The following is a 57671-nucleotide window of genomic DNA, read 5'->3' as shown; positions in this document are numbered from 1 at the left end:
GTCCCGCCCGCAGCGGTGCTTCCCGGGTCAGATCGAATCCGGTCGCGGTCAGTTCCTCGATCCGATCCCGCAGTGCCGCACCGTCTTCGGTGTCGGCGTAGCGCATCTCGGGTGCACCGGCCTCGGCGCCGAGCACGACCTGTCGCGGTCCGTCGGCGTCGGCCGGGTAGATGGTGCGCAGGGTCTCGTGCCGGGTCACCACGTCGATCACGGCCTGGCGCAACGCATCCCGGTCCAGTTCGCCGGTGAGCCGCAGCGCCGCCATGATGTTGTAGGCCGCCGATCCGGTGTCGAGCCGGTTGAGCACCCACATCCGCTGCTGTGCGGGCGACAGCGGCACCCGGTCCGGGCGGATGCGCTGTGCCAGCGCGGGCCGCCCCGGCAGATCGCCGCTGGGCACCACCCGCGCCGACAGCTGCGCCACCGTCGGCGCGTCGAACAGGTCGCGCAGGGCGACGGTCGCCCCGAGCGCCGAATTCACCCGTGCCACCACGCGAGTGGCACTGAGCGAGTTGCCGCCGAGTTCGAAGAACGACCGGTCGATGCTCACCCGATCGGTGCCGAGCACATCCGCGAACACCTGCGCCACCGCGGTCTCCACCGGAGTCCGGGGAGCGAGGTAGCGTTCGTTCAAACTCGCGAAATCCGGTGCGGGCAGGGCATTCCGGTCGAGTTTGCCGACCGGTGTGAGCGGCACGTCGTCGAGTTCGAGGATGTAGCTGGGCACCATGTACCCGGGCAGCGCGGACGCCACCCGATTGCGCAGGCCCTCGGTGTCGAGCGGCTGCCCCGCGATGCCGACCACATAGGACACCAGCACGGTCTGCCCCGAGGGGCCGGGCGCGCCGATGGTGGCGGCGTACTCCACCTGATCGTCGGCCGACAGCACGGCGTCGATCTCACCGAGTTCGATGCGCAGGCCGCGGATCTTGACCTGGAAGTCACTGCGCCCCAGGTATTCCAGCTCCAGTTTCACGCCGTCGCCGGACTTCACCTCGACCCAGCGCACCATGTCGCCGGTGCGGTACATGCGGGTGCCGGGCGCGCCGTACGGGTTGGCGATGAAGCGTCCCGCGGTGAGTGAATACCGGTTGAAGTAGCCGCGCGCCAGCGCGGGCCCGGCGATGTACAGCTCACCGGAGACGCCCAGCGGCACCGGCCGCAACCAGGTGTCGAGCACCATGGCCCCCGCGCCGTCGATCGGCCCGCCGATGGTGATCATCTCCCCGGCGCGCAGTTCACCCGGCCCGGTCGCCCAGACGCTGAATTCGGTTGGCCCGTACAGGTTCACCATGCGCCGCTCGGCCGACCAGGCGGCCACGATCTCGGTGCCGGCGGCCTCACCGGCCACCGCCAGATTGCGCAGATCCGGCAGCCCGTGCGGATTCATGGTGGCCAGTACGGACGGCGTGATCGTCGCGTGGGTGACCCGCTGGTCGCGCAGCAGTTGCTCGAGTTCGCTGCCGCCGTACACATCCGGCGGCGACACGACCAGGCGTCCGCCCGCGCCGTGCGCCATGAGCAGCTCGTGCACGGAAGCGTCGAAGCTGGGGGAGGCCACCTGGAGCGCGCTGGCCGTCGGATCCAGTTCCAGCAGTCGCTGCTGGGAGGACACCAGATTGGACAGACCCCGATGGCTGACCAGCACGGCCTTCGGTTTGCCGGTGGAGCCGGAGGTGTAGATCAGGTACGCGGTCTGCCCGAGCATGATCGGCCCGCCGCGTTCGGCATCGGTGATGGGCGCGTCTGACACGGTCATGACGCGGCGGATGGTGTTGAGGTCGTCGAGCAGCAGCCAGTCGATAGTGCCCGGCAGGTTGTCGCCGACCGCGCACACGGTCACGCCGATGGGCGCCTTGGAGTCGGTGAGAATGTGCTCGATGCGCTCCACCGGATAGTTGGGGTCCAGCGGCAGGAAGGCCGCGCCGGTCTTGGCCAGCGCCCACACCGCCACCACCGATTCCACCGACCGGGTCAGCGCCAGCACCACGAACACCTCGCGGCCGACACCGCGTCCGAGCAGCAGCCGGGCGAAGCGGTTGGACCAGGCGTCGAGGTCGCGGTAGGTCATGGTGAGGGTGCCGGAGGTGATGGCGATCGCCTCCGGATTCACCCGCGCACCGGCCGCGAGGATATCGGGCAGGGTGCGCATGGGCACCGGATCGCCGCCGCGCACCGGCAGCAGCGCCCGGCGTTCGGACGGTTCGCAATGCTGCAGCTGCGCCATGCGGCGGCCGGGATGCCGGGCGATCTGATCCAGCAGGAACAGGAATCGCTCGAGCAGTCGGCGCGCCCCGTCCTCGGGCAGTTGATCGGCCATGAACTTCACCGAGATCCGCAGGCTCTCCGAGCCGTCCGCGTCGCGCTGCGGAATCACCATGAGGTTCAACGGATACGGGGTGGCATCGGTGCCGGAGACATCGAGAATGCGCATCCCGGCGATGTCGAGGGCCTGCGACAGCGTTTCGCGGTCGATCGGATAGGACTCGAAAACGGTGAGGGTGTCGAACAATTCGGGCAGGCCGACCGCCTGATGGATGGCGGCCAGTCCCACATGCTGGTGGTCGAGCAGTTTCGCCTGCTCGGACTGCACCCGCGCCAGCAGATCGGCCACCCGCTCGGCGGGATCGAGTTTCACGCGCACCGGCAGGGTGTTGATGAACAGCCCGACCATGTCCTCGACGCCGGACAGCTGCGGCGGCCGTCCGGAGACGGTGCCGCCGAACACCACGTCGGTGCGGCCGGTGAGCATGGCCAGCAGCAGCGCCCACGCGGCCTGTACGGCGGTGTTCACCGTCGCGCCCGCGGCCCGCACGGTGCCTTCCAGCCGGGTCAGTGCGGCGGCATCGAAATCGATTGTCACCATCCCGGATTCGGTGGATTCGATCCCGGCGAGGCTGGGCACCGCACGGGTCGGCGAATCGACCCCGGCCAGGGCCTCGGTCCAGGCCGCCATGGAGGCGGCGTCGTCCTGCTCCGCCAGCCAGCCCAGGAATTCGCGATACGACGGCACCGGCGTCGCCGGAATGGCCTGCCCGGTCACCGCGGCCAGATATCCGGCCAGCAGTTCCCGCACCACCAGCGGCGTCGACCAACCATCCAGCACCAGATGGTGATTGGTCATCAGCAGCGTGTACGCCTCGGCGTCGGTGCGCACCAGCAGGAACCGCAGCAGCGGCGAGCGCGCCAGATCGAACCGCGTCCCCGCGTCGACGGCGACGAGCCGCTCCAGCTCCCGCTGCCGCTCGGACGGTTCGGCGATCTCGGTGAGATCCACCTCGTGCCAGGGCAGTTCGGCCGCGCCGAGCACCAATTGCACGGGCCCGTCCGGTGTTTCGGTGAACGCGACGCGCAGCACATCGTGGCGCGCCAGCAGCTCCCGCGCGGCGGCGCGCAGCTTGACCGCATCCACCCGCCCGGCCAGGGACAGCCGGGTCTGCACCGTGTACTCGTCGGCGGTATCGGTGTCGTACCGCGCGTGGAACAGCAGCCCGTACTGCAGCGGCGACAGCGGCCACACATCGGTGAGCGCGGAATACTCCCGCTCCCACCCGTCGACCTGCGGCTGCGTCACCGTGACCAGCGAGAAGTCCGACGGCGTATGCCCACCGGACCCGGCGCGGCGGGCATGCTCGGTGATCCCGGCCAGCGCCTGCGCCCACAGCCCCGCGAACTCCCGCACCTGCCGCTCGTCGAGCAGCCGCGACGCGTAGGCCCAGGTGACCTCGAGCCCGGAATCGGTGTGCAGCGCATTGATGTCGATGACGGCTTCCAGCGGCGCGGCATCACCCTGTGTCGCGGTGAAACGACTGGGCAGCCAGGGGGTTTCGCCGCCCTCGGCGTCACCGGCCATTCCGGTGCGCCCCAGGTAGTTGAAACTCAACTGCGGCACCACGGCATTCGCCAGCAGCGGCGCGGTCTCGGGATTCAGGTACCGCAGCATCCCGTACCCGACGCCCTTGTCCGGAAGCGCCCGCAGCTGTTCCTTCACGGCCTTGAGCGCGGCCCCGGCGGCCGGTCCGCCCCGGAACGCGTCCGCGATATCGATCCCGCCCAGATCCAGCGCCACCGGGTACACGCTGGTGAACCATCCGATGGTCCGGGAGATATCGGCTCCCGGCAGGATGGCCTCCTCGCGTCCGTGCCCTTCCAGGGTGAGCAGCGTGCGCTGATCGCCCGCCTGCCGACGCCACCGGCTCGCCGCCAGCGCCAGCGCGGTCAGCAGGGCGTCATCGGCACCGCAGTGGAACCGGTCGGGAACGAGTTCCAAAGCCGCCGAAGTGGTTTCGGCATCGACGACGGTTTCGATCCGCTGCATGGTCGCGGCGGTGTCGACCTTCGGATCCAGCCGTCGGGTATCCAGCGGCGGATCCGGCGTCTCCAGGATCCGTTGCCACAGCGCCAATTCCGAGGATCGGGCGGCGGCCTGCTCGACCTGCGCGTGTGCCCACCGCCGGAAGGAGGTGCCCACCGGCGCGAGCGTTCCGCCCATCCACGCGGTTGCCAGATCCGGCAGCAGAATCCGCCAGGACACACCATCGGTCACCAGATGGTGCAGCACCACCCACAGCAGCGGTCCGCGCCCCGCGCGTTCCAGCACCACGAACCGCGCGACCACCCCCGCGGTCGGATCCAGCTGATCAGCGGCATGCTGCAGCGCTGCCTCGATGGCTGCGCTCGACGCCGTGCTCGCGGCCGGATTCGGATCGGCGGCTGTGCCCGCGTCGACGTCCCCGGGCAGCGTGACGGTGTCGATCAGCGTGGCGGCTCGGGTCGATCCGGCCGGGCTCACCGTCCATTCCCATCCGGATTCGGGCCGGTGCGGCGCGGCGGCCGGATTCGAGCCGTTGCCCTGCTCGGCGCGTGGCTGATGCTCGAGACCGGCGCGCTGCTCTGTGGTGCCGCCGATTCGGCTGGGCGCATCGGAGCCGTCGTGCCGGGTGAGTGTGCTGCGCAGCAGGTCGTGCCGATCGAGCAGGGCCTGTACGGCCCCCGTCAGTGCGCCACGATCCACGTCGGCGGGCAGCGGGATGAGCACCGCCTGGGCGAACCGTTTCCAGCCGTCGCCGTCGTGGTCGAGCATGGCGTGCACGATCGGGGTGAGGGTGATCGGGCCGATCGCGCCGCCGGGGAGTTCCCGCACCACCGGTGCGGAGGCGTCACCCGCCACCGCTGCCAGGGCGGCAACGGTCTTGTGCTCGAACACATCTCGCGCGCGCAGGGCCAGGCCCGCGCTCTTGGCGCGGGCCACCAGCTGGATCGCCACGATACTGTCGCCGCCGAGGGCGAAGAAGTTGTCGTCGGCCCCGACGGACTCCTGGCCGAGGACGTCTTCGAAGAGCCCGGCCAGGATGTGCTCGCGTTCGGTGACGGCGGCGCGGCCGGTGTGCGCGCGGGTGCCGAAGTCCGGTTCCGGAAGGGCGCGCCGGTCCACCTTGCCCGCCGGGGTGAGCGGGAGGGTGTCCAGCACCATGACCGCCGACGGCACCATATGCGCCGGAAGCAGTTGTGCCACCGTGGCTTTCACGGCCTCGGGGTCGACGGCGGCGGCCGGCGCGGCGAGGACGTAGGTCGCCAGCGCGGTCGCCCCGCCGGGCGTGGTCGCGCCGATCGTGATGGCCACTTCGACGCCCGGATGCCGTGCGACGGCCGCGTCCACCTCGCCGAGTTCCACGCGGAAGCCGCGAATCTTGATCTGGGTGTCGTCGCGCCCCGCGAACTCGAGCTCGATGCGCCCGCGCTGGGGCCGCCAGCGCACCAGGTCGCCGGTGCGGTACATGCGCTCGCCGGGTGCGAACGGGTTGGCCACGAAACGCTGTGCGGTCAGGCCGATGCGCTGGTGGTAGCCGCGCGCCAGGCCGTCGCCGTAGAGGTACAGCTCACCGGTGACGCCGGGCGGCACGGGTCGCAGCCACGGGTCCAGCACCACCGCGCTGGTCCCGCGCGACGGCCCGCCGATGGTGACGGGTTCACCCGGGACCAGCGGTGCGCTGAGGGTGGCGGTGACCGTGGTCTCGGTCGGCCCGTACCCGTTGAGGACCGAGCGCCCCGACCACCGGACGGGCAGTTCCGGTGGGCAGGCGTCGCCGCCGACCACGACGGTGCGCAGCCGGGGGAGTTCGGCCGGTTCCAGCGAACCGGCAACGGCGGGAGTCACATTCAGGTGGGTGACCTCGAGGGTGCGCAGCACGCGCGCGAGCTCCTCGCCCGCATAGGCGGCGGGCGGCACCACGGCCACCGTCGCGCCCACCGCGAAGGCCACCAGCAGTTCCTCCACCGAGATGTCGAAGCTCGGCGAAACCGCGTGTGCCATCACGGCATCCGAGCCGACGCCGAAGGCCGCGCCGGATCCTGTGGCCAGGTTGGCGAGCCCGCGATGGGTGACGCCGACGCCCTTGGGCAGGCCGGTGGAGCCGGAGGTGTAGATGAGGTAGGCCAGCTGATCCACTCGCATCGGCGCGGACCGGTCGGCCTCGGTGACCGCCGCGGAAGACGCTGCCGCCATGGCCTTTTCGGTGGCCGGGTCGTCCAGGACGTGCCACCGCACCCGGTCCGGCAACCCCGACCGGGATCCGGCCACGGTCACCCCGGCCACCACCCCGCTGTCGCGGATCATGTGCTCGATGCGGTCGGCCGGATAGCTCGGGTCGATGGGCACGAACGCCGCGCCCGTCTGCGCGACCGCCCACATGGCCAGGACCGACTCCGCCGAGCGGGGAATCGAAATCGCCACGGTGCGTTCGGGTCCCGCGCCGACGGCGATCAGCACCCGGGCCAGCCGATTGCAGTAGCCGGTGAGCTCGCGGTAGGTGAACGCGGTCCCGTCGGCGCGCAGGGCGATGGCCGACGGGTCGCGCGCGGCGCCGTCCGAGAGGATCTCGGGCAGCGTCCGGGGCAGGGTCCCCTTGCGACCCTGTGCCGGAACCAGTTGTGCGCGTTCGTCTTCGGCCAGCGCCGCCACCGAGGATAGCGGCGTCGCGCCGCCCTCGGCGAGGAATCGGTGCAGGAAGTCCAGGAACCGGGCGTGCAGGGTGGCCAGTTCGGCTGCCCCGTACCGGTTCGGATTCGCCTGGAAGTCGATATGGGTCTGCTCGCCGCCCACACCCGGGTACACATTGACGAACAGGTCGTCGATGAGTCCCGAGGTGAGTACGTTCAGCCGTCCGGTCACCCCGCCCAGGCGGATGCGCGTATCGGCGAGCATGAGGTTGACCGTCGGCCCGAACCCGGCCACCTCGTCCATGGCCCAGCCGAGGTCGCGGATGATGTCCTCCTGCCGGTACCGCTGGCGGCGCAGCGCCGCCGTCAATTCCCCCTGGGTGGCCTTGATCAAGTCGCCCACCGTGGCGGTCGGTGTCGGCCGCAGCCGCAGCGGCACCACATTGGCGAGCATGCCGCCGGAGCGGCGCAGCACCGCGGTGGTGCGCCCGGATACCGGCAGGCTCAGCACGATCTCGCCGCTGCCGGTCATGGCGCCGACGAACGCGGCGAAGGCGGCCACCACGACGGGGGCCGCGCTGGTGGACAGTTCCGCGGTGAGCGAATCCAGCAGCGCCGCAGTCGAATCCGGCAGCGCGCCGCTACGCAGGCGCGGGTGGGCGTCCACCGCGCCGATATGCCTGCCCAGGTACACCGGCTCGGCCATCCCGGCCAGATGCTCTTTCCAGTACTCGCGGTCGGCCTGCAACCTATCCGAATCACGGTATGCCGCATCGGCTTCCACGATCTTCTGCAGCGGCTCGGCCTTGCCCGGCGGGATCTCCCGCCCGGCGTACGCGGCGTTGTACAGCTCCCCGGTGCGCTGCAGCATGGTGAGCGCGCCGACCCCGTCCAGCAGGATGTGGTGGAACCGCGAATACCAGTACCACCGGTCCGGCCCCACCCGCAGCATGGCGACCTGGCACAGCCGGTCGCTCGTCATATCGAGGGGCGCGGTGTATTCCGCGCGCATCCAGGTCTGTGCGGCGGCCTCGGGATCGGGTTCGCCGCTCAGGTCGATGGTGTGGATGGTGTCGTCGAGGGTGGTGTCCACCACCTGCCAGGGCAGCTCGTCGATCTCGAGCAGTCGCAGGTAGCCGGTGCCGAATTCGCGTCCGGCCTGGCGGGCCGCGTCGGCCAGCAGTTCGACGTCCACGGCGCCGGAGAGTTCCACGTACTGGGCGATGGAGACCGGGGTGTCACCGGCGAGATGCTGTGCGAACCAGATGCCGCGCTGCGCGGCGGAGAGCGCGAAGGCTTCGGGTGGCAGCGCGGGGGACTGGGGCTGGGCAGAGCTGGACAGAGCAGAGCTGAAAGCCATCGAACATCCTGCGTGCTGGTGTGATTCGGACGGGTCAGGAGGCTATCCGCGTCCGATGGAGCTCCGCGTCGGTGAGCGGCGCGTCGGAGCCGGTCAGGTACTGCACGAGGGTGTCGCGCTCGTCCAGCACCAGCCAGCGGCTCGAATCGGTGACCAGATCCAGGCCTTCCTTCGTGGTCACACCGAAATCCACACGGCTGGTGCGGGTCTCGGTGGAGGCGAAGGGCACAGGTGTCGCGCCGGTCTTGGCGATGGCCAGCCGGGCTACGATCGCCTCCAGCTGCGGGGTCTCCGCGATCGCTACGCGGGTGCCGGGGCGGGCTCCGAGGCGGAGCAGCATCCGGGCCAGCCGGTTCGACCAGCGATCGAGTTCGGCGTAGGTCAGCGTGACGTTGCCGGCGGTCACCGCGACGGCGGCGGGATCGGTGTGCGGAGCAGGGGACTCCCCGCTCGCCCGCAGCGGAACGAGGGTGGCGACCGGCGATTCGAGCTGCTTGCACATCGAATATCATCCTCTCGGAAATGCGACTGTGTGGTGCTGTTCGGGATGTATCCCACTGTCGTCGCATCCGGTTCGATCAGACAGCAACCTCAGTACTGTCGATCTCCGCTCCGAGGGTGATGTTCCTTCCACCCCAGGGTGGGTGGAAGATCAAGTGCCCAGTTTGTCCATGGTCTGCGCGATCATGGTGATGGAGTCGCGCGGGCTCAGCGCCATGGCCCGTAGCTGGTCGAACATGACGCCGTAGCGGCGGACCTCCGGATGGCCCTCGATGAGCTCGTCGCTGGCGATGCCCTCCACGTACACCAGTTCCGGGTCGGCGGGATCCGGAAAGTCCAGCAGCGTAAAGGATCCCAGCATGCCCGGGTGCGCGCCGGCGTCGAAGGGCAGGATCTGCAGGATCACATTGCGCTTCTCGGTGTGCTCGACGATGCGGTTCAGCTGCTCGCGCATGACCTCCGGCCCGCCGACGGTGCGGCGCACCACGGCCTCGTCGAGGACCACCCACAGTTCCAGCGGATCGTCCTTGACGAGCACTCGCGACCGTTCGACGCGGGCGCGAATTCGCTGCTCCCGCACCTGTTCCGAGATCTTCGGCATGGTGGTGTCGTAGACCGCGTCGGCGTAGGCCTGGGTCTGCAGCAGGCCCGGGATGTAGGTGGCCTGGAAGAAGCGCGCCGACAGGGCCTCGGCTTCGAAGTTGATGTACGCGCCGTACACCTCCGACACAGCATCCTCGAAGGAACGCGCCATACCGGGCTTGAGCGCGTCCACCAGCAACTGCAAGGCATCTGAACGCTGCGGTTCGCCGATCTTGTAAAGGTCGAGCATCGCCGTCAGCGTGCGGCGTTGTGGCCTGGCCTGGGCGGTTTCGATCCGGTAGAGGGTGGTGACGTTGATGCCGGTTTTACTGCTGACCACCTCTTTGCTGAGACCGGCGGTCTCGCGCATCTCGTGCAGCATCGCCGCGAGTCTGCGCAAACGGACGGTAAGCACCGTGCGCTTCCCAGCCATGACAACCCTTTCGCCTTGCGCACTACCTAGAACGCAGTATTGCGTTCTTGCATTTGTAAGAGCATGATCCAGCTAGCCTATTCGTGTACAGCCGATCCGATGACCGGTATAGCTGAATCCGGAGACCAATCATGTTGGTGCGATTAGTGATGTTGGTGGGCGTGTTCGGGGGGTCGAGATGACCATGTCGATATCCGCGGTCCTGCCGACGGCTCCCCAATTGCTCTGTGCCTTCCAGGGCAGGCGATTTCAAGATCGAGTCCTGTTACGGTCGGCGCACGCGCTGGCGGAGCTGCACGAGCGGCGCGCCCAAGTGCGGGATCCCATGCTGGTGTCCGAGATCGATTGCCGGCGCGAAGAACTCGTAGACGATATCAACGACTGGGTGGAACAGGAACTCCCACAGCATCGCAACGGCGCTGCGTTGCACACCGAAAGCCTGGGGGCCGTTGTGGATCGCATGGCCCGGAGCTGGGTCGAAGCCAATCAGGTGATAGATCATGAAGGCGCGGCCAGCGATAATACCCATAAACACTGGTACCATCTCGCCGAACTTGTGGACGGCTACACTGATCTCGTAATCGACGTGGCCGGTGGCCGCCGCCGTTTACCAGAACAATGATTCCAAATGCATTGACACAATTAATGCATTGCTACAGTTTCATTGATCGTCAGCGGTGACGTCAACTCGCGTAGGGCTATCCGACCAATAGCTCGCTCGAACCGTTAGACGTCGCCCGCCTCAAGACGGCGGGCGCAACGGGGCGCCCCGCCCGGCGTGCCGCGTGGTCGACTGGCGCGGCACGCCCGCCCTGCATTCTTCATCTCTCGAACGCCGGGTGCGCCCCACGCGATATTGCGGGTGTCAAAGGTATTTCACAAAGAACGGACGGAGTTCGATCGTGAAAGCGGGGGAAGTCGCAGCCGACGGGCTGTTTCAGCAGGCACTGGGCGGGACCTTCCGGATGGATGTCGCGGGCGCGCGCAAGTGCGCCGCGAACTTCCTGCGGTTCGCGGACGCGCTCGACCCGCAGATCGAGCGCGCCCGCGAGGCGGGAAGCCCTTCCGGCTTCGGCGGTTTCGACTCGGCGCACCAGCTCGAGCGCGGATTCGGTGACAAGGCAACACAACTCACCACCGCGGTGACCGGACTACGCGATTCCGCCCTCCGCATGGCCGCGGCCTATCTACTCGCCGCGGGCGTCATCACCGAGACCGACGATCACCATTCCCGCGCGCTGCTGTCGGCGCAGGCGGGCCTGGACTCCCCGAGCTGATCCCTCCTCGGGGAACGGTTGGGCCGGTACCGAATTCGGTACCGGCCCAATACCGCTGTCCGATCAGCGCAGCGCGGCACGGCCTTTCAGACGGCCGAGGATGACGAGCGCCACCAGTGTCACCAGCACCAGCAGCGTGGTGCTCGCGGCCGCGTCGAAGACCTCGCCACGGTCGGTTTCGGCAAAGATGGTGACGGGCAGGGTCTTCCAGGTCGCGGGATACACCATGATGGTGGCCCCGAGCTCGCCCATGGAGAGCGCGATGGCCAGACCCGCCGCCGCGCCCAGCGCGGGCAGCAGCAGCGGAAGGGTGATCCGGAAGAGCACCCGGATCGGGCCGGCCCCCAGGGATTCGGCGGCCTGCTGATAGCCGGGGTCGAGACGGTCGAGGGCAGCGGAGACACCCGAGAAGGCATAGGCCAGGACCAGCACCGTGTGAGCGAGGATCACGATCCACTTGGTGCCGCCCAGCAGCAGCGGCTGCTCGTTGAAGGCGATGAGCACGCCGAGACCGATGGCCACCGAGGGAACCGCCACGGGCACATGGAAGACCGCGTCGGTGGTGCGGCGCAACCACTGTGGAGCCTCGCGGGAGGCGAGCGCGGCCCAGGTGCCGAGGATCAGCGCGATACCTCCGGCCAGCAGGGCGGTCTGCAGGCTGACCGAGAGACTGGCGGCCTGTTCACCCGAGAGCGCGCGGCCGAAGTTGGCGAAACCCAGGTCCGAAGGGAGCGGGCCGGTCCAGCGTCCGGCGAGGGCGGCGGCCACCACCGTGGCGATGGGCGCCACGAAGACCACCGCGACCACCAGCGCGAACACCGTGAGCACCGCGGCGCGGCCGCGTCGAGTCCATACCAGCACGGCTCAGCTCTCCTTCCGGGCACTGGTCACGCGGGCGAAGACCAGGCGGTAGCCGATGTAGAGGGTCAGCGACAGCAGCACCTGCACCGAGGCCAGCACGGCCGCGCCGGGCAGGTCGAAGGTGACGATGCCGCGCGTGTAGATGAGCGCGGGCAGCGTGATCACGCCCTTCGCGCCGGTGAACAGCACGATGCCGAATTCGTTGAGGGTCAGCAGCAGTACGAGGCTGCCACCCGCGGCGAGTGCCGGCCCGGCTTCGGGCAGCACGACCTGGCGCAGCACCCGCCAGGGTGAGGCCCCGAGACTCGAGGCCACATCCAGTTGTTCGCGGGGCAGCTGCGCGAAGGCCGCCAGCAGCGGGCGCACCACGAACGGTGTGAAGAAGGTGACCTCGGCGAGGATCACACCCCACGGCGTGCTCAGAAAATTCAGCGCCGGCTCCTTGCTGCCGGTGATCTCCCCGAGCAGCGCGTTGACCGCGCCCGCCGTGCCGTACAGGAACGTGAAGGCCAGTGTCACAAGGAAAGACGGCAGCGTCAGCACCGTGTCGATGAGCCGCCCCACCAGCCCCGATCCGGGAAACGGCACGAACGCCAGCACGATCGCCAGGAACGTGCCCAGGATCAGGCATCCGAGCGTGGACGTCGCCGCGATCATCACGGTGCGCCACAGCGCATTCCGGAACGACTCCGAGGCCAGCACCGACGACCAGGTCTCGGTCCCGCGCCCCCCGGACTTGGTCTCGGTGGATTCCCACAGCACCCGCGAGATCGGGTACACGGCGATGAGCACCACCACCAGTACCGGCGGGAGCGTCCACAGCACCGGTTTCCACGAGCGTTTCGGCTCCACCGGCTCCGGTGCCGAAGCGGGAGCCGGAGATTCGAGCAAGGCAGTCATGCCCGCACCTCGGGCTGGTCTGCGGCGGAATCGGTTCCGATGCCGGGCGGGATCAGCACACCGGCCGGATCGGCGAAGCGCACGCCGACCTGGTCACCGGGCGAGAGCTCGCTGTGTCCCTGGACATCGGCGGTGATCTGCACCGGAATGCCGGTGACGTCGAGGTGTAGTCGGGTCGACGCGCCCTTCCATACGCTCGTGACCACGGTGCCGCGCAAGGCATCCCGCTCGGTGAGTGGACCGACCTGCACGGTGTGCGGTCGCACGCAGAGCCGGGCATCGGCGTTGGGCACCCAGTCGGGTCGCGCCACGCCGGGTGCGGGCGCTTCGGCCCGCAGCGTGTGCTCGCCGACGGTCACCAGCGCCGCCGTGCCTGCCACATGATTCACGGTGCACGGCAGCAGATTCGCGCCACCGAGGAAGGCGGCGGTGAAGTCGGTGGACGGCCGCTGCCACAGGTTGCGCGCGGTGTCGATATCGACCAGGCGCGCGTCGCGCATGACCGCGATGCGATCGGCCAGCGCCAGCGCCTCGGCCTGATCGTGGGTCACATACAGCATCGCCGTGTCCGGCAAGGCTTTTCGCAGCTGCTGGAGTTCCCCGAGCATGGATTGCCGAAGCTGCGCGTCCAACGCGGCGAGGGGTTCGTCCAGCAGCAGGACCTTGGGCCGGATGGCCAGCGCTCGCGCGATGGCCACCCGCTGCTGCTGCCCGCCGGACAGTTCCCGGGGCAGCCGCTTTCCGTACGCGCCCATCCCGACCATCTCGAGCGCTTCGGCGACCCGAGCGCCGATCTCGTTGCGCGGCACCCGATGTGCCTTCAATCCGAAGGCCACATTGTCGTGCACCCGCATATGCGGGAACAGCGCGTAGGACTGCACCACCACTCCGATCCCGCGCTTGGCGGGGGAGAGGTCGGTGACGTCGCGCCCGGCCAGTCGCACCGCGCCCGAGGTCGGCCGGACGAATCCGGCCAGGGCCTTGAGCGCGGTGGACTTGCCGGAGCCGCTGGGTCCGAGCAGGGCAACCGTTTCCCCCGCGGCGACGCGCAGGTTGAAATCGGCCAGTGCGACAGTGGTTTTGCGACCGCGGCCGTAGCTGACACCGACGCGGTCGAACACGATGGCCGGTTCGGCGGAGTCGGTGGCCGTCACCGTGGATGTCGTCAACGCGGAGGACATGGTTGCTCCTGGCTCTTCTGGGTGGGTACCGCTAGCTGCCGGTGGCCTTCTGGTACGCGGCCACATCCGCGTCGAGATCGGTGAGCACCGTGTTCCAATCGGGGTGGATGACCGTGACGTTCTCGATCAGCGCGGCCGGGCTCTGGCCGTTGCCGGTGGCCGGGGTGTTGCGCACGTCCTCACGGCCGGGCACGGCCATGGCGTCGACGAGGGTCTTCTGCACGTCGGCCGACAGCAGGAAGCCCATGAGCTTCTCGGCCTCGTCCGCATGCGGCGCGCCCTTGGCCAGGCCCATCAGATACGGCAGCGCCACGGTGGACCGCTTGCCGCCGGTCTCGGCCGGGAAGAAGAGGTTGAACTTGGACCCCTTCTCCTTGATATTGGCCAGGTTCATCTGGATGTCGCCGTTGGCGATGAGGATCTCGCCCTTGTCGACCTTGGCCTGCAGCTTGCCCGTCGAGGAGGACGGCCCGACATTGTTGGCCTGCAGCTTGGTCAGGTAGTCGAGCGCGCCCTGCTTGCCGTAGAGCTGCTGCAGCAGGATCAGCACGGCGGTGCCGTCACCGGCCTGGCCGGGGGTGGAGTACTGGATCTTGCCCTGGTACTCCGGCTTCAGCAGGTCGTCCCAGGTGAGCTTGGACGCGTCCACCGACGGGTTGGCGATGAAGCACAGGTAGTTGCCGGCCAGGGTGACCCAGTCGCCGTCGGTGTCCTTGTCGGCGGCGGGCACACCGCTGAAGTCGACGCCGCTGCGCTGCAGCAGTCCGCTCTTCTCGGCCTTCTGCATGAACGGCGGCAGGGTGACGATCACGTCGGCCTGCGGGTTGGACTGTTCCTTCTCGACCCGGTTGACGACCTCGCCGGAGCCGGCCTCGACCAGGTTGACCGCGATGCCGGTCTGCTCCTGGAACTTCGCGAACTGGGTCTTGTACCAGTCGCCCACGCCGTCGGCGGAGTAGACGGTGACGGTCTTGCCGTCGCTGGATTCGGTGCCGGTGCCACCGCAGGCGGTGAGGCCGAGCGTGAGGGCGGTGGCGGAGGTGAGGATCAGCGCGGTGCGAGCGAGGGTGCGTGCGAGGCGGTTGTTCGTATTACGCACGGGGCAACTTTCAGTTCGTCGGGAAGGCATATCGAAGGGACAGTGGGGTTCTCCGCCGCCCCGGCGCGAGCGGCTGGGCAGTGGCCGGGGCGGCGGAAATCTGTGTGGGTCAGCCGCGTTCGGCCAGCAGCAGCTGCGCGAACTCGGTGACGGATGGCACCACGTGGGTGGCTCCGGCCGCGCGCAGCTGCGCCTCGTCGTGCGCGCCGGTGAGCGTGCCCGCGACGATGCGCGCGCCCGCGGCCAGTCCGGTGGCGATATCGCTGGCCGTATCACCCAGCACCGCAACGCGATCCACGGCATCGATGCCCAGGCGCAGCAGTGCGGTGAGCACCAGGTCCGGGTAGGGGCGGCCGCGACCCGCGTCCGACGGGGCGAGGGTGAGGTCGGCGATCTCGTTCCAGCCCAGCGCGTTCAGCAGTGCGTCTTGGGTGCCGCGGCTGAATCCGGTGGTGAGCGCCACCTTGATGCCGGCGGTGCGCAGGGCCGTAATGGCCTCGGCCGCACCGGGAATCGGCGCGACGGCCGTCGCGGCGAATTCGTCGTAGGCGGCTTCGAAGGCGCGGTTGGCGGCCTGGGCCCGGTCCTCGTCGCCCAGCAGCGCGCGGAAGACGACTATCTTGGACTGGCCCATGGTGTCGATGACGTACTGGCGCGCGCCCTCGCGTTCCGGGCCGGTCTCCGGAATCCCGGCGGCGGTGGCGGCCTCTTCGAAGGCCCGCAGCACCAGGCCGCCGTCGGCCACGGTGGTGCCCGCCATATCCATGACGGCGAGATCGATCTGCTTGTCGGACAAGGGTGTTCGTCTCCTTGAAAGTGGGGGAGTGCTCAGAGGCCGAGCAGGTCGGCGGTTTCCTCGCCGAGCGCCGGGCCCAGCGTCATGCCGCGGCCGCCGGGGCCGGTGATCACCCAGACGTTGTCGGAGGCTTGCGCGCGGGTCACGATGGTGCCGGGGTCGATGCTCTGGCTGTACACGCCCGCCCAGCGCCGCACGATCGGCGGTAGCTTGCGGCCCAGCAACTCCTCGGCGACGGCGGTGAGGTGCTCGTACGGGGCCTCGTCCACGTCGAAGTTGAAGGGCTCCTCGTACTCGTGCGTGTCGCCGATGGTGAGCCCGCCGTGCAGGCGCTGCACGCACAGCAGCTGCATCTTGTGCTGGGCGGCCGTGAACGGTTGCGCCTCTTCCCGATTCAGCCGATCCAGCTGTTCGCCCGCGAAGGCCGGGTAGTAGCGGAAGCTGTCGCCGTCGGCGACGGCGGTGGTGAGCGGTTCGCCCAGCGGCGCGGTCTGCATCATCTGCAGGCGCACCCGGCGCACCGGGAGGTCGCCGACCAGTTCGCGGGTGAGCCCGGCGTGCGCCGCGCCCGGGCAGACCAGCACCAGATCACCCTCGTGGCGGCGGCCGCGATCGTCGATCACCGTGCTGCCGCTGATGGTGCGCGCCTCGGTGCCGCTGAAGAAGCTGTAGCGCCCGGTGGCCTCCATGTACCGGCGCAGCGCGGGCAGCGCCTGCCGCGACTCGACGGCGGCGTCGGTCGAACAGTGCAGGCCCGCAAGGAATTTGCCGCGCAGCGCCGGATTGATCTCGCGGACCCGGTCCGGATCGAGCAGTTCGAATCCGCGCTCGGCGGCGGAGGCGCTCGCGGCGGCGGCCTCGGCGACGGCGAGTTCGGCGTCGCTGCGCACCAGCGTCATCGATCCGGCGGGCCGGAATCCGACACCCGGCACCTTGCCGCCGATCTCCTCCCACAGCTGTCGCGAGCGCAGCGTGATGTCGAGTTCGTCGGCGCTGCGGCCCGACACCCACACCAGCCCGAAGTTGCGGACCGTCGCCCCGCGCGCCTCGACCTCGCGTTCCAGGTGCACGACGTCGTGGCCGCGGCCGATGGCCGCGAGCGCGTGTGCGGTGCCGAGGATTCCGCCTCCGATGATGACCAATCGCATGGACCCATCGTGACCAATGGTCTAGACCTTGGAGTGTTTCGTACGCAAACGCTGGGTTAACAATTGGTATAGACCAATTCCATGTACGCTGAGCGGCATGGATACACCGGATGCCGCCGGGGTGGGCGCTTCCTCGAACCGCATGCCCAAGTCGTATCGCGTACGCGCCGAACTGGAAACGCTCCTGCACGAACTCGCCGAAGGCGATCCGCTGCCCTCGGAGCGCGAACTGGCGCTGCGCTGCGGCGTCGCCCGCGAAACCGTTCGGCAGGCGGTGCGAGAACTACTGGTGGAGGGCAGAATTCGCCGCCAGGGCCGAGGCACGGTCGTTTCTCGCCCGAAGATGACGCAGCCGTTGTCCTTACGCTCCTATACCGAGGGCGCGCTGAAATTCGGGCGCACGCCCGGCCGCATCCTCGTCGAGTGGACCGACGCCCCCGCCGATCCGGACACCGCACACGACCTCGGCGTCGCCCCGGACACGCCCGTCATGCACCTGGAACGCATCCTGCTCGCCGACGGCGAACGCATCGGACTGGAAAGCACTTTCATGCCGCTCGACCGCTTCGCCGGGCTGCGCGACACCTACGACCCGACCAGCTCGCTCTACGCCGCGGTACGCGCCACCGGCGTGCGATACGCCGCCGCCACCGAACGCATCGAAACCGTCCTCGCCTCCCCCCGCGAGGCGGCCCTGCTCGAATGCACGACCGCACTGCCCATGCTGCTGCTGCACCGTCGCAGCAGCGACATCGACGGCCGCCCGGTGGAACGCGTGCGCTCGCTCTATCGCGGCGATCGCATCGCCTTCCAGGCGACTCTGCGCGACGAGGTCTAGGTGCGCTGCGGCTCCCGGCCGTCGATGAGCGATACCCGGTCCGGCACGGGGACGCCGCGCCGCCACACCCCGGCGATGTGCTGCGTGGCGGTGATGTCCCGGGTCGGATCGCCCTCCACCAGAAGGAGATCCGCGCGCAGGCCCGGTGCGATACGGCCCCGGTCCGTCAGCCCGGCGTGCCGGGCCGAACGGCTGGTCGCGGCCGCGAGCGCCGCGGTGGGGGCGAGCCCCGCCCGGGTGAGGAGCTGCAGTTCACGATGCAGGCCGGAGCCGTGCGCGGGGACGAAGGGCGTGGCGTCGGTGCCCGCCAGCAGTGTCGCGCCCGCACGGTGCAGCATGGCGACCGCGTCGAGGGCGTTCTCCAGGGAACCCGGGTGCGTGTGGTCGGCTGTGTGCGTGCCGTGGTCGGAGATGGCCTCGAAGTAGGCGAGGGTGCTCACCACGAAAACGCCCTGGGCGGAGACTCTTTCGGCCAGTTGCCGCGAGGTGGCCGCATCGGCGTCCGCCCACGCGTGGGCGAGCCCGTCGACGCCCGCGTCGAGGGCGATCTGCACCTCTCGCGCGGTGAGCGCGTGGGCGATGACCGGAAGCCCGGCCGCGTGGGCCGCCGTCGTCAGCGCCGTCACCGTATCGAGCCCGAGGGCGGGGATATCCGAGCCGTGCACGGCCCCGTCATCGATGACGATCTTCAAGAAGTCCGAGCCCTCGGCCACCCGGCGCTGGACGAAAGCCGTTGCCGCGCCGGGCTCGTCGATGGTCTCCAGCGAATCCGGTGCGTCCGGGATATCGACCCCGGCGGCGGCCACCGCGGCGAAGAGCTGGAGCGGATGCCCGCCGGGCGCGGTCGCCAGGGTGCCCGCGCTGCGCAGATCCGCCACATCGTCACGCTCCGCGGCGAGCGCGCGCTGCGCCGCGAGAAGAGTTGGGAGGCAGAACATATCGATCTCGGTGGTCACACCGAAGCGCAGCGCGCGGACGAGGCTGCCGTCGAAGACATGCGTGTGGGCGTCGATCAGCCCGGGTAGCAAGGTCTTTTCCGCGTCCGTCGACGACCACCTCGCAGGCGCGGCCGTCGGCCACGCCGATCAGCGGCCCGTCCACCACCACATCGGCTCGGGCCGTGGTGTTCTCGCCGTCGAAGACGCGGACATCGTGGATCAGGGTGCGCATGGGATTCTCCTGGGTGCGGGTCGCGCCGGCTCGTCCGACGCACCTCCACAGAGGCCGGGCCGCCGCGAGGTGTGACATTCGCGGCGGATCTCGGTGAAACAACCCACAGGGCGGGCCGCCATGTCACACCGCGCGGCCCGGTGCACTCTGTGTGGGCATGACAGAGGTGATGAACCGGACCGATGGGCAGACTGCTCCCATGACGGTCACCCCCGGCGCGAACGACCCGGCGACGCGGATCTTCCTGGATCACCGGGAACTGCTGTTCTCGGTCGTCTACAACATGCTCGGCAGCGTCACCGACACCGAGGACGTCCTGCAGGAGGTGTGGCTGGCCTGGTCGCCGCGCACCGAATCCGGTGCGCCCGTGCAGAATCCGCGCGCCTACCTGATCCGCATCGCCGTCAACCAGGCGCTGGCCCGCCGGTCGGCCCTGTCCCGCCGCCGGGAAACCTATGTGGGTCAATGGCTTCCGGAACCATTGCTCACCACCGAGAACACGGCCACCGACACGTCCGACACGGTCGTGCGCGCCGAATCCTTCTCCCTGGCCGTCCTGGTGGTCCTCGAATCGCTCAGCCCGCTCGAGCGCGCGGTCTTCGTGCTGCACGAGGTGTTCGGCTACACCCACCCCGAGATCGCCGACCTGCTCGGGCGTTCCCCTGTCGCCGTCCGTCAGCTCGCCCATCGCGCCCGCGCCCACGTCCAGGCCCGCCGCCCCCGCCACCAGCCGGATCCGGCCGTGCACGCCCGGGTCACCGAACGCTTCGCCGCCGCCGCGCTCGGCGGCGATATGGCAGCCCTGCTGGAAGTCCTCGCCCCCGACGTGACCCTCTGGACCGACGGCGGCGGCAAGGGCCCCGCCACCAGCCTGCATCCCGTCCACGGAAACACCCGGGTGGCAGCCATCTTCCACGCGGTGGCCGAGAACCTTCGCCCCGGCGCGGTGCAGATCCGCTACCGCCACGTCAACGGCGAGCCGTCCCTGCTGGTCTTCTCCGGCGACAGCCCCCTGGCCGTCGTCGTGGTCGAACCCGACGCAACCGGCCAGCGCATCCGGGAGATCTACTCGATCACCAACCCCGACAAGCTCTCACGAGTCCACCGCTGACCCGGCTGCCCGGCCGGTCCGCGTGTCCTCAGTCGAAATCTGTCGGTGGCGGGAGGGTCTCACCGCTCCGCGTCGCGGCCAGCGCGGCCATGATGCGCACCACGTCGCGGGGTTTGCCGAGTTCGAGGCCGGTCAGGTCGGCGGCTTTGCGCAGGCGGTAGAGCACCGTGTTGGGGTGGATGTGCAGGCGGGTCGCGGTCGCGCCGCTGTTCGCGTCGCAGGCCAGGTAGGTCTCGAGGGTGTGGCGCAGCACCGGATCGGTGAGCGGGGCCAGGACCGCGGCATTGAGACGGGTCACCCGGCTGGGCCGGGTGAGCTGGTATTCGAGGCCGAGATCGCGGAAGCGCACCACCGGTTCGCCGGGCCGATAGCGGGCCGCGACCTCCAGGAGTTCCCTTACCTCGGAAAGGGTTTCGGGAATACGGTCGGGGGTGGCGAGGTCGACGGCGCAGCGGCTGCTGACGCCGACCACCCGGCCGATGTCGCGGAGTTGTTTCTCCAGGGCGGCGAAGGCGGTCTCCACGGCCGCCGTGTCGATCGGGGCCGTGTCGGCGGGATCGGGGCCGATCTCCGTCGCATCCACGGCATGCGCGTGCAGTGGAATGAACGCGACGCCGCCACCGCTGGTCACCGTGCACAGGGTGTCGCCCTTGCCGATGCGGTCCAGTTCGAATTCGAGGCGGCGGGCCTTGCGGCGCGCGGCGACCGTGGTCGCGACCTCCGGATCCCGCTCATCGGGGTGCACGCCGAGCCGGATGACCAGCACCCAGTACCGCGGTGCCAGGCTGATCCCGAATGCCCGTGCCGTATCGGCGATCTCGACACCGGTGGCGAGTGCGTGGAAAACGGTGGTGCGCGCATGGTCCGCCGCCGGCGGTGGCGCCTGATCCGCGCCGTACCCGGCCAGCACCGCGGCCGTCGCCAGTTGGATGTACTGCTGCAGCAGCGCTCCCGCGCGCGCCACGGCGGCCTCGTCGCCGGGCCCGGCCAGGCCGCCGACGACGCGCCACCACACCCGGCTGCCCACGTGATACGCGCCGAGCACATCCGCGAGCGGCACCCGCTCCTCGGCCCGCTCGCGCGCCGACTTCTCCAGTGCGTCGAATTCGCCTGCGTCCGGCAGTGTTTCGGTGCGCAGCGTCCCGATGAACAGCTCCAGATTGCGCCGCACCACCCGGGTCACATCCCGCCGGATCGCCTCCTCGGGCAGTGATCCGTAGAAGGTCACCTCCGCGCGCACCCGGGCGACCGTGTCGGCCACCAGACCGCTGGTGCGCTGCGCGAGCTGATCGGCCAGCGGTCTGCCGCCGAGCAGCAATGCCGGGGTTGCCACGTCGAATCGATCCCTTCGGTGCCGCCCACAGTCGAGTCGGGCGCTGAGTGCTCACGATGCCATACCGATGGGAACTGACCTGGGGTTTTCGCCGAACGGCTCCTTCGCCTTCCTCGGTCGATTGTGGCCGCACACAATCCGCCGGTGCTTTTCTGCTCGAGGCACAACGCCGAACGGCTCGCCGGATCCGCACAATTCGGCGCATCGATGCTCTAAGGAGAACCCGGTGGATTCGTCGATCTTCGCGGTGCTGTTGCCGCTCGCTCTCGCCCTGGTCATGTTCGGTCTCGGACTGACCCTCACCCGCGCCGACTTCGCCCGGGTGGTGCAGTATCCGAAGGCGGCGCTGCTCGCGCTGGCCTGTCAGATCGTGCTGCTGCCCGCCATCTGCCTCGGCCTGGTGTACGCCTTCGGCCTCGACGGTGCGCTGGCCGTCGGCATGATGCTGCTGGTCGCTTCGCCGGGCGGCACCTCCGCCAACCTGTTCAGCCATGTGGCCGGTGGTGATGTCGCGCTGAATGTCACTCTGACCGCGATCAATTCGGTGCTCGCGGTATTCACCATGCCCATCGTGGTGACGCTGGCCATCGCCGAGTTCCTGGGCTCGGACTCCTCGATCGGCCTGCAGCCCGCCAAATTCGTGCAGGTGGTCGCCATCGTCCTGGTGCCGGTGGCGCTGGGCATGTGGGCGCGCCATCGCTTCCCGCGGTGGGCCGAGCGCATGCGCAAGCCCGTGAAGCTCGGTTCCATCGTGGTGCTGATCCTGGTCATCGCCGCCGCCGCGATCAGCGAATTCGACACGCTGCTGGACAATTTCGGCCGCCTGGGCGGGATCGCGCTGCTGCTGTCGGTGCTGAGCCTGCTGATCGGGTTCGCCGTGCCCCGGCTGTTCCGGGTCGACACCCGCCAGGCCATCGCCTCGGCCATGGAGATCGGCATCCACAATGCCACCCTGGCCATTGCCGTGGCGGTATCGGTGCTGGAGAACGAGACCATGGCCATTCCCGGTGCGATGTACGGCATCCTCATGTTCGGCCCGGCCGCCCTGGCCGCGTATCTCTTTGCCAGGCAGTCGAATACGACGGCAGTGGCGCCGAGTCCGGCGGTCTGACGGCCGGTTCGCGGCGCGCTACCCGCGCTCGGTGACGCGGTCGAGCCAGTCGAAGACGCGCTGGTGGGTCAGCAGCATGGCCCCCATGTGGCAGTGCTCGCCCGCGCCTTCGTACTCGGTGCCGGTGACGATTTCCTTCTCGCAGGTGAGCGCCTCGAACACGCGCGGCGCCTCACCGCGGAAGAACTGATCGTTCTCGGCGTCGAGAACGAGTGTGGGGCAGGCGATCCGCTGCGCGACCCCGGCGAGGGTGTAGGCGGCGGTGCGGCGAATGTAGTCGGCGGGGGAGTGCGCGCCGAAGGTCCACATGCCGTTGCGCAGTGCCCAGCGGGTGGCGGTGTCGACGGCCATGAGCAGCCCGGTCACCTGGTCGGCGTCCTTGTCGCGGCCCGCGTCGATCCACTCGGTGAGGAACGTCGGCATCACCCGCACGTGGGCGGCGTGGTAGTCGAACAGGCCGTCGTTGAGCACCAGCGCCGACAGCCGGGGCTCGAATGCGGCGGCGCGTGCGGTCAGGTATCCGCCGAGGCTGTAGCCGTACAACGAGATTCGGCTCGGATCGATCTCGGGCCGGGTGCGGGCGAAGTCGACCACGGGGGTGATGACCGCCTCCCAGTCGGGCCGGAAGGTCAGACCCTGATCGCGGATGACCGCACCCTGGCCCGGCCCGTCGAAGGCCAGCACCTGATAGCCCCGTGCCAGCGCACCGGCGGCCAGGGCGAAATAGGACTCCTCCAGGGTGGAGTCGAAGCCGCTGGTGAAAATGACTGTGGGGCGCGGTGTTCCGGAATCATCCACCAGGTAGAGGTAGCCGGGCAGGGTGGTCCCCTCGTAGGGGATCTCGACACGGCGAACGGGCCGGTCCATGAGTTCGGCCGCCTGGGCGAAGGTTTCGCGGGACAGCTGCGAGAGTTCCCGTGCCCGAGGATCGTTCGCCGGATCGTCGCGCAGGTAGAACTCGGCCGTGCGGTAGTAGTTCGAGGCCCGCAGCAGCGCCTCGCGGGCGCTGACCCGGCGGCCCGCCGCCGCGCACTCGGCGCCGATGGCGTGCACGCGCCGCGCGGTGGCCTCCCACTCCCGGAGCCAGGACGTCTCGTCGTCGTCGGTGATGCGGCTCGCCGTCGACACCACCTCGCCGAGTTCGGCGCCGCCGTAGCAGGCGAATCCCGCGGCCCGCAGCGTCTCGAAGGAGAAGGATTCGTCGTCGAACAAGAACTTCATGGCTGTGACCTCTCGTTTACGTCGATACGACACCGTTTCGTCGCATGCTGGAAACGGTAGTCCGCTCAACGTCGATACGCAACCGTTTCGACGAAACGTATGCGTATCGACGTTGCTACACTCGCGGACATGACCGAGGAGACCGCCCCGCGCACCCGCAAACCCGCGGGCGCGGCCGTGATGCAACCGCAGGTGACCGCCGCCATCCGGGCGGCCGCCTTCGAGGAACTCGCCGAGGTGGGCTACGGCAAACTCTCCATGGAGGCCGTCGCCCGCCGCGCGGGCGTCAGCAAGCCCACGCTGTACCGCCGCTGGCCCACCAAGGAAAACCTCGTCGTCACACTGGTTTCCGAAGTCGCGGTGGATGCCGCCGCACCGCCCGATACCGGCACCCTGCGCGGCGACCTGCGCGCCTTCCTGTCGACCACGGCCGCCGGCATGGCGAATCCCCTGGCGGCGCGCATCATTCCGGATCTGCTGGCACAGGCCGTCCGCACGCCCGCCCTCGCCGAGGCCCTGCAATCCGGGATCGGCCGCACCCGCCGCGCCCGCGTGGCCGAGATCCTGCACCGGGCCGTCGACCGCGGCGAACTACCCCCCGCGCTGAATCTCGAACTGGCCCTGGACTTCCTGCTCGCGCCCCTGTTCTGGCGCACGATGATGGGCGGCGACCCCACCCGCCCGGAATACCTCGACGAACTCACCGACATGCTGCTCGCGGCCTACGCTGCCACTCAGCCCTGAGGTGACCGCGTCCCCGCCTGCCCGGCCACGAGCAACTCCGGCACCGGTGTACCCGATCGCTCCGAACACCACACACCGCACGTCGATCACTCCTGCCGCACTCGAACATGCACAATCAAGACATGCCGAACCGCCCGACATTCGCCCCCGAGCAGACCGGCGTCTCGGTCCGCGCGGCGGCCGAACGGCTCGGCATTCCGACCGCGACCCTGCGCAGCTGGAATCGCCGCTACGGCATCGGCCCCGCCCAGGATCGCCCCGGACGGCACCGCCTCTACACCGAGGCCGATCTCGCCCTGCTCACCAGAATGGTCGATCTCATCCGCGCCGGATCCACCCCCGCGGGCGCGGCGGCGGCGGCGCGCGGCCCCGCCCTGTCCTTCGGCGACGAGGCGGCCCTGCTGTCGGCCGCCTTCGCACTGGATACCGGCGTGGTCTGCGATCTACTGGACAAACATCTGCGCGCCTACGGCGTCGTCGACACCTGGGATCGCCTGTGCCGCCCCGTCTTCGCCGAGATCGTCGGCCGCCAGCTGGGCGGCGAGGGCTGCGTCGACGTGGAGCACCTGCTGTCCTGGTGCATCGTCGCCGCCCTGCATCGCACCGTGCCCCCCGTGCCCGCCCGCGACGCCGCGCCGCTGATCCTGGCCTGCACCAGCGGCGAAACCCATTCGCTGCCATTGGAAGTACTGCGCGCCGCACTGGCCGAACAGGGCGTGGCCGCCCACATGCTCGGCCCGGACGTCCCCACCGCCGCGCTCGCCGACACCCTCGTCCGCCTTCCCGCCCCCGCGAATGTCGTCCTCTGGTCCCAACAGGAACGCACCGCCCTCACCTCCGCGGTCCGCGCCTGCGCCGCCGCCGGCGCACACGTCCACGTCGGCGGCCCCGGCTGGGACACCCTCATCCTGCCCGACCGCACCCACCGCCTGGCCAGCCTCATCGAGGCCGTCGACCGCCTCCGGCCGCCCGGCCGGAACTGAGAAGCCCCGCGCCACTCAGCGCGCGCACAGCGGTTCGATCCCGTCGCGTCCGCCGGTGATGGGCGAGGTGAGGAACAGGCACGCGTCCATCCCCGCCGTCGAAATTCCGGCGCGGACCGCCGCCCACTGGTCGGCCTCGAGCACGGGTTCCCGAGACAGGACGAATCCGGCGGTGCGACCGGGATTCACCACGAGCGCCCACCGGTACTCCGGATCCAGCGCGGTGACCACGTAGTTGGTGGCCGGGTCGGCCTCCGCCCGGAAGGTCACCGCCAGTTGCGCATTGGTCGAGGGATCGGTGACCCGGGCGAACCCGACCCGTTCGTCACGAGTGCCGAACCGGGTGGTGCAGGAGTTCCGCACGGTGAGTCCGCCTGGGGCCGTACCGTATTCGGCGCGGGTGTCGAGGGCGCAGGCCAGGCTGAACGGCTGCGGTATCGCCGCGAGCTGCAGCCAGGTGCCGGTGTAGCGCGAAACCTCCAGGGCGGCAACAGGTGCCGGGGACGCGGCCACGGGGACCACGGAAGCGGGTGGCGTCGCGGCGGCGTGCGCCGCCAGCGGCGCGCACGCGACCAGGGCCAGGAGCGGAATCGAGCGCGGCAACCACCGGTGCCGCCGGAATGGATGGGTGTGCATCGTCGTCCTCCGCCAATCGGAGCGAGCCGGTCGGATATCCGGGTCTCGGTATTTCGACGGTAGCATCGAAGCGATGCAAAAACGATGCATCGTGCTCGGCCGCAGCTCACATCCCGTTGAATTCGACGATCGGCGGCGGGTAGTCGGCGGCCAGGACGCCCGCCCGCCACGGCCGATGGATCTCCGCGCCGGGCAGGTGGGCCAGTTCGGGCAGCCAGCGGCGCGCGTAATCGCCTGCCGGGTCGAATCTTTCGGCTTGGCGCAGGGGGTTGAGCACCCGGCTGGAGCGGGTGTCGGTGCCGGTCCCCGCCATCCACTGCCAGTTCATGCGGTTGTTCGCGACATCGCCGTCGACCAGCCAGCGCTCGAAATGCCGTGCGCCCACCCGCCAATCCACCCGCATCGTTTTGACCAGGCAGCTCGCCGCGATCAGCCGGGCGCGGCCGGGCATCCAGCCCTGCTCGAGGAGTTGACGCATACCCGCGTCGACCATGGGAATCCCGGTGCGGCCGTCCCGCCAGGCAGCCACGGCGTGCGGATCCCGCCGCCACGGCTCGGTGGCCGGCCGGTAGTCGTCCACCGCGATCTCGGGCCGGTCGGCCAGCACCTGATGGTAGAAGTCGCGCCAGGCCAGCTGCCGGATGAATGCCGTCCCGCCGGGCGCGGACGCGTCCACCCGGGCCACCGCCTCGGTCGCGGAGACGCAGCCGAAGTGCAGGTAGGGCGACAGGCCGGAGGTGCCGTCCACGGCCGGGACGTCCTTGTCGGTCTCGTACCGCGTCACCGGGCCGGATATCCAGTGCTCCAGCATTTTCCGGCCCGTGGTCTCCCCGCCCACCGCCAGTTGCGGTGACCCGGCGCCGGTGCACAGTGCAGACGACTCGGGAATGGGAACCCCCGTGGCGCGCGGCACTTTGACGGTCTTGGGCGCGGGCAGTGGCGACCGCATCGGGGTGTCGAGCCAGCGCCGGAAATACGGCGAGAAGATGGCGTAGTGCCCGCGCCCGGTATCGGGTCGCACGGTCCCGGGATCCACCGCCGTAATCGAGGCCGCATGCGGGTGCAGGCGGCGACCCGTCTGCGAAAGCCGTTCCCGCAGCGCGATTTCCCGCTTCGGCCCGTACCCGGTGTGATCCGCCGCGAGGTGCACGTCCCGCGCGCCCACCTGGTGCGCGACCCGTTCCACCTCGTCGGCGACGTGCCCGCGCCGCACGATGAGCCGCCCGCCCCGCACCCGCAGTTCGCTGTCGAGCTCGTGCAGCGCGGCGACCAGGAACCGCACCCGGTTCGGTGCGTCGCGCACCTTGGCCAGTAGCTCGTCGTCCAGCACGAACAGCGGGACCACCGCCTCGGCTTCCCGGCAGGCGGTGGTCAGCGCGGGATTGTCGTGTACGCGCAAATCTCGGGTGAACAGCACGATGGCGACGGTCATGCCCCCACCTTAACCAATCAACGATGCACAAACGATGCATATCGTTCGCGTCGCACCGGAGATCAGCGAACCTGCGGGGCCACCTTCTCGCCGAGCAGAGTGATGTTGTTCAGCACCTTCTCGTGCTCGATGGTGCCGACGCTGGTGTGCAGCATGAACCGATCCAGTCCCAGGGTGTCGCGAACATCGGCGATCTTGCCCGCCACGTAGTCGGGCGTGCCGACGAACAGCGAACCACTCTGCGAGCGCAGCGCGTCGAACTGCTCACGCGTCATCGGACCCCAGCCGCGCTCCTTCCCGATTCCGGACATGGCGCGGGCGTACGGCTTGTAGAAGTCGTTCACGGCCTGCGCATCCGTCTCGGCGACATACCCGTGCGCGTGCACCGCGACCGGCTGCTTGTCATGCCCGCCCTGCTCGAGCGCCCGGTGATACAGCTCCACCAGCGGCTTGAACCGCGCCGGCTGCCCGCCGATGATGGCGATGGCCAGCGGCAGGCCCAGAAGTCCCGCGCGCACAACGGATTCGGGGCTGCCGCCGACCGCGATCCACACCGGCAGCGGCCGGTTCTCGGTGCGCGGATAGACGATCACGTCGTTCAGCGGCGCACGGAACCGTCCGGACCAGGTGACCGGCTCCTCCTCGCGAATCTTCAGCAGCAGCGCCAATTTCTCCTCGAACAGCTCGTCGTAGTCGGAGAGGTCGTAACCGAACAGTGGGAACGACTCGATGAAAGAGCCACGCCCGGCCATCAATTCGGCCCGGCCGCCCGACAGCCCGTCGAGGGTGGCGAAGTCCTGATAGGCGCGCACGGGATCGGCCGAGCTCAAGACCGTCACCGCACTCGTGAGCTGGATCCGCTCGGTGCGCGAGGCGATGGCGGCCAGCACGACCGCCGGGGAGGACGCCGCGAAATCCTTGCGGTGGTGTTCGCCGACGCCGTACACGTCGAGTCCCGCCTGCTCGGTGGCCACCGCTTCCTCGACCACCTGCCGCAGCCGTTCGCCCGCGGTGGGCACCGGCCCGTCGCCTCCGACGGGATGCACCTCGGCGAATGTCGTCAGACCAAGTTCCACGGCCGGAGCCCCTCTCGCTGTGTCGCGGTTCCTGCGTTCCCAGGCCGCGCCGTTGTTTCCAAGTCAACCAGCACCATAAACGGACCGCAGTCCGGAACTATTCCGGCGACCGCTCCGACGGCGAACACGAAGGAGACCGTTAGTCTTGGTGCATGTCAGTGCGCACCCGCAAACCCCTCGTTCCCGGCACCCAGTCGCCCATTCGCGAGGTGCCGAAAAACATCGAGCGGCCCGAGTACGTGTGGAAGAAGACCGCCAACGAGGGTCACGAGCCCTGGGTGCAGACCGCCGAGACCATCGAGAAGATGCGCATCGCCGGCAAGATCGCCGCACAGGCCCTCGCGGAGGCGGGCAAGGCCGTCGCACCGGGCGTCACCACCGATCAGCTCGACGCCATCGCGCACGAGTACATGCTCGACCACGGCGCCTACCCGTCCACCCTGGGCTACAAGGGCTTTCCCAAATCCTGCTGCACCTCGCTGAACGAGGTCATCTGCCACGGCATCCCGGACTCGACGGTCATCGAGGACGGCGACATCGTGAACATCGACGTCACCGCCTACATCAACGGCGTGCACGGCGACACCAACCGGACCTACCTCGCCGGTGACGTGGACGAGGAGGTGCGCCTGCTGGTCGAGCGCACCGAAGAGGCCACCATGCGCGCCATCAAGGCGGTCAAGCCGGGCCGCGCGCTCAATGTGATCGGCCGCGTCATCGAGTCCTACGCCAACCGCTTCGGCTACGGTGTGGTGCGCGACTTCACCGGCCACGGCGTCGGCCCCACCTTCCACAGCGGCCTGGTGATCCTGCACTACGACCAGCCCGCCATCGAATCCGTCATCGAGCCGGGCATGACCTTCACCATCGAACCCATGATCAACCTGGGCGGCATCGACTACGAGATCTGGAACGACGGCTGGACCGTGGTCACCAAGGACCGCAAGTGGACGGCGCAGTTCGAGCACACGCTCGTGGTCACCGACGAGGGCGCGGAAATCCTCACGCTGCCGTGAGGGGCGCGCTGCTGATCGCGGGCACCACCTCCGACGCCGGGAAAAGCGTTGTGGTGGCGGGGCTCTGCCGCATGCTCGCCCGGCGCGGGGTGCGGGTGGCCCCGTTCAAGGCGCAGAACATGTCGAACAACTCCGTCGTCACCCTGGACGGCGGGGAGATCGGCCGGGCGCAGGCGTTGCAGGCGCGGGCATGCGGGCTGGAGCCGAGCGTGCGGTTCAATCCGGTGCTGCTCAAGCCCGGGAGCGACCGGCGCTCCCAGCTTGTCGTGCGCGGTAGAGCCGTCGACACGGTGGGGGCGAAGGATTACTTCCGGCATCGACAGGTGCTGCGGGGCATTGTCGCCGAGGAATTGGCTTCGCTGCGTGCCGAATTCGATGTGGTGATCTGTGAGGGCGCCGGATCGCCCGCCGAAATCAACCTGCGTGCAACAGATCTCGCGAATATGGGGCTGGCGCGCGCGGTGGATTTGCCGGTTCTGCTGGTCGGCGATATCGATCGCGGGGGCGTGCTCGCGCATCTCTTCGGCACCGTCGCGATTCTGGAACCCGAAGACCAGCAATTGATTTCCGGCTTCATCGTCAACAAATTCCGCGGCGATGTGGAGCTGCTGCGACCCGGCCTCGATCAGCTGACCGAGCTCACCGGACGCCCCACCCTCGGCGTGCTGCCCTTCGCCGAAGACCTCTGGATCGACGCCGAGGATTCGCTCGGCACCGTCGCCGACGCCCCCGTCGGCCGCTCCCGTCCGCCGCTGGGCCGGGACTGGCTGACCGTCGCCGCCATCCGACTGCCGCGCATCTCCAACTCCACCGATGTGGAGGCCCTGGCCTGCGAGCCCGGGGTCTCCGTGCGCTGGGCCGACGACCCCTCCCGCCTGGCCGGTGCCGACCTGGTGATCCTGCCCGGCAGCAAGGCCACCGTCAGCGATCTGGAGTGGTTGCGCCGCACCGGGATCGCCGACGCCCTGACCGCCCGCGCGGCGGCGGGCAGCCCGATCCTCGGCATCTGCGGCGGCTACCAGATGCTCGCCCGCAGCATTACCGACCGGGTGGAGTCCACCGCCGGCACCGTCCCCGGCCTGGGCCTGCTGGACCTCGACATCGAATTCGCGGACCCGAAGGTGCTGCGCCGCGCCTCCGGCCGCGCGCTCGGTGGCGCGGATCTCCCCGTGCACGGCTATGAGATACATCATGGCCGCGTCACCCGTAATGCCGATCACCCCTGGCTGGAACTCGAGGGCCGACCCGAAGGCAGTGTGCGCCAGGGTATCTGGGGCACACACCTGCACGGAGCCCTGGAATCCGACGAGTTCCGCCGCGCCTGGCTGGGTGAAGTCGCAGCTCAGGCCGGTCGCACCGATTTCGTTGTGGCCGAGGATGTTTCGGTGGCCGATGTGCGCGCCGCCCAGCTCGACCTGCTCGCCGACCTGATGGAGAAGCATCTCGACCTCGAACCCCTCGAGCGTCTGATCACCCACGGCGCCCCCGCGGATCTCCCGGTTCTCACCGTCGGAAGGTGACAGCCGTCACGTTTATCCGCCGGACGGGCGTCCGCGCCCTCCGGCGGCCGTGTAGCGTTGTCCGTTATGGAATCTCGGCGGATCACGGTCGGTGACCGCGCGTGGACCGTGCGAGTCGGCGGACCTTCATCCCGGCACCACGTGCTCCTGCTACCCGATGCGGGCGATCCGGCCGACGTTTACGACGAGGTCTGCGCCCGTTTGCAGACCTCCGACCTGCACACCATCGTCATCGAATGGGCGGACGGTCTCGACACCGCCGCCGTCTTCGGCATCCTCGACGACCTGAAGGTCCCGTGGGCCAATCTGGTCGGCTGCGGTGCCGGCGCGGACCTGGCGTGGCAGCTGGCCGCGCGCGGCTTCGGCCGGTTCATGAGCGTCATCGTCGCCGGACGCGGCCACCCGGCCACGCCCGACGTCAACGGTGACATCGCCGACCCGGCCTGCCCGCCGGTGGAGATCCCCACCACGCTGCTGGCCACCAAGCGCTTCCCGCGCGAGCTGGCCGAGCCGTCGGGCCGCCACGTCTACGGCGAATTCCGGCTGGTGCCAGTGGATGTCGCGGACGTAGCGGCCGAGGCGGGCAATGAACTCGCCACCGAAGTGGTGCTACGCACCAGCTTCTGGTGAGGTGGCGAGCCACGTCAGCCAGTTGTCGAGCTCGGTGAAGGCTTCTTCGCGGGGCTCGGCCGACGACAGGAACACGTCGTGGCGGGCCCCCTCGATCGGCACCATGTTGGTGCGCGTGCCCAGGCAGCCGGACCAGCGCTGAATCTGCCGCACATCCAGCACCACATCGGAAACATCGGCGGCCGGACCGTATTCGCGCATGAACCTGGTCACCTTGGACCGCAGGATCAGCGCGGGCACGCCGATGTCCAGACCCTGGTGCAGCCGCAGATGCCCACGGCGGATGGCGCGCAGCCAGCCCGCGTGAACGGGGAAGCCGGTCAACGGCTTCCAATCCAGGTTGTAATCCCATTCCCCGGAACCGGTGTGGTGCAGGCTGGTTCCGTAGGTGGTGGACAGGCCCAGCGGGATCTTGGTCATACCGCTGAAGCGGCCGATACCTTCGAGCACCGCGGTGCCCACCGAGCGGTAGTAGGACGGCCCCTGCAGGTCGAACCACGGGCTGTTGAGCATCAGGCCCGTAATGCCCTGGGCGCGAACGCCGCCCGCGCCGTTGAGCCGGTTCAGCCACAGCGAGGTCACCAGCCCGCCGGTGGAATGGGCCATGATCAGCACCGGCAGCCCGGTCTCCTCGCGGATGATCTTCAGCGACCGGTTCAACTCGGTGTCGTAGAGCGCCAGATCGCTGACGTAGTGCGGGGTCTGGCCCGCGCGGGTGGAGCGCCCGCACTTGCGCAGGTCCAGCGCGTAGAAGGCGTGCCCCTGCCCGGCCAGATGCTGGGCCAGGTGCTCCTGGAAGAAGTAGTCGGTGAATCCGTGCACGTACAGCACGGCCTGGGTGGGCGCGGGCTGCTGGGCGGGGGAGTACCGCACCAGCGTGGCGACCACATCGCCCTCACCGTCCGGGTCCGGCCCGAGCGGCAGGGTCAGTTGCTGGTAGTCCGTGCCGAGCACATCCGGCTGCCAGGCGCCGGCGGCCTCGGTCGGAGCGGACGAACGGGCGGTTGACGACGTATCGGATGTCACAAGCCCAATCTAAACTCCGGCGTCGCGTTCCACAGTGTCGGAGGTATCTCTCACATTCGGCCTCTTCGTTGCAGGATTTTTTCGTGGGCAGGGGCACAATTGGGCTTAGGTGAACGACGGGTAACCTAACTGCCGCTGGGTTGCCGTACTAAGACAAGGAAGTCGATCAACGCCGTGCCGAACGCTGCCACGATTGAGAAGACCGATGTAGTACTCATCGGTGCCGGCATCATGAGCGCCACTCTGGGCGCTCTGCTCCGACAGGTGCAGCCGAACTGGTCGATTACCGTTTTCGAGCGCCTCGAGGCGGCCGCCGCCGAGAGCAGCGATCCGTGGAACAACGCCGGTACCGGCCATTCCGCGCTGTGCGAGCTCAACTACACGCCGCAGAACGCCGACGGTTCGGTGGAGATCACCAAGGCCATCGACATCAACGAGCGCTTCCAGGTGTCGCGCCAGTTCTGGTCGTACGCCGTCGAGAACGGTGTGCTCGGCAACCCGTCCAACTTCATCAACCCGATCCCGCACGTGAGCTTCACGCACGGCGCGGCCGATGTGGACTACCTGCGCAAGCGCTTCGAGGCGCTGTCGCGGCATCCGCTGTTCGAGGGCATGGAGTTCATCGACGACCGCGACGAGTTCTCGCGCCGCCTGCCGCTGATGGCGAAGGGCCGCGACTTCTCCGATCCGGTCGCGCTGAACTGGACCGAGGCGGGCACCGATATCGACTTCGGTGAGCTCACCAAGGAGCTGCTCGCCTACCTGGGCTGGAGCGGCGCCGATATCGCCTTCGGGCACGAGGTCAAGAACCTCACCAAGCAGTCGGACGGCTCCTGGCTGGTGAAGGTCCGCAACCTGCGCAACAACAAGACCCGCGTGATCAACGCCAAGTTCGTGTTCGTGGGCGCGGGCGGCGGCGCGCTGCCGCTGCTGCAGAAGTCCGGCATCAAGGAGATCTCCGGTTTCGGCGGCTTCCCGGTGTCGGGTCTGTTCCTGCGCTGCAAGAACCCGGCCCTGATCGCCCAGCACGAGGCCAAGGTGTACGGCAAGGCCGCCGTCGGCGCGCCGCCGATGTCGGTGCCGCACTTGGACACTCGCGTCATCAACGGCGAGCGCGGCCTGCTGTTCGGCCCGTACGCGGGCTGGACGCCGAAGTTCCTCAAGGACGGCAAGCTCACCGACCTGATCAAGTCGGTGAAGCCGAACAACCTGTTCTCCATGCTCGGCGTCGGCGTCACCGAACTGAGCCTGGTCAACTACCTGGTGTCCGAGCTGCTCAAGTCGCAGGCCGGTCGGGTGGGCGTGATGGAGGAGTTCATCCCGCGCGCCGACGGCAACGACTGGGATCTGATCATCGCCGGGCAGCGCGTGCAGGTCATCCGCCGCAAGGGCGCGGGCGGCGTGCTGGAGCTGGGCACCGCGGTCGTCGCGGCCGAGGACGGCTCCATCGCCGGTCTGCTCGGCGCGTCCCCGGGCGCGTCCACCTGCGTGAGCGCCATGCTCGACGTCATGAAGAAGTGCTTCCCGCGCGAATTCGGTTCGTGGGAGCCGAAACTCAAGGAAATGGTGCCGTCCCTGGGCGTCAAGCTCTCGGAGAATCAGGCCCTGCACCGCGAGGTCTGGGACTGGTCCAACAAGGCCCTGCACCTGGACGGCGCCAACACGCCGAAGCACGGCGGTCTTCCCTCACACCGCTAGTTGTGATAGCAAGACGCGATGATGTCAACGGTTGCTCTCAAACGGTCGTGGGCCCAGGATCTGGACACCGAGACCCTGTACAAGCTGTTGAAACTTCGCGTCGAGGTTTTCGTAGTCGAGCAGAAGTGCGCGTACCCCGAACTCGACGGGCTGGATCTCGGTCCTGAAACCCGCCACTTCTGGCTCGACGACGAAGGCGAGGTCATCTGCACCCTCCGCCTCCTCGAAGAGCACGACAACGGCGTGAAGTCCTTCCGCATCGGCCGCCTCTGCACCACCCCCGCCGCCCGCGGCCACGGCTACACCACCCGCCTGCTGCAGGCGGCGCTGGCCGAAGCCGGTTCCGCCACAGTCCGTTTGAACGCCCAGACCTATCTGGTCGACATGTACACCAAGCACGGCTTCAAGCCCGACGGCGAGGAGTACATCGAGGACGGCATCCCGCACATCCCGATGCGCCGAGGCTGAGCACTCCGATCCCGCAACCGCGTTGGTTGCGGGATCGTTCTTTTCACGCTGGTCCCGGGGTGACCGAGGGCACTCGTGGCCGGTGCGCGGGGCGGGCATAGAGTTGGGGTGTGTCGGTTTCCCCTGTGGCTTACTCCGAATCCGTTCGCGCGCGTTCCACCGCGGACGCCGGGTTCCCGTTCTCCGCGGTCGTCGGGCAGGAGCGGTTGCAGCTGGCGTTGATTCTGTGCGCGGTGCATCCCGGGATCGGGGGTGTGCTGGTGCGCGGCGAGAAGGGGACCGCGAAATCGACCGTGGTTCGCGCGCTGGCGCAATTGTTGCCGCCGGTGGTGGACGAGAGTGGGGCGCGGCCCGCACGGCTCGTAGAGCTGCCGGTGGGGGCCACAGAGGACCGCGTGGTCGGATCGCTGGATCTGGAGCGGGTGCTGCGGGACGGCGAGCAGGCGTTCCGGCCGGGTCTGCTGGCGGCGGCGCATCACGGCGTGCTCTACGTCGACGAGGTGAACCTGCTGCACGACCATCTGGTGGACGTGCTGCTCGACGCCGCCGCCATGGGGCGCGTGCACATCGAGCGCGACGGCGTCTCGCATACCCATCCGGCCCGCTTCGTGCTCGTCGGCACCATGAATCCCGAAGAGGGCGAACTGCGCCCGCAGCTGCTGGACCGGTTCGGGCTCACCGTCGACGTGGTCGCCTCGCGGGACGTCGACACCCGCATGGCCGTCGTGCGCCGCCGCCTCGACTACGAGGCCGATCCGGCTGCCTTCGCCGACCACTACGCCGCCGCCGACCGCGAGGTGGCCGACCGCATTCTCACCGCCCGCGATCGCGTCGCCGACATCGAGCTGAACAATGTCGAACTGCGCCGGATCGCCGCCCTCTGCGCCTCCTTCGACGTCGACGGGATGCGCGCCGACCTGGTCGTGGCCCGGACCGCGACCGCGCACGCCGCCTGGCGCGGCAGCCGCGTGGTGACCGAGGACGATGTTCGCGTCGCCGCGGAACTCGCACTCCCGCACCGTCGCAGGCGTGATCCCTTCGACGAACCCGGCATCAGCGAGGACCAGCTCGACGAGGCCATGCGCAACGCCGCCGACGAAGCCGCCAAGGGCGGCACCGAGGACGGTGAGAGCCTGGGAAAAGCCCCGAGCTCGACGACTCCGGGACGCACGATCCGGTAGAGGATCCGGAGCGCAACGCCGACTCGCCGTGGGACGGACCGGATTTCGCGGAGGATCCCTCGGATTCCCCTGCGGGCGACCGGAATTCTAACGTCCCGGACTCCGAGGACGCCGCCTCCGATGACGCCGCCTCCGAGGACCGCCGCGACCCGAATGGCTCCGGTGGCCGTCCCGTTCGCGAGCAGCTCGCCGGCACGCCGACCGGCGCCATCGCCACGCCCCCGCGCTGGCAGGTACCCGGTATCGGTGAAGGGGCTCCGGGCCGACGCTCACGAGCCCGCACCCGCAACGGCCGCACGGTCCGTGCCACCGAGGACGCCGCCGCTGGATTGCACCTGCTCGCAACCATTTTCGCGGCCGCGCCCCAGCAGCATGCGCGCGGCAGGCGTTCCGGGCCCCTGCACTTCGAGCCCGCCGACCTGCGTGGCGCGTATCGCGAAGGCAGGGAAGGCAATCTGGTGGTCTTCGTGGTCGACGCCTCCGGTTCGATGGCGGCCCGCGACCGGCTCTCGGCTGTCACCGGCGCGGTCGTCGCCCTGCTTCGGGACGCTTACCAGAGCCGCGACAAGGTGGCCGTGATCAGCATGCGTGGGCAGGAGGCCGAGCTGGTGCTGCCCCCCACCTCATCGATCGACATCGCGGTCCGTCGCCTGGGCGATATGCGCACCGGCGGCAAAACGCCACTGGCCCAAGGCATCCTGAAGGCCCGCGAGATCATCCACCGCGAACGCGTCCGCGATCCGCAGCGGCGGCCCCTGCTGGTCCTGCTCACCGATGGGCGGGCGACCGGTGGCACCGATCCGGTTCCGCGCGCTCGGGCGGCAGCTCGCCTTCTCTCGCACGACGCTGTCACCGCCATGGTTGTCGACTGCGAGCGCGGCATGATCAGGCTGGGACTGGCTCGTGACATAGCCCGGGACCTCCGGGCCGGGTATCTCCAGCTCTCCGAGCTCACCGGCGACTCGGTGGCGGGCATTGTCCGTGGGGCCCGCGTGGCCTGATCGCTTGCGGAACCATCTGTGTCCCACTCCCGTTCGATTGGTATGGGTACCTCCGGTGACAAGAATCCGAAGCGTCGTGAAGCTCGGCAGGGGAGCAACAGCGAGGCCGCGACGGACGCCGCGCTGACTGCTGCCGAAGCCGCATCTCCGGGGCTGATCACCGGAATCGGTGCTGTTATCGGCCGGACCGTTTCCGGGATCGCGAACGCATTGACCTGAGCGTGGCTCTGGGAGCGGATGAGGTTCGGTACTCGGGGCCTACGTAGCCGAGTCGCTCACGGACCCTTCGGTCCCAGCGGCGTTCGGGAGACAAGAATAACCACGCAGTGCTGGTGACTTCGCCTGCCCTACCGGACTTTCGCTCCCCCATTGGGAGCCGTCATCCGCCGATACCGGCCTGGGGCCTGGCTGTGGTTGCGTTCAAGAGACAAAGACAAACCCGAAAGGATGAGGGGGTCTGGTCTCTGAAGGTGACCAGGGCCAGGCCCCACGTCAGGAAGGTGAGATGACGGCACACGATGGGGGAGCGAAAGCCGGGTACGGCAGGCGAAGTCACCAGCACTGCGGGTTTATTCTTTGTCTCCCGAACGCCGCTGGGACAGCAGGGTTCGCGCAGCACTCGGCTACGTAGGCCCCGAGTACCGCACCTCATGTTCCCCTGGAGCCGGAACCTAGCCGGGCAGGGTGCCGTCCCCGCATCGGCCTGCGCGTGCGCCCGAGCAGCTCATCAGCATGATGGCGATGATTGACCCGAGGCGTTCGCGTGGGATCGATGTGTGCGGGCGCGATCCACCCGGTACGCCCGGCGTACTCCGAATCCGACCCCATCCGAACGGTTTTCCACCCGCCGGGCCCGTTGTGAACCATGCTGTGGCACCGATCGCACACCAGGGTGAGATTGTCGATATCGGTGCGGCCCTGGCGGCTCCACTCGGTGATGTGATGAACGGCAGCCAGGCTGGCCGGAGCATCACATCCGGGGCGAGTGCAGCCGCGCTCGGCGGCGATCAACGCCATGCGCTGAACGGGCATGGCAAGGCGACGGGCGCGACCACAGTGCAGCGGCATGCCGGCGTGATCGAAGACCACCAGATACGGCTTCGCCCGTTCGGCCAGTTTCAGCGCCTGCGGTACCGATACCGTGCCACCCGTCGCGGTGGTCGCCACTCCGGCAGCGGCTTCGAGCTGATCGATGGTCATGGTGAAAATGGCCGCCACCGGCAGACCCCGGTGCTCACCGAGCTGGTGCGGGCGGGTATTAGGAGCGAGCAGCGCCTCGAGCGCGTCGTGATTGCGCTGTCCGGCAGTGCGCGAATCACGCGCCGCAGCCGCGGCGACAGCATCCGGATCCGTGGAAGTTGCTCCGGCTGTGGGGCTTTCCGGATCGTCGGGATTGCACATGCCAGGCCGCGCGTACTTGGCCAGCACCGGTTCGAGCAGCGCCCGCAGGCCGGGAGTGATCATCCCCTTCAGCGCGCTCATACCGTCGGCGCGCTGCGGCGACAGGATCAGTTCGCGTATGCGGGCGCGGTCGATGTCGTCGGTGACGGTGCCGTCCTCCAGGTAGGACAGAATCCGGTGCCCGACAACACGGGTCAGATCATCGGGTGTCACTTCGCGCGCGGTCTCGGCCAGCAGTGTTTCAGCGGTCGTCTTGTCCTCGAACGAGGCGGCGGCCGGAATGCGGGCCATGACCGTGGCGATGGCGCGAACATGATCGGCGGAGATGTCGCCTGTCGCCGCTATCTCCGCCGTGCGGGGCAGCCGGGGCGGAATCGGCGCACCCGACACATCGTGCCGAACCCCGACCTGATCGAGTGCGGCGACCCGGCAGCCCGCGTCGGCCTTGGACAATCGGAGTGTCTCGATGAGGAACTGTCGCATCGACCCCACCCCGTGCCGCTTGTGCAGACTGCGCGCCTCGGCATCGGCGAGCTGGCGCACCCCGAACGCCTGCAATTGCCGATGCAGGAATTCCGTGGCGCGCAACAACTCCAGCGACTCCTCCTCGCTGTGGGCACTGAGATTCGAGGCGGCGAGCAGGGCGGCGAGGTCGCCCATCTGAGCGATCACCTCACCCGCAGCAACACCCACACAACTCGAACCCATATTCGAATTCTATGGGAACTCGATCGCAACACGCCAGAAAAACACGCCATGACCTGCATATTTGCGCGTCGGTTCGACCCCTTTGCCGGTTTGGTCCTACCCCGTCGCCCCCGCCTACCGCGGGAAGCCCTGACCGGTCGCGATCCCCACCGGCAGATATGGCACCGTGGTGTGTGATCGGCCCGCGCGGAGCGGCCGCGAAAGGAGTTCGTCCACGATGCCCAAGGGTGTCCCGCTGCCGGACAGCATCCCCGACGACGGCCTGACCACACGCCAGCGGCGCAATCTCCCCGTACTCGCGGTCCACACGGGACCGGGGAAGGGCAAGTCCACCGCCGCGTTCGGGATGGCGTTGCGGGCCTGGAACCAAGGGTTCGACGTCGCGGTGTTCCAGTTCGTGAAGAGCGCCAAGTGGAAGGTGGGGGAGGAGGCCGCGTTCCGCACGCTGGGGACGCTGCACGAGCAGACCGGCGCGGGTGGTGCGGTCGAATGGCACAAGATGGGCGAGGGCTGGTCGTGGACCCGCAAGCAGGGCAGCGATGAGGACCACGCCGCCGCGGCACTCGCGGGATGGCAGGAGATCGCCCGGCGACTGCGGGACGAGCAGCACCGGTTCTATGTGCTCGACGAGTTCACCTATCCGCTCAAATGGGGTTGGGTGGATGTGGACGAGGTCGTGGAGACGCTGCGGAACCGGCCCGGCAATCAGCATGTGGTGATCACCGGCCGGGATGCCCCGCAGGCGCTCATCGAGGCCGCCGATCTGGTCACCGAGATGACCAAGGTGAAGCATCCGATGGACGCGGGCCGTAAAGGCCAGCGGGGCATCGAATGGTGAGTACGCCTGCGATCGTGATCGCCGCTCCCGCCTCCGGGAGCGGAAAGACCACTGTCGCAACGGGATTGATCGGCGCGCTGCGGCGTGCCGGACATCGGGTCGCACCGTTCAAAGTGGGGCCGGACTACATCGATCCCGGATACCACGGTGTCGCGGCGGGACGCCCCGGCCGGAACCTGGATCCGGTGCTGGTCGGAGCCGAACGCGTACTGCCGCTCTACCTGCACGGCAGCCGCGACTGCGATATCGCCGTCGTCGAAGGCGTCATGGGCCTGTTCGACGGACGGATCGACGAGCACAACACGGCACCCGTGGCCGAGGGATCCACCGCCCAGATCGCCGGAATGCTCGGTGCGCCCGTAATTCTCGTCGTAGACGCGCGCGGCCACAGCCAGAGCCTGGCCGCCCTGCTGCACGGCTTCGCCACCTTCGACAGCGGAATCCGCCTCGGCGGCGTGATTCTCAACCGCGTGGGCAGCGAACGCCACGAACAAGTGCTGCGCGCCGCCTGCGCCCGCGTGGGCCTACCGGTACTCGGCGCGCTCCCGCGCCTGGCCGAATTGGAAGTGCCGTCACGGCATCTCGGCCTCATCCCCGCCGTCGAGCACGGCGCGGCCGCGCTGTCGGCGGTGGGTGCGATGACCGATCTCGTCGCGGCGCACATCGATCTGGCCGCCGTCGCCGCTCTGGCCGCATCACACGCGTCCGGCCTCCCCTGGGATGCCGAGGCGGAAATACGCACCGCCACAGGTGTTCTGGCGTCCGGTGCCGCTGGCTCGATCCTTGACGCGTGGCCGATTGGTGACGTGCGGCCGATTGGTGACATGCGGCCGACTGGCGACGCGCGGCCGATTGGTGATGTGTGGCCGGTTGGAGATGCGCGGCCAGTTGGAGACGCTCGGTCCATTGGTCAAACAGCGGCCGATGTCATTGCGCAGTCGGACCCGGCGCAGTTGCGGCGCAGCGCAATCGGCGACCGGCAGCGCGGTGCGTTGCCTGCGAATGCGACACCTGACGACCGAGCGGACGGTCCGGTCATCGCGGTGGCAGGCGGCGCGGCATTCACCTTCGGCTACGCCGAACACCGCGAGCTGCTGACCGCGGCAGGCGCTCAGGTCGCGATCTTCGACCCCCTCCACGACGAATTGCCCATCGGCACAGCGGGTCTGGTGCTGCCCGGCGGCTTCCCAGAGGAGCACGCCGCCCAACTCGCGGCGAACCTCTCCCTGCTGTCCGCCGTCGCGGACCAGGCTCGGCGCGGCATGCCGGTGCACGCCGAATGCGCGGGCCTGCTCTACCTCACCCGATCCCTGGACGGCCACACCATGGCCGGCGTGGTCGACGCCGACGCCGAATTCGGCCCCCGCCTCACCCTCGGCTACCGAGACGCGGTGGCGCTCACCGATTCCCCGCTGTGGCAGACGGGCGAACGCGTGCGCGGCCACGAATTCCACCGCACCCGCCTTATCCGCCCGGCAACGGCATCCCCCGCTTGGGCCTGGCGCGCACCCACCGGCGAAACCGTCCGGGAGGGCGCGGTCCCGAACAACGTGCACGCCTCCTACCTGCACACCCACCCAGCCGGGAACCCCACGGCAATCCAACGATTCGTCACCGCCGCCGCCCGTCACGCCACCACCCACGCCGGTGTCTGACCACCGGCATGTCCGGCACAGCCGAGGCAACCGGCGGGTGCGGGTAGTCAGGGCAGGGGAGCGGGTGTTGTGACGCGCTGGGTGGTGGGTGTGGGGATGCGGGCGGGGGCGAAATCGCGGGATATCACCGATGCGGTGCGAGAAGTGCTGGGCGGCTCGGAGATTGTGTGCCTGGCGACGGTGGATCGCCGGGCGGGGGAGCCGGGGCTGATGGAAGCCGCTGCGCTGCTGGGTGTTCCGGTGGTGGGCTTCGCGTCCGCGCAGCTCGCGGCGGTGGAGGTGCCGAATCCGTCGGAGCGCACGGCCGCCGCGCTCGGTACGTCGAGTGTGGCGGAGGCTGCGGCGGTGCTCGCGGCCGGTGGTGGGCCGCTGGAGGTGGAGAAGACTGTGGTCTCGGGGATCACTGTTGCGGCTGTGGCAGTGGAATCCTGAACGGACCCAGCGATATCAGCACCTGGTTCAGGTGCGCAGCCGTCGGGGGTGGCTCGGGTGGGCCGTCGTATCTGCCGGAGGAGGGGCGTAAGTCGGCTCGCCGCACCCCGGCGGGTTGGGGCGCGGGGTGCGGCGGCTGGGCGAATTCTCCCTGTGGGCTGGAGGATTCGCAGTCGGGGTTATGGGGCTACGGAGCCCCAGTCGGCGAAGCCGGTGGGGTCGTGGCGGCCCAGGGTGCCGTGTTCGAACAGGCCCCAGCCTTCGGCGCCGCCGCAGCGGGCCTTGCCGACGTGGTCGATGACGCCGAAGGGGATGCGGCCAGCCAGGGCGGGGTCGCTGAGGTCGTAGAGGTGGCTCTCGGACCAGTTGCGGCCCTTCCATTGGCCGTGCAGCCAGTCGGGGTCGCCGCCGTAGCCGCAGCCGACGTTGAGGGCGACGAAGGTGCCCGCTTCGACTTCCACCTCGAGGGGTTTGCCGTCGGGGGTGGTGAGTTCCAGGCGCAGCGCGGTAGGGATGCGGGTGCCGGATTTGTAGGTGAGATGCACTCGCGGCCAGCCCAATTGCTCGACGCGGCCGTCCTTCCAGATGCGGGTGGCGTCGTTGAGGGTGCGGAAGCCGTTGGGTTCCTCCTGCACGATGACGATGATCGAGAAGTCGTCGAAGCGCAGCGGGACGTACAGCCACCAGAAGCCCTCGGAGGGTTCATCGGCGACGCGCCCGGCCGGGTCGCCGTCACCCACCGGCCGGATGCCCCAGGAGCGGTCGCGGGTGCCGGTCCAGTCGGTCGGATCGACGGTGATGTCGTCGCCGTCCACGGTGAGGGTGCCCGACCAGGAACCCACCTGCGCGAACCGTTGCGCGTCGATGATGGGCCGGTTCAATCCGGTGATGATGGTGTGCGGCTGCTCCTGCACCGCCGGGAACGCGCCCTCCCAGGTGAGGTCGAAGGACAGGTCGTCCTGCTCGCAGATCAACCGCAGCTTCTGCAGCGGCTCGACCACCTCGAGGTGCAGGCCGCCGACGCTCAGGTTCAGGCTGCGTTCGGTGAGTGCGTCGGAGAACCGCACGGCGCGTTGCAGATTCCCGCGCCGCACCGTGGCGAAGGCGTCGCGGACGCCCAGGTTCGGGTACACCCCGAACCCGGTGACCAGGAAGATGTCGTTGTTCTTGTCGAGCGCGTTGAAGTAGCTGCGATCGTAGAAGTTCTTGTCGCTGGTGCCGACCCGCGCCATGGGCAGCGGGGTCTGGTGGATCGGGTATTCGTCCAAGGGGCCGATCATGTCTCGTTCCTCAATCCCAGGAGTAGGTGCCGTCGAGCAGGGCTTCCAGCAGTGGCCGGTGCATCACGTAGTCGTCGCGGTCGGCGGTGTCGGTGTCCTCGCCGAAGTGGATCATCCGGCGCTTGATCCGGGCCATGACGATCCCGTGCCGCAGCGCGGCGTAGGTCAGATACCAGTCCAGGTCTTTCACCCGGTGCCCGCTGAATTCCTCGTACAGCGCCTCGACGTGGCTGCGCCGCATGTAATCCGGCAGTCCGGGCTGGTCGAAGCGGGTGGCGATGTCCTGGAAGAACCGGTGGATGAGCAGCGTCCACGCCACATCGAGTTCGCGCGGCCCGATGGCGGCCATCTCCCAGTCGAGCACCGCGACGGGGGAGAACTCGTCGAACATGATGTTGCCGGGCCGGGCGTCGCCCCAGCTGAGTACATCGGGGCCGGAGTCGGCGGGCCAGTTCTGCTCGAGGTGCTCGAAAGTCCGCTCCAGCAACGGAATCCGGTATCCGTCCCGTGCGAGCGCCCAGTCGTACCATGCCTTCTGCGCCTCGAAATGCCGGCGCAGCGCATTGCCCTCTCCGGCGAGCGCCGGGAACTTCGCCACCGGATCCTCGATGGCGTGCAATTTGGCGATGACCTCGATGGTGTTGCGGGTCAACTCGTATCGCTGTTCCGGTGTGGCGTCGAACAGCCACCCGAGGAATACGTACGGCGGATTGTCTTCCGGCACACGCCCTTCCATGCGCCGCATGACGAAGAACGGTGCGTGCAGCGGATTGTCGGTGCCCGTCTCCAGCCAGCACAGCGGCGGCACCGGCACGTCGGTGGCTTCGGCCACCGCCGCCATCACCGCGAACTGGGTTGCGAGGTCATACTTCTCGAATACCGGAAACGAATCGGCGGTCGGTGCGAGCCGGGCCACGAACGACCCCCCGGCGGCCGCGCCCTGCTCGGTCCATTCGGCATCGAAGAGCAGTGTGGTGCTGGACATGCCCCCCGCCTGCGGCCGGGTGACCGAGGTGACCTTGGGCTGTGCGTCGGCCGCGACTTTGCCGCCGAGCCATTCGGCCAGTTCCGCGCCGAGCAGATCGAGATCCATTTCGGAGATGGTCAGCTGCCGCCGCTGATTGGGATCGGCCGACGTCATTTGTCCTCCTGACACAGTGAATTAGGAGAAATGTAACGCGTTCTAATTAGTGCTGGTAGGGGATCCGCGAAGGTATTTCGGCAATACCGGTGAGCGGGATGGCCGCTTGTCAATACGGCCCGCACGTACGACTCGAGGCGTACTCCGGGCCGCACGATCCCGGGGTCGTCCCAGGGTGTTCCCCGAAGCGGTCACGCCCTGCCGCTCATTAGCGTCGAAGAGCGTTCGAGCAGGCTGGGAGGGGATGTGATGGGTATGGACACCGCGGCGATCGAAGAGGCGCGGACGCCCGAAGACGCGCGGGCATCGGGCGAGCGGCAGCCATGGGGGTTGCCGCTGCGAGTGTTGTTCCGTTTCTGTGTCCTGTATTTCGGGTTGTTCATCGTGGTCTACACCCAGCCCGCCACCCTGTTTCTGGGGCCGCTGAACGAGTTCATCCCCACCGATCGCGTTATTCGAGCGATGACCTGGTACAGCCCCGTGGTCGAGTGGACCGGGCGGACCGTCTTCGGCGCGTCGGTCGAGATGCGGCTGGACTCCAGCAGCGGCGATCAGCCGTACATGTGGACCCTGCTGTTCTGCGTTCTGATCCTCGCGGTCGCGGGCGCCGCGGTGTGGAGCATCCTGGACAGGCGGCGCGCCGAGTATCGGCGCGCGGCCGGCTGGTTCCTGCTGCTCATCCGGCTCACCCTGGCCGCGGAAATGCTCAGTTACGGCATGGCCAAGGTGATTCCGACGCAGATGGCCGAGCCGCCGTTGGACGCGCTGCTGCGACCGCTCGGCCAGATCTCGCCGCCGACCATGCTGTGGCTGCAGGTCGGCACCTCCCCGGTGTACGAGGTGCTGCTCGGCAGCGCCGAAGTGCTCGGTGGACTGCTCCTGCTGCTCCCGCGCACGGCATTGGCCGGTGTGCTGCTGAGCCTGGTGAGCATGGCGCAGGTCTGGATTTTGAACATGACCTACGACGTGCCGGTGAAGATCCTGTCGTTCCATCTGCTGCTGATGTCGCTGGTGCTGTTCGCACCCGAGGCCCGGCGGTTCACCGCCGCGCTGCTGGGCCGCGCGGTCGGTCCGGCGAGCACCCCGGAACCGGTGGATACGCCGCGCGGGCGGCGGATCACGATGCTGGCCCAGATCGGCTTCCTGCTGTGGTTCCTGATCGCGGAAATGATCGCGAATGTGCAGGGCTGGTACGAATGGGGTCCGGGCGCACCGAAATCGGCGCTGTACGGCCTCTGGTCGGTCACCGAGTTCACCCGCGACGGGCAGTCGGTGGCGCCGCTCACCACGGATGAAACCCGTTGGCAGCATGTGGTTTTCCGTGAACCCGAGCTGTCGTTCTATCAGCGGATGGACAACGCCGTGCTACCGGCGCCGACGCGGATCGACACGCAGGCGCGCACCCTCGCCCTGAGCTCGCCCGATGGAACGACGCTGGGCGAGTTCACCTTCGATCGGCCCGAAACCGATCGGCTGCTGCTCACCGGGCAATGGCAGGGCGTGCCGGTCACGATCACCCTGCGCCTGGTCGATGCCGAGCAGATGCCGTTGCGGCAGAACGGAACCCATCTCGTCCAGCTGTACCCGCGCTTCTGATCGTCCCGTCCCGACTCCTCCCGGAGGCAGTATGAGTGTCCAACTGGAAGCCGCCGTCGTTCGCGACGAGCCGGTGCTCGACGAACCGAAAGGCTGGAATCCCGCCACCCGCTTACTGTTCCGCTTCTGCTTCCTCTACTTCGGGCTGTTCTGCGTCATCTATCCGCAGCCGATCTTCGCGCTCTTCGGAATCACGCAGAACTGGCTGTCCGAGGATGTTGTGAAGGCGTTGAACTCCTGGCCCAGCCCGGTCGTGGAGTGGGTGGGGCGCACGGTCTTCGGGGTGAACGCCGAACTGAACTTCAGCTCCGGCAGCGGCGATCAGACCTACCTGTGGGTTCTGGTGTTCTGCATTCTCGTCACCGCGGTGGCGGGGACCGTCGTCTGGATCCTGCTGGATCGGCGGCGCACCGAGTACCGTCGGCTCGCGGGTTGGTTCCTGCTGTTCCTCCGGGTGATTCTGGCCGGGCAGATGCTGGGCTACGGCTTCGCCAAAGCGATCCCGAACCAGATGCAGGTGCCTGATCTGGTCACCATGCTCACGCCCTACGGCGAGTTCACGCATATGGCGGTGTTGTGGAGTCAGGTCGGCACGTCACCGGTGTACCAGAGCCTGCTCGGCATCGCCGAGGTCCTGGGCGGTGTCCTGCTGTTGCTGCCGCGCACGGTCCTGGCCGGGGTGCTGTTGAGCCTGGTGAGCATGGCACAGGTGTGGGTGCTGAACATGACCTACGACGTGCCGGTGAAACTGCTCTCCTTCCACCTGCTGCTGTTGAGCCTGGTGCTGCTGGCCCCGGAGGCCAAGCGCCTGCTGGCGTTCCTGTCCGGTTCCGCCAGCGGGCCGACCACCGCGCCGAATCCGTTCACCAGCCGCAAGGCCCGGCGAATCTCGGCGGCGGCGCTGGCGGTCGTGCTCGCCTGGTTCGTGCTCGCCGATGTCGTCAACGCGCGGGACGGCTGGCGTGAATACGGCGGTGGGCGGGAGAAGCCCGAGCTGTACGGCATCTGGGCGGTCACCGAGTTCACTCGGGACGGGCAGCCGGTGCCACCGCTGCTCACCGATGAGACACGCTGGCGCAGGCTGATTTTCGACTACCCGAACACGGCCGTCTATCAGCGGATGGACGATGGGTTCGTCCCCATCGCCGCTGAAATCGACAGCGCCGCACACCGTCTCACGGTGCGCGCGCCGGGTGGTGACGCACCGCTCGGCTCGTTCACCTTCGAACGTCCGCAGCCGGAGCGGCTGATGCTCACCGGCGAGCTCGAGGGGCGTCCGGTGACCATCGCACTGGATCTGGTCGATTCCGATCGTTTTCCGTTGCGGCAGGGCGGATTGCATCTCATTCAGGATTTCCCCGACGGGGTGAGGTGACCGGCTATCCGGTGATGGCGCCGATGGAGCTGTTGATCAGGAAGACCGAACCGCCGGTCAGCCGGTCAGCAGCGCGGCGGCCGATACGATGAGCATCCGGCTACCGGTGACGCGACAGCTCATAGCCGAGAAGCATAGGAAATCGGGCGCGAGTTTCCTGGAGACGCTCCGGTGAGTGGGAATGCGCCTGTGCCGCATCATGTTCACCCGTTGCGTGACAGAACTCTCCGAGGATCTGAAGAAGCACATCGATGAAGAGAACGTCTACGCCACCGTCGCCACCATCGGCCCGGACGGTCAGCCGCATCTGACGGTCGTCTGGCTGATCCGCGACGGCGACGATCTCATCTACTCCACGACGGTGGTCCGGCAGCAGTACAAGAACGTGCGTCGCGACCCGCGTGCCACGGTCATGATCAACCCGCCGGATCGCCCGTTTGTGTTCGCTCAGGTGCGGGGCACGGTGACCGTCGAACCCGATCCCGACCGCCTGCTTCCCGACCGGGTCTCGCGCAAGTTCACCGGCATGCCGTACGCCGAGTTCAATCCGAACTCCGCGAACGATCCCGAGCGGGTGGTCGTCCGTATCACCCCCACGAAGGTCATCAGCCGCTTCTGAGCTCGGTGAGCTCCGTATCGGTTGCTGCACGGACGCCGGGCGATTGTGGCCGCGCCGACGCCACGCCGTAGGCTCAATCCTTGTGCAACACACGTCAGCAGCAGCCGAGGAACAGCCGGAGTCGAGCACCCAGGGTGACCCGAACTACCTGGTGGGGCTCGATCTGAACGGCCGCCGCGTCGTCGTGGTGGGTGGCGGGACCGTCGCCCAGCGGCGGCTCGGACTGCTCATCGCGTCCGGTGCGGATGTGCATGTCATCAGCCGCGAGGCCACCCCGGCCGTGGAGGGTATGGCCACGTCGGAGCAGATCACCCTGGAGTTGCGCGAATACCGCGACGGCGATCTGGACGGCGCCTGGTACGCCATGGCCTGCACCGACGAGCCCGAGACCAACGAGGCCGTGGTCGCGGAGGCCACGCGCCGGCGGGTGTTCTGCGTGCGCGCCGATATCGCCCGGTTGGGCACCGCTGTCACCCCGGCCACCGCCCGCTACGACGGTATGACCCTGGGCGTGCTGGCCGGTGGTCAGCACCGCCGGTCGGCGGCGGTGCGCACGGCGTTCCTGGAGGCGCTGCAATCCGGTGTGGTGACCGATGATTCGGCCCCGGTCGTGCCGGGCGTGGCGCTGATCGGCGGCGGACCCGGCGATCCGGATCTGATCACGGTGCGCGGTCGCCGTCTGCTGGCCCGCGCGAATCTGGTTGTCGCCGACCGGCTCGCACCTCCGGAGCTGCTGGCCGAACTCGGCCCGGATGTCGAGGTCGTGGACGCGGCCAAGATCCCCTACGGCCGTGCCATGGCACAGGAGGCCATCAACACCGCGCTCGTCGAGGGCGCGAAGGCGGGCAAGTTCGTGGTCCGGCTCAAGGGCGGCGACCCGTACGTCTTCGGCCGCGGTTTCGAGGAGCTCGAGGCCTGCGTGGAGGCCGGTGTGCCGGTGACCGTCGTGCCGGGCGTCACGAGTGCCATCTCGGTGCCCGCACTGGCCGGTATCCCGGTCACACACCGCGGGGTGACGCACGAGTTCGTGGTGGTCAGCGGGCATGTGGCCCCGGATCACCCGGATTCGCTGGTCGATTGGCCCGCCCTGGCCCGGTTGCGCGGCACCATCGTGCTGCTGATGGCCGTCGAGCGCATCGAACAGTTCGCGAAGGCCCTGCTGGACGGCGGTCGCGCCGCGGACACCCCGGTCACAGTGGTGCAGGAGGGCAGCCTGCGCACCCAGCGCATCGTGCGCGCCGACCTGTCGACGGTGGCCGAGACCGTGCGCGCCGAGGGCATCCGCCCGCCGGCCATCATCGTGATCGGCCCGACCGCGGGTTTCCTCGCGGGCGCTCCCGACAGTGAGCCGTCACAGGCTGGTGCCCGCTGACCAGGGCGACCGTTCGACTGTGCAACGAGTTCGGTTCCGTGAGCGGGCAATCCGTTACAGTGGCTTGCTGTGCTCGATAACCCCGCTGCGACGATGCAGTATCCGGTAACCAAGCGGGCTTTCGGGCTCGCGATCCTCGTGTTGAGCGGGCTGCAGCTGATGGTGGTGCTCGACGGCACCGTCATGATCCTGGCGCTGCCGCGACTGCAGGAGGATCTGGGCCTGTCCAGTGCGGGCAGCGCCTGGACGGTCACCGCCTACGGCCTGCCGTTCGCGGGACTCATGCTGCTGGGCGGACGCCTGGGTGACTGCTTCGGCCGCAAACGCATGCTGATCCTCGGCGTCGTGGTGTTCACGCTGGCATCCGCGCTGTGCGGGTCCGCGTTGAACGAGGCCTGGCTGATCGCGGCGCGTGCCCTGCAGGGCACCGGCGCCGCCATTGCCGCACCGACCGCGTTCGCCTTGGTGGCCAGCACCTTCGCCCCCGGTCCGGCGCGGAATCAGGCGATCGCCATCTTCGGGTCGATGGTGGCGGTCGGTTCGATCGGCGGTCTGGTGCTGGGCGGCGCGCTCACCGAACTGGATTGGCGACTGATCTTCTGGATCAATGTGCCGATCGGCATCCTCATCGTGATCGGTGCGATCTACGAGCTGCGCGACACCGAGCATCAGCGCATCTCCCTGGATGTGCGCGGTGCGATTCTGGGCACCCTGGCGTGCGGCTCGATCGTGTTCGGCGCGACCGAGGGCCCGTCCATGGGCTGGACCAGCCCGGTCATTCTCGGCACGGTGATCGGCGGCGTGGTGCTGCTGATCGCGTTCGTCTTCGCCGAGCGCGATGTCACCAATCCGCTGCTGCCGTGGTCGCTGTTCGACAGCCGGGACCGGGTGATCTCGTTCATCGCCATCTTCCTGGCCTCGGGCGTGCTGGGTGCGACGACCTTCTTCGTGGCGCAGTTCCTGCAGAACGTGGTCGGCTACTCGCCGCTGATGGCGGGCTGTGCGAGCATCCCGTTCACGCTCGGCGCGGGCATCGGTACGGCCGTGGCGTCCAAGGCGGCCATGTTCGTGCAGCCGCGGTGGCTGCTGTTCGGTGCGGCGCTGGTGCTTTCGGGCGCGCTGTTCTTCGGTTCCACCCTGGATCGCTCGGTCGAGTACTTCCCGACGCTGCTGATCCTGCTGACGGTGGTCGGCGCGATGGTCGGCATGGTGATCGTGATCCTGCCGCTGTGCGTGCTGGTGGGCGTGGACATGGCCCATATCGGCCCGCTCTCGGCGGTCGGGCAGATGTTCATGAATATGGGCACGCCGTTCGCGGTGGGCCTGCTCAGCCCGGTCGCGGTGTCCCGCACCCTGTCGCTGGGCGGCGATACCGGCAAGGTCACCGAGATGACGGACCTGCAGATCGACGCGCTCGGCAGCGGATACACGCTGGTGCTGCTGGTGTGCGCGATCGGCACCGCGGTGATGGGCCTGATCGCGCTCACCCTGCGCTACACGCCCGCGCAGTTGGCGCAGGCGCAGCACGCCCAGGACGAGGCCCAGAAGTCCTGAGCCTCAGCGGTTCTCAGGGCAGGTGGGTCACCGCGATCGCGGATTCGGAGAGGCTGCCGAGGTAGATCGCGCCCTCGTGTTCGGCGACCGAGGTGACCATCGCGTAGTCGGTGGGCTCACGCTGCAGATCGTGCACGAGCGTGCCGTCGAAGTCGAAGGCCATGGCCCAGACGGTGCGCTCGGGCTGCGGTTGCAGGTTCTCCGGGATCGTCCACGCCAGGCGACGGATGAGGCCGGGCAGCGGAAGCAGCCTGTCCAGCAGTGGATTTCGCGGGGACGGGATGGACACCCAGATCAGTCCGTCGCTGCCCAGCAGCATATTGTCCGGGAAGCCGGGCAGGTTCTCCACGAGCCGGTCACAACTGCCGGCCTGCGGTCCGGTGAGCCAGTAGCGGGTGATGCGGTACGCGCCGGTCTCGGCCACCAGCAGGTGGGAGCCGTCCGGCGCGAGGACCACGCCGTTGGCGAAATCCAGTCCGTCGATGAGGATGTCGACCTGTCCGTCCGTCGTACGGCGCAGCAGGCGGCCGGTGCCGGAGTGCTCCATGATGTCGCCGCGCCACTGTTCGAGCGGCCAGCGCCGTGACGACGCCGAGAAGTAGATGGTGCCGTCCGGTGCGGCGACCACATTGCTGGGGAAGCGCAGCGGTTCGCCGTCGATCTCGGTCACGAGTTCTTCCAGGACGCCGCCCGGCTTGTCGAGGCGCAGCAGCCCGTGTCCGGCATCGCAGATCAGCAGGGAGCCATCGGATTCGGCGTGCAGGCCCAGTGGGCGGTGGCCGGTGTGCGCGATCTGCTCGACCGCACCGGTTTGCGGGTCGACGGCCAGGACGGCGCCGTCATCGGTGCCCGTGAGCAGCCGCCCGTCCGGGCCGATCACCACGTCTTCGGGAGCGGCGCCGGGCAGTTCCAGCAGCCGCGGCGCGGGCATCGGTGGGGTGCTGTGCTTTTCGCGAGCGCGGGCGGTCGGCGTGGGCGGATTCCAGCGACGGGGTTGCATCGGCATGGCCCACTGTAACTTTCAGAGATGGCAGTGCAGCTCTCCTCCATCGATTTCACCGATCTGGCCAATTTCGCCGCCGGGTTCCCGCATCAGCTGTTCGAGGTGCATCGCGCCGAGGCTCCCGTCTTCTGGCACGAGCCGACATCGCATACGCCCGACGGGGAGGGATTCTGGTCCGTCGCAACGTATGACGAGACGCTGCGGGTGCTGAACGATCCGGTGACCTACTCGTCCGAGACCGGCGGTGACCGGCCGTTCGGCGGGACCACGCTGCAGGATCTGCCGCAGGCGGGCGTGGTGCTGAACATGATGGACGATCCGCGGCACATCCGGATCCGGCGGCTGGTGTCGAAGGGGTTGACGCCCATGACCGTTCGCACGCTCGAGCAGGATCTGCGGGCGCGCACCCGGCGACTGCTGGATCGGCTCGAACCCGGCGCGGAGCACGACTTCCTCACCGAGGTGGCGGCCGAATTGCCCATGCAGGCCATCTGTTTCCTGCTCGGCATCCCGGAGAGCGACCGGCACTGGCTGTTCCAGCGGGTCGAGCACGTCTTCGATATGCCGGAGGCGCTGGATCGGGCGGCGCTGGCGCGGGCGCTCGACGAATTCCGCGGCTACGGTGCGGAATTGATCGCGCGGCGGCGCGGCGCACCCGGAACCGACATGTTCTCGATCGTGGTGCACGCGGAACTGCCGGAGGAACAGCCGGGCCGGTTGACCGATGACGAACTGCGCTCGTTCTTCACGCTGCTGTTCGCGGCGGGGGCCGAGACCACCCGCAATGCCATCGCGGGCGGGTTGCTGGCGCTGCTGGAGCATCCGGACCAGTTGCGGGCGGTGCGAGCCGATCCCGCGTCGCTGCCGCGCGCGATCGAGGAGATCCTGCGCTGGACCTCGCCGTCACCGTCCAAGCGGCGCACCGTCACCCGCCCGGCCGAGCTCGCGGGGCACCGGCTGGAGCCGGGGCAGAAGGTGCTCGTCTGGGAGGGCTCGGCCAATCGTGACGAGCGAAAGTTCGCCTCCCCCAACCGCTTCGACATCGCGCGGGATCCGAATCCGCATCTCTCCTTCGGCCACGGCGTGCACTTCTGTCTCGGCGCGCATCTGGCGCGGCTGGAGATTCGGGTGGTGCTGGCCGAACTCCTCACGCGGTTCGCTCGATTCGAGCAGGCCGGGCCGATCGAGTGGACGCGCAGCAATCGCCACACGGGAATCCGGCATCTGCCGCTGCGCTTGTACCCCGAATAGCTGTCGCAGCACTGTCATTCCCGGCACAAACACTCCCATTGGACTGTCGCCGCCCGATCGGATTCGGCACACTGCGGTGATGGATACCGACGCGATACTGCTGGAGCGATGGAACGCACTGGCCGGTGCGGGGGCGCGGGCGGCGGGGGAGGACCTGGTGCGCCGCTACGGCGAGACGCACCGTCGCTATCACACCGTCGACCATCTGGCCGCCATGCTGGCGGTGATCGACGATCTCGCCGCCGATGCCGCCGACGTGGACGCGGTGCGTTACGCGGCCTTCTTCCACGACGCCGTGTACGCGGTCGACCGGGGCGACAACGAGGAGCGCAGCGCCGTCCTCGCGGAGACCGTGCTGCCCGCGCTGGGCGTGTCGGCCGAGCGGGTGGCGGAGGTGGCGCGGCTGGTCCGGCTCACCTCCGGGCATCATCCGGATCCGGCCGATCGCAATGGCGGCGTGCTCTGCGACGCCGACCTGGCGATTCTGGCGGCCGATGAATCCGGTTACGCCGCATACACCGCCGCGGTCCGCGCCGAGTACGCGCACGTCCCCGACGAGCTGTTCCGCAAGGGCCGCGCGGCGGTGCTGCAGGGCCTGATCCAGCAGGAGCGCCTGTTCCGCACCCCCACCGGCCGGGCCCGGTACGAGGTGGCCGCGCGCGCCAATCTCGCCGCCGAGCTGGCAGCGCTGACCGACGACTAGCGCGGCCGCGTATCGCGGTGGCCGCCGCCCGAGTCAGAGCAGTTTCCAAGCCCCCGTGAGGGTTTCGCGCAAGATCTGCTCGATCTCGGCGAAATGCGTGCGGTCGCAGATCAGCGGCGGTGAGAACTGGATGACGGGTTCGGCGCGATCGTCCGCGCGGCAGTACAGTCCGTTGGCGAACAGCTCCTTGGACAGGTAGTTGCGCAGAACGCGGGTCGACTCCTCGGCGCTGAACCGCTCCTTGGTGGTCTTGTCCTTGACGAGCTCCACGGCCCAGAAGTAGCCCGCGCCACGGACTTCGCCGACGATGGGCAGGTCGGTGAGCCGCTCCAGGTTCTCCCGGAAGTGCTGCTCGTTGGCCCGCACATGCTCGTAGAGCCCTTCACCATCGATGATGTCGAGGTTGGCCAGCGCCACGGCGCACGACATGGGATGGCCGCCGTAGGTGGAGCCGTGCATGAACGGCGTTCCGCTGCGCCGGAAGGGTTCCATCAGCCGATCACTGGCGAGCACCGCGCCCAGTGGCGCGTAGCCCGAGGTCAACCCCTTGGCGGTGGTGATCATATCCGGCTGATATCCGAAACGCTGTGCGCCGAAAGCGGTTCCGAGGCGGCCGAAGGCGCAGATCACCTCGTCGGAGACCAGCAGGACATCGTGGCGGTCGCAGATCTCCCGCACCCGCTGGAAGTAGCCGGGCGGCGGCACGAAGCAACCGCCGGTGTTCTGCACGGGCTCGAGGAATACGGCCGCAACGGTTTCCGGACCCTCGAAGAGGATGGCCTCCTCGATGCGGTCGGCGGCCCACCGGCCGTACGCCGCGTAATCGTCGGTGTGCTCGGTGGCCCGGTAGAAATTGGTGTTCGGCACCCGTTGGGTGCTGGGCACCAGCGGTTCGAAAGGCGCTTTGGCTCCGGGTATTCCGGTGATCGACAGCGCGCCCAGCGAGGTGCCGTGGTAGGCCATGGACCGGCTGATCACCTTGTGCTTACCGGGTTTTCCGGTCAGCTTGAAGTACTGGCGCGCGAGTTTCCATGCGGTTTCCACGGATTCGCCACCACTGACGGTGAAGAACACCCGGTTGAGGTCACCGGGAGCCGAATTCGCCAGTCGCTCGGCCAATTCCAGCGCCGCCGGATGGGCGTATCCCCACAGCGGGAAGTACGACAGTTCTGTCAGCTGCCGCGCGGCGGCCTCCGCGAGTTCTCTGCGCCCGTGTCCGACCTGCACCGCGAACAGTCCAGCCAGCCCGTCCAGGTACCGCTTGCCGCGCGCATCGAAGAGATATGCGCCCTCCCCTCGGACGATCACCGGCGCCTCGGCTTCGTCGTGCCCGTTGTGGGTGGCGAAGTGCATCCAGAGGTGATCACGCAGCACTCGGGAGGCGTGGTCGGCGGACATGTTCCTGGGTTCGGCAGTAGCGGTCATGAGGGACTCCTCGAAGTAGTTACCCCTTCGGTTATCCCATAATTTGCCGAACTCGGCAACTGATTTCGTTGTCAACAGCGTGTGAGCAACGAATTCCGTAGCGAAACTAGCGTGTGCCCCACCTGTAGGTCTGCTTGCGCAGCTTCAGGTACACCATGATCTCCGCGTGCCGCACCCCGGCCAGCGCCCGGATCCGCGTCGACACCAGCTCGAGCAGGGCTTCGTCGTCGGGGCACACCGCCTCGCACAGCACGTCGTAGCGTCCGGCGGCGATCACGACATAGTTGATCTCGTCGATGGCCGCCAGCGCGTCGGCCACCGGCTGCACCGGCCCGTCCACCGTGATCGCGATCATGGCCTGCCGGAACAGGCCCACCTGCAGCGGATCGGTCACCGCCACGATCTGGATCACGCCCGCGTCGGCCAGCTTCTGCACCCGCTGCCGCACCGCCGCCTCCGACAACCCCACGGCTTTCCCGATGGTCGCGTAGGCCCGCCGGCCATCCTCCTGCAACTGGGCGATGATCTTCTTGGAGATATCGTCGAGCACCGGTCCGCCCCGGCCAGAGTTGAGGTCGCTCACGGTGAGTCATCCTAGGCCGGGGCGGGTGGCATCGATCAGCTGTCGAAGCCGAGCCCCGTGTAGTCGAGGGTCTTCAGCCACAGATTCCTGCGCCCCTGGCGGGCGTCGGCCCGGGCCAGCGACCATCGGGTGAGCTGAATTCCCGCCGACCGCAACGGCTCCGGCGGCAGCGGCAGCGGCCGCGAGCGCACCAGCCGCAGCCGGGTGCGCTCGGTGTCCATGCCCCACAGCTGATCCAGCATCACTTCCGCGCCGAAGCGGGTCGCGCCGACGCCGAGGCCGGTGTAGCCTGCGGCGTAGACGAGGCGGCCCTTGTAGGCGGACCCGAAGAAGGCGCAGAACCGCCCGCAGGTGTCGATGATGCCGCCCCACCGATGGGTGAAGCGCAGGCCGTCGAGTTGCGGGAAGGTCTGGAAGAAGTGGCGGGCCAGGGTTTCGAAGGTGGCCTCGTTGTATTCCAGGGCGGGCGCGATGCGGCCACCGAAGTGGTAGATCGCGTCGTAGCCACCGAACAGGATGCGGTTGTCGCTGGTCAGACGGTAGTAGTGGAATCGGTACGAGGCGTCGCCGAGGCCCATGCGGTCCTTCCAGCCGATGGCGTGCAGCTGTTCGTCCGTGAGCGGTTCGGTCATGAGCGCGTAGTCGTAGACCGGCACCACATGGCGCGACACCTTGGGTAGCGGTCCCGCGAATGCGCTGGTGCACAACGCGACCCGGGGAGCGCGGACCTCACCGTGCGGGGTGTGCAGGTTCAGCGCGCCGCCGTGCGACTTCGAAATCCGTTGCACCGGTGTGCCTTCGTAGATGCGCACGCCGAGTTCGAGACAGGCGCGCCGCAGGCCCCAGGCCAGGCGTGCGGGGTCGAGCATCGCGACTCCGTCGCGATCCCACCACCCTCCGAGATAGGTGGGGGAGTGCACGAGGTTCTGTACGGCCGCCGCGTCCATGAGATCGCTGCGGTAGCCGAGCGAGGTCGCCGAATCATGGCTCTCCTGAAGCCATTCCAGCTCGTGCGAGGCGGTGGCGACCTCCAGTTCGCCGGTGCGCTCGAAATCGCAGTCGATGCGATAGCGGCGCACGGCGTCCTCGATGGCGTCGAGATTGGCGCGGCCCAGCCGCTCCAGATCGTCGATCTCATCGGGGAATCGGTCCACGCCGTTGGCGAGACCGTGGGTGAGGCTGGCGGCGCAGAAGCCGCCGTTGCGGCCGGAGGCGGCATGACCGCACATGGCCGATTCGATCAGGACGACGTCGGTATTCGGATCTCTTTCCTTGGCCAGCAACGCCGTCCACAGTCCGCTGTAACCGCCGCCGATCACGGCCAGATCGGCCGTGGTCGCGGTGGTCAGCGGCTCGGTGGGAGCGGGACGCTCCGGCCGGTCGGTCCAGAACGGCGTCGGCGCTGCCTCCGCGAGTGCCGACGCCCACAGTTTGCTTCCTTTGGCCTGCACGACCGATCAACT

At 68.7% G+C, this 57671-nt stretch carries 46 protein-coding genes and 1 pseudogene (1 of these 47 running past the window's edge); 24 read left to right on the top strand and 23 right to left on the bottom strand.

Annotated elements, in window-relative coordinates; genetic code table 11:
• The 3 genes from JK358_RS39565 to JK358_RS31965 form a co-directional block, all read right to left on the bottom strand.
• On the bottom strand, positions 1-8299 hold the 5' portion of the coding sequence (locus JK358_RS39565) for a non-ribosomal peptide synthetase (protein ID WP_232852257.1). It extends 5411 nt beyond the left edge of the window; only the first 8299 of its 13710 coding nucleotides appear in the window; the start codon lies at positions 8297-8299; its stop codon lies beyond the left edge, outside the window.
• A 34-nt stretch (positions 8300-8333) separates the two neighbouring features.
• On the bottom strand, positions 8334-8801 hold the full coding sequence (locus JK358_RS31970; protein ID WP_201954916.1) for an AMP-binding protein: 468 nt from the start codon (positions 8799-8801) through the stop codon (positions 8334-8336).
• A 150-nt stretch (positions 8802-8951) separates the two neighbouring features.
• Positions 8952-9764 (bottom strand): helix-turn-helix domain-containing protein, encoded by an 813-nt coding sequence (locus JK358_RS31965; RefSeq protein ID WP_232852256.1) that lies wholly within the window; start codon positions 9762-9764, stop codon positions 8952-8954.
• A 313-nt stretch (positions 9765-10077) separates the two neighbouring features.
• Between JK358_RS31965 and JK358_RS31960 the strand changes: the two genes are divergently transcribed.
• Both JK358_RS31960 and JK358_RS31955 read left to right on the top strand, forming a co-directional pair.
• Positions 10078-10437: a DUF4254 domain-containing protein gene (locus JK358_RS31960; protein WP_201955061.1), complete on the top strand. Its 360-nt coding sequence runs from the start codon at positions 10078-10080 to the stop codon at positions 10435-10437.
• 280 nt (positions 10438-10717) lie between these two features.
• Complete coding sequence (locus JK358_RS31955) at positions 10718-11092, top strand: hypothetical protein (protein WP_201954914.1); 375 nt, start codon at positions 10718-10720, stop codon at positions 11090-11092.
• Positions 11093-11155: 63 nt separating this feature from the next.
• Here the strand turns inward: JK358_RS31955 and JK358_RS31950 are convergent, their stop codons facing one another.
• The 6 genes from JK358_RS31950 to JK358_RS31925 form a co-directional block, all read right to left on the bottom strand.
• Positions 11156-11953, bottom strand: coding sequence for an ABC transporter permease (locus tag JK358_RS31950; protein WP_201954913.1), 798 nt, complete (start codon positions 11951-11953; stop codon positions 11156-11158).
• Positions 11954-11956: 3 nt separating this feature from the next.
• The gene (locus JK358_RS31945) at positions 11957-12853 is read right to left on the bottom strand and encodes a 2-aminoethylphosphonate ABC transporter permease subunit (RefSeq protein ID WP_201954912.1); all 897 of its coding nucleotides are present in this window, start codon (positions 12851-12853) and stop codon (positions 11957-11959) included.
• Positions 12850-14034, bottom strand: coding sequence for an ABC transporter ATP-binding protein (locus JK358_RS31940; RefSeq protein ID WP_201954911.1), 1185 nt, complete (start codon positions 14032-14034; stop codon positions 12850-12852). The genes JK358_RS31945 and JK358_RS31940 overlap by 4 nt, the downstream gene beginning before the upstream one ends.
• A 31-nt stretch (positions 14035-14065) precedes the next feature.
• The gene (locus tag JK358_RS31935; protein ID WP_201954910.1) at positions 14066-15163 is read right to left on the bottom strand and encodes a 2-aminoethylphosphonate ABC transporter substrate-binding protein; all 1098 of its coding nucleotides are present in this window, start codon (positions 15161-15163) and stop codon (positions 14066-14068) included.
• 79 nt (positions 15164-15242) lie between these two features.
• Positions 15243-15929, bottom strand: a complete 687-nt coding sequence (locus JK358_RS31930) for a phosphonatase-like hydrolase (protein ID WP_269811954.1) — start codon at positions 15927-15929, stop codon at positions 15243-15245.
• Between the two features lie 32 nt (positions 15930-15961).
• On the bottom strand, positions 15962-17077 hold the full coding sequence (locus tag JK358_RS31925) for a TIGR03364 family FAD-dependent oxidoreductase (protein WP_201954909.1): 1116 nt from the start codon (positions 17075-17077) through the stop codon (positions 15962-15964).
• Positions 17078-17174: 97 nt separating this feature from the next.
• On the opposite strand from JK358_RS31925, the gene JK358_RS31920 reads away from it, so the two are divergent.
• A complete protein-coding gene (locus JK358_RS31920) occupies positions 17175-17915 on the top strand; it encodes a GntR family transcriptional regulator (protein ID WP_201954908.1) in 741 nt (246 codons plus the stop codon).
• Here JK358_RS31920 and JK358_RS31915 read toward each other — a convergent pair.
• Positions 17912-18943 carry an amidohydrolase family protein gene (locus JK358_RS31915; RefSeq protein ID WP_201954907.1) on the bottom strand — a complete coding sequence of 344 codons (1032 nt, stop codon included), beginning with the start codon at positions 18941-18943 and terminating at the stop codon, positions 17912-17914. The genes JK358_RS31920 and JK358_RS31915 overlap by 4 nt on opposite strands.
• Before the next feature lie 341 nt (positions 18944-19284).
• Between JK358_RS31915 and sigJ the strand changes: the two genes are divergently transcribed.
• Entirely contained in the window at positions 19285-20196 is a 912-nt protein-coding gene (gene sigJ, locus JK358_RS31910; protein ID WP_232852254.1) for an RNA polymerase sigma factor SigJ, read from the top strand.
• Positions 20197-20224: 28 nt separating this feature from the next.
• On the opposite strand, the gene JK358_RS31905 is transcribed toward sigJ, so the two are convergent.
• Entirely contained in the window at positions 20225-21529 is a 1305-nt protein-coding gene (locus JK358_RS31905; RefSeq protein ID WP_201954906.1) for a PucR family transcriptional regulator, read from the bottom strand.
• Between the two features lie 226 nt (positions 21530-21755).
• On the opposite strand from JK358_RS31905, the gene JK358_RS31900 reads away from it, so the two are divergent.
• Complete coding sequence (locus tag JK358_RS31900; protein ID WP_201954905.1) at positions 21756-22640, top strand: bile acid:sodium symporter family protein; 885 nt, start codon at positions 21756-21758, stop codon at positions 22638-22640.
• 18 nt (positions 22641-22658) lie between these two features.
• On the opposite strand, the gene JK358_RS31895 is transcribed toward JK358_RS31900, so the two are convergent.
• On the bottom strand, positions 22659-23861 hold the full coding sequence (locus tag JK358_RS31895) for an alpha/beta hydrolase family protein (protein ID WP_201954904.1): 1203 nt from the start codon (positions 23859-23861) through the stop codon (positions 22659-22661).
• Positions 23862-23990: 129 nt separating this feature from the next.
• Between JK358_RS31895 and JK358_RS31890 the strand changes: the two genes are divergently transcribed.
• Both JK358_RS31890 and JK358_RS31885 read left to right on the top strand, forming a co-directional pair.
• Positions 23991-24605 carry a TetR/AcrR family transcriptional regulator gene (locus tag JK358_RS31890; protein WP_201954903.1) on the top strand — a complete coding sequence of 205 codons (615 nt, stop codon included), beginning with the start codon at positions 23991-23993 and terminating at the stop codon, positions 24603-24605.
• 122 nt (positions 24606-24727) lie between these two features.
• Complete coding sequence (locus JK358_RS31885; protein WP_201954902.1) at positions 24728-25588, top strand: MerR family transcriptional regulator; 861 nt, start codon at positions 24728-24730, stop codon at positions 25586-25588.
• Positions 25589-25603: 15 nt separating this feature from the next.
• Here the strand turns inward: JK358_RS31885 and JK358_RS31880 are convergent, their stop codons facing one another.
• The 3 genes from JK358_RS31880 to JK358_RS31870 all read right to left on the bottom strand — a co-directional run bounded on the left by JK358_RS31880 (position 25604) and on the right by JK358_RS31870 (position 28732).
• On the bottom strand, positions 25604-26224 hold the full coding sequence (locus JK358_RS31880) for a lipocalin family protein (RefSeq protein WP_201954901.1): 621 nt from the start codon (positions 26222-26224) through the stop codon (positions 25604-25606).
• Between the two features lie 106 nt (positions 26225-26330).
• Entirely contained in the window at positions 26331-27656 is a 1326-nt protein-coding gene (locus JK358_RS31875) for a cryptochrome/photolyase family protein (RefSeq protein ID WP_201954900.1), read from the bottom strand.
• A 62-nt stretch (positions 27657-27718) separates the two neighbouring features.
• Positions 27719-28732: an LLM class flavin-dependent oxidoreductase gene (locus JK358_RS31870; RefSeq protein WP_201954899.1), complete on the bottom strand. Its 1014-nt coding sequence runs from the start codon at positions 28730-28732 to the stop codon at positions 27719-27721.
• A gap of 152 nt (positions 28733-28884) precedes the next feature.
• Here JK358_RS31870 and map point away from each other — a divergent pair, with 152 nt between their 5' ends.
• The 3 genes from map (at position 28885) to JK358_RS31855 (ending at position 31898) form a co-directional block, all read left to right on the top strand.
• Positions 28885-29748, top strand: a complete 864-nt coding sequence (gene map, locus JK358_RS31865) for a type I methionyl aminopeptidase (protein WP_201954898.1) — start codon at positions 28885-28887, stop codon at positions 29746-29748.
• The gene (locus tag JK358_RS31860; RefSeq protein WP_201954897.1) at positions 29745-31268 is read left to right on the top strand and encodes a cobyric acid synthase; all 1524 of its coding nucleotides are present in this window, start codon (positions 29745-29747) and stop codon (positions 31266-31268) included. Before map ends, JK358_RS31860 begins: the two co-directional genes overlap by 4 nt.
• Before the next feature lie 66 nt (positions 31269-31334).
• On the top strand, positions 31335-31898 hold the full coding sequence (locus tag JK358_RS31855) for an alpha/beta hydrolase (RefSeq protein WP_201954896.1): 564 nt from the start codon (positions 31335-31337) through the stop codon (positions 31896-31898).
• Here JK358_RS31855 and JK358_RS31850 read toward each other — a convergent pair.
• Positions 31878-32924, bottom strand: a complete 1047-nt coding sequence (locus JK358_RS31850) for an alpha/beta hydrolase (protein WP_201954895.1) — start codon at positions 32922-32924, stop codon at positions 31878-31880. The two genes, JK358_RS31855 and JK358_RS31850, sit on opposite strands and share 21 nt — an antisense overlap.
• Positions 32925-33098: 174 nt before the next feature.
• On the opposite strand from JK358_RS31850, the gene mqo reads away from it, so the two are divergent.
• From mqo to JK358_RS31830, 4 genes and pseudogenes are all read left to right on the top strand, one after another.
• Positions 33099-34622 (top strand): malate dehydrogenase (quinone), encoded by a 1524-nt coding sequence (gene mqo / locus JK358_RS31845; protein WP_201954894.1) that lies wholly within the window; start codon positions 33099-33101, stop codon positions 34620-34622.
• An 18-nt stretch (positions 34623-34640) separates the two neighbouring features.
• The gene (locus JK358_RS31840; protein ID WP_201954893.1) at positions 34641-35090 is read left to right on the top strand and encodes a GNAT family N-acetyltransferase; all 450 of its coding nucleotides are present in this window, start codon (positions 34641-34643) and stop codon (positions 35088-35090) included.
• Between the two features lie 125 nt (positions 35091-35215).
• A pseudogene (locus JK358_RS31835) lies at positions 35216-37272 on the top strand (magnesium chelatase subunit D family protein).
• 42 nt (positions 37273-37314) lie between these two features.
• Positions 37315-37491, top strand: coding sequence for a hypothetical protein (locus JK358_RS31830; protein WP_201954892.1), 177 nt, complete (start codon positions 37315-37317; stop codon positions 37489-37491).
• A 429-nt stretch (positions 37492-37920) separates the two neighbouring features.
• Here the strand turns inward: JK358_RS31830 and JK358_RS31825 are convergent, their stop codons facing one another.
• Positions 37921-39381 carry an HNH endonuclease signature motif containing protein gene (locus JK358_RS31825; protein WP_201954891.1) on the bottom strand — a complete coding sequence of 487 codons (1461 nt, stop codon included), beginning with the start codon at positions 39379-39381 and terminating at the stop codon, positions 37921-37923.
• A 217-nt stretch (positions 39382-39598) separates the two neighbouring features.
• On the opposite strand from JK358_RS31825, the gene cobO reads away from it, so the two are divergent.
• The 3 genes from cobO to JK358_RS31810 all read left to right on the top strand — a co-directional run bounded on the left by cobO (position 39599) and on the right by JK358_RS31810 (position 42306).
• A complete protein-coding gene (gene cobO / locus JK358_RS31820; RefSeq protein WP_201954890.1) occupies positions 39599-40219 on the top strand; it encodes a cob(I)yrinic acid a,c-diamide adenosyltransferase in 621 nt (206 codons plus the stop codon).
• Positions 40213-41874 carry a cobyrinic acid a,c-diamide synthase CobB gene (locus tag JK358_RS31815; RefSeq protein WP_201954889.1) on the top strand — a complete coding sequence of 554 codons (1662 nt, stop codon included), beginning with the start codon at positions 40213-40215 and terminating at the stop codon, positions 41872-41874. Before cobO ends, JK358_RS31815 begins: the two co-directional genes overlap by 7 nt.
• A 69-nt stretch (positions 41875-41943) precedes the next feature.
• Entirely contained in the window at positions 41944-42306 is a 363-nt protein-coding gene (locus JK358_RS31810) for a cobalamin biosynthesis protein (RefSeq protein ID WP_307817836.1), read from the top strand.
• A 179-nt stretch (positions 42307-42485) separates the two neighbouring features.
• On the opposite strand, the gene JK358_RS31805 is transcribed toward JK358_RS31810, so the two are convergent.
• Positions 42486-43586: an Rv3169 family protein gene (locus JK358_RS31805; RefSeq protein WP_201954888.1), complete on the bottom strand. Its 1101-nt coding sequence runs from the start codon at positions 43584-43586 to the stop codon at positions 42486-42488.
• Positions 43587-43596: 10 nt separating this feature from the next.
• A complete protein-coding gene (locus JK358_RS31800) occupies positions 43597-44727 on the bottom strand; it encodes a phosphotransferase family protein (protein WP_201954887.1) in 1131 nt (376 codons plus the stop codon).
• Positions 44728-44976: 249 nt separating this feature from the next.
• Here JK358_RS31800 and JK358_RS31795 point away from each other — a divergent pair, with 249 nt between their 5' ends.
• From JK358_RS31795 to JK358_RS31775, 5 genes are all read left to right on the top strand, one after another.
• On the top strand, positions 44977-46323 hold the full coding sequence (locus JK358_RS31795) for a DoxX family protein (RefSeq protein ID WP_232852253.1): 1347 nt from the start codon (positions 44977-44979) through the stop codon (positions 46321-46323).
• Between the two features lie 31 nt (positions 46324-46354).
• Entirely contained in the window at positions 46355-47698 is a 1344-nt protein-coding gene (locus JK358_RS31790; protein ID WP_201954886.1) for a DoxX family protein, read from the top strand.
• Between the two features lie 214 nt (positions 47699-47912).
• On the top strand, positions 47913-48317 hold the full coding sequence (locus tag JK358_RS31785; protein ID WP_307817835.1) for a PPOX class F420-dependent oxidoreductase: 405 nt from the start codon (positions 47913-47915) through the stop codon (positions 48315-48317).
• A gap of 82 nt (positions 48318-48399) precedes the next feature.
• On the top strand, positions 48400-49689 hold the full coding sequence (gene cobA, locus JK358_RS31780; protein WP_201954885.1) for a uroporphyrinogen-III C-methyltransferase: 1290 nt from the start codon (positions 48400-48402) through the stop codon (positions 49687-49689).
• A 93-nt stretch (positions 49690-49782) separates the two neighbouring features.
• Complete coding sequence (locus tag JK358_RS31775; protein ID WP_201954884.1) at positions 49783-51243, top strand: MFS transporter; 1461 nt, start codon at positions 49783-49785, stop codon at positions 51241-51243.
• A gap of 13 nt (positions 51244-51256) precedes the next feature.
• Here the strand turns inward: JK358_RS31775 and JK358_RS31770 are convergent, their stop codons facing one another.
• A complete protein-coding gene (locus JK358_RS31770) occupies positions 51257-52249 on the bottom strand; it encodes an SMP-30/gluconolactonase/LRE family protein (RefSeq protein ID WP_232852252.1) in 993 nt (330 codons plus the stop codon).
• A 21-nt stretch (positions 52250-52270) separates the two neighbouring features.
• Here JK358_RS31770 and JK358_RS31765 point away from each other — a divergent pair, with 21 nt between their 5' ends.
• Both JK358_RS31765 and JK358_RS31760 read left to right on the top strand, forming a co-directional pair.
• Entirely contained in the window at positions 52271-53497 is a 1227-nt protein-coding gene (locus tag JK358_RS31765) for a cytochrome P450 (protein ID WP_201954883.1), read from the top strand.
• A gap of 79 nt (positions 53498-53576) precedes the next feature.
• A complete protein-coding gene (locus JK358_RS31760; RefSeq protein WP_201954882.1) occupies positions 53577-54200 on the top strand; it encodes an HD domain-containing protein in 624 nt (207 codons plus the stop codon).
• Between the two features lie 33 nt (positions 54201-54233).
• Here the strand turns inward: JK358_RS31760 and JK358_RS31755 are convergent, their stop codons facing one another.
• From JK358_RS31755 to JK358_RS31745, 3 genes are all read right to left on the bottom strand, one after another.
• Complete coding sequence (locus JK358_RS31755) at positions 54234-55625, bottom strand: aspartate aminotransferase family protein (protein WP_201954881.1); 1392 nt, start codon at positions 55623-55625, stop codon at positions 54234-54236.
• A 106-nt stretch (positions 55626-55731) separates the two neighbouring features.
• Positions 55732-56208: an Lrp/AsnC family transcriptional regulator gene (locus tag JK358_RS31750; RefSeq protein ID WP_201954880.1), complete on the bottom strand. Its 477-nt coding sequence runs from the start codon at positions 56206-56208 to the stop codon at positions 55732-55734.
• 35 nt (positions 56209-56243) lie between these two features.
• Positions 56244-57659, bottom strand: a complete 1416-nt coding sequence (locus JK358_RS31745) for an NAD(P)/FAD-dependent oxidoreductase (protein ID WP_201954879.1) — start codon at positions 57657-57659, stop codon at positions 56244-56246.
• Positions 57660-57671: the final 12 nt, after the last annotated feature.

This window comes from Nocardia acididurans, from assembly GCF_016741815.1.
GTDB lineage: Bacteria > Actinomycetota > Actinomycetes > Mycobacteriales > Mycobacteriaceae > Nocardia > Nocardia acididurans.
The sequence above is the reverse complement of the archived record's forward strand: the minus strand, read 5'-3'. Positions and strand labels throughout refer to the sequence as shown.

Excerpts from the sequence above, each read along its gene's own strand:
- JK358_RS31965 (WP_232852256.1), bottom strand. The coding sequence starts at position 9,764 with ATGCTGCACGAGATGCGCGAGACCGCCGGTCTCAGCAAAGAGGTGGTC.
- JK358_RS31840 (WP_201954893.1), top strand. The coding sequence starts at position 34,641 with ATGATGTCAACGGTTGCTCTCAAACGGTCGTGGGCCCAGGATCTGGAC.
- JK358_RS31855 (WP_201954896.1), top strand. The coding sequence starts at position 31,335 with ATGGAATCTCGGCGGATCACGGTCGGTGACCGCGCGTGGACCGTGCGA.
- JK358_RS31815 (WP_201954889.1), top strand. The coding sequence starts at position 40,213 with ATGGTGAGTACGCCTGCGATCGTGATCGCCGCTCCCGCCTCCGGGAGC.
- JK358_RS31925 (WP_201954909.1), bottom strand. The coding sequence starts at position 17,077 with ATGCGATTGGTCATCATCGGAGGCGGAATCCTCGGCACCGCACACGCG.
- JK358_RS31770 (WP_232852252.1), bottom strand. The coding sequence starts at position 52,249 with ATGCCGATGCAACCCCGTCGCTGGAATCCGCCCACGCCGACCGCCCGC.
- JK358_RS31800 (WP_201954887.1), bottom strand. The coding sequence starts at position 44,727 with ATGACGTCGGCCGATCCCAATCAGCGGCGGCAGCTGACCATCTCCGAA.
- JK358_RS31790 (WP_201954886.1), top strand. The coding sequence starts at position 46,355 with ATGAGTGTCCAACTGGAAGCCGCCGTCGTTCGCGACGAGCCGGTGCTC.
- JK358_RS31825 (WP_201954891.1), bottom strand. The coding sequence starts at position 39,381 with ATGGGTTCGAGTTGTGTGGGTGTTGCTGCGGGTGAGGTGATCGCTCAG.
- JK358_RS31885 (WP_201954902.1), top strand. The coding sequence starts at position 24,728 with ATGCCGAACCGCCCGACATTCGCCCCCGAGCAGACCGGCGTCTCGGTC.
- JK358_RS31940 (WP_201954911.1), bottom strand. The coding sequence starts at position 14,034 with ATGTCCTCCGCGTTGACGACATCCACGGTGACGGCCACCGACTCCGCC.
- JK358_RS31805 (WP_201954888.1), bottom strand. The coding sequence starts at position 43,586 with ATGATCGGCCCCTTGGACGAATACCCGATCCACCAGACCCCGCTGCCC.
- JK358_RS31895 (WP_201954904.1), bottom strand. The coding sequence starts at position 23,861 with ATGAAGTTCTTGTTCGACGACGAATCCTTCTCCTTCGAGACGCTGCGG.
- JK358_RS31760 (WP_201954882.1), top strand. The coding sequence starts at position 53,577 with ATGGATACCGACGCGATACTGCTGGAGCGATGGAACGCACTGGCCGGT.
- JK358_RS31970 (WP_201954916.1), bottom strand. The coding sequence starts at position 8,801 with ATGTGCAAGCAGCTCGAATCGCCGGTCGCCACCCTCGTTCCGCTGCGG.
- JK358_RS31880 (WP_201954901.1), bottom strand. The coding sequence starts at position 26,224 with ATGCACACCCATCCATTCCGGCGGCACCGGTGGTTGCCGCGCTCGATT.
- JK358_RS31765 (WP_201954883.1), top strand. The coding sequence starts at position 52,271 with ATGGCAGTGCAGCTCTCCTCCATCGATTTCACCGATCTGGCCAATTTC.
- JK358_RS31920 (WP_201954908.1), top strand. The coding sequence starts at position 17,175 with ATGGATACACCGGATGCCGCCGGGGTGGGCGCTTCCTCGAACCGCATG.
- cobO (WP_201954890.1), top strand. The coding sequence starts at position 39,599 with ATGCCCAAGGGTGTCCCGCTGCCGGACAGCATCCCCGACGACGGCCTG.
- JK358_RS31890 (WP_201954903.1), top strand. The coding sequence starts at position 23,991 with ATGACCGAGGAGACCGCCCCGCGCACCCGCAAACCCGCGGGCGCGGCC.
- JK358_RS31755 (WP_201954881.1), bottom strand. The coding sequence starts at position 55,625 with ATGACCGCTACTGCCGAACCCAGGAACATGTCCGCCGACCACGCCTCC.
- JK358_RS31795 (WP_232852253.1), top strand. The coding sequence starts at position 44,977 with ATGGGTATGGACACCGCGGCGATCGAAGAGGCGCGGACGCCCGAAGAC.
- JK358_RS31945 (WP_201954912.1), bottom strand. The coding sequence starts at position 12,853 with ATGACTGCCTTGCTCGAATCTCCGGCTCCCGCTTCGGCACCGGAGCCG.
- JK358_RS31775 (WP_201954884.1), top strand. The coding sequence starts at position 49,783 with ATGCAGTATCCGGTAACCAAGCGGGCTTTCGGGCTCGCGATCCTCGTG.
- JK358_RS31830 (WP_201954892.1), top strand. The coding sequence starts at position 37,315 with ATGGGTACCTCCGGTGACAAGAATCCGAAGCGTCGTGAAGCTCGGCAG.
- map (WP_201954898.1), top strand. The coding sequence starts at position 28,885 with ATGTCAGTGCGCACCCGCAAACCCCTCGTTCCCGGCACCCAGTCGCCC.
- JK358_RS31875 (WP_201954900.1), bottom strand. The coding sequence starts at position 27,656 with ATGACCGTCGCCATCGTGCTGTTCACCCGAGATTTGCGCGTACACGAC.
- JK358_RS31935 (WP_201954910.1), bottom strand. The coding sequence starts at position 15,163 with ATGCCTTCCCGACGAACTGAAAGTTGCCCCGTGCGTAATACGAACAAC.
- sigJ (WP_232852254.1), top strand. The coding sequence starts at position 19,285 with ATGACGGTCACCCCCGGCGCGAACGACCCGGCGACGCGGATCTTCCTG.